The sequence below is a fragment of the Xenorhabdus koppenhoeferi genome (genome assembly GCF_900116635.1).
In the GTDB taxonomy this organism is placed as follows: Bacteria; Pseudomonadota; Gammaproteobacteria; order Enterobacterales; family Enterobacteriaceae; genus Xenorhabdus; species Xenorhabdus koppenhoeferi.
Genome location: NZ_FPBJ01000014.1, coordinates 1 through 57,671 on the forward strand (window position 1 = coordinate 1; position 57,671 = coordinate 57,671).

Consider the following 57,671-nt stretch of genomic DNA (forward strand, 5'->3'; position numbering starts at 1 on the left):
CAGAACAAGAGGGGCAAGTCACATCAATCTTTGCCATTTGAATGTTCTCCAAATAGACAGACTATACATGATTCAATAGATTGATGTCACGACCAGAAAAAATACTATTGACATAGTAATCAGACCCTATTTTATTTCATCCTGAACTTGCCCTGTGAGCCAGTTCAGGATGTCATTAATTTAGATTAACGTTTTTTGCCAAAGGCGGCAGCCAGTGCATCACTCATGATGCTGTTGGTTACAGAAGCAGAATCTGAAGAACGGGAGGTCTGCTGGCGGTTTCTGCCATTCCCGTTGCGACTGTTGCGTTGTTCCTGGTGGTTACCACCTTGAGAGCTACCACGGCGTGCCGATGTTTGGCCAGGCTGTTCATCAAGACGCATGGTTAATGCAATGCGTTTGCGATTCAGGTCAACATCTATCACTTTCACTTTCACGATATCGCCTGTTTTGACCACGGTATGTGGATCTTCAATGAAGCGATCAGACAAGGAAGAAATGTGCACCAGGCCGTCCTGATGGACACCGATATCGACGAATGCACCGAAGTTGGTCACGTTGGTGACGGTGCCTTCCAAAATCATGCCGGTACGCAGATCATTCATTGTCTCAACGCCATCGGTAAATGTGGCTGTCTTGAATTCAGGACGTGGATCGCGCCCTGGTTTTTCCAGCTCTTTCAGAATGTCGGTGACGGTTGGGATACCAAATTTTTCTGTTGTGAAATCCTGTGCGTTCAAATTACGCAGGGTCGCAGGGTTACCTACCAGTTCAGGCAGGGTCTGTTCCATTATTGCCAGAATTTTCTCAACCACCGGATAGGCTTCAGGATGAACGGTTGAAGCATCCAGTGGATTATCACCCTGATTGATACGCAGGAAGCCTGCACATTGCAGGAAGGCTTTCGGACCCAGACGATTAACTTTCAGTAATTGTTCACGGTTATCGAAGCGACCGTTTTCATCACGCCAGTTAACGATATTTTGGGCAACTGAATGGGTCAGGCCGGCAACACGAGTCAGCAGGGCGACGGATGCTGTATTCAGGTCAACGCCGACGCCGTTTACACAGTCCTCAACCACGGTATCCAATTTTTTGGCAAGCTGAGTCTGGCTGACATCATGCTGGTATTGACCAACACCAATTGACTTTGGTTCGATCTTCACCAGTTCTGCCAGTGGGTCTTGCAGGCGACGGGCAATAGAGACTGCGCCACGCAGGGAAACATCCAGATCAGGGAACTCTTGCGCAGCCAGTTCAGAAGCGGAATAGACTGATGCTCCTGCTTCGCTGACGACTACTTTCTGAGCTGTGACGTCAGGATATTGTTTCTGGACGTTGGCAAAGAATCGCTCTGTCTCACGGGATGCTGTGCCATTGCCGATAGCGACCAGTTCCACTTGGTGTTTGGTACACAGGGCTGCAACACTGGCAGCCGCTTTATTTTCTTGCCCGGTATGTGGGTAGATGGTATCGGTAGCGATAAGTTTACCTGTTGCATCAACAACAGCGACTTTTACCCCTGTACGCAAACCCGGGTCCAGTCCCATTGTTGCGCGCATACCCGCAGGTGCGGCCATCATCAGGTCGTGCAGGTTACGGGCAAATACGTTGATTGCCTCATCTTCGGCTTTCTCGCGCAGTGTGCCCATCAGCTCGGTTTCCAGATGCAGCAACACTTTGATGCGCCATGTCCAGCTCACCACTGTTTTCCGCCAACTGTCAGCAGGAGCGTTATTCAGGCGCAGGTTGAGGTGATCAGTAATAATTTGCTCGCAATAGCTCTCTTTTGGCGCTTCCTCAAATTGAGGGTCGGCATTCAGAGACAGATGCAAAACCCCTTCGTTGCGTCCACGGAACATAGCAAGAGCACGGTGGGATGGAACAGTGGAGATGGCTTCATGATGATCGAAGTAATCGCTGAACTTAGCGCCTTCTTCCTCTTTGCCTTCAACAAGTTTGGACACCAAGTGGGCATTTTTCCACAGGTATTCGCGTATTTTCGCCAGCAGGGCAGCATCTTCGGCGAAGCGCTCCATCAGGATATAACGTGCGCCATCCAGTGCTGCTTTGGTATTGGCAACGCCTTTGTCGGTGTCAACATGGGCAGCGGCTGCCAGCTCCGGATCTTGTTGCGGATCTTGCCAAAGCAGATCGGCCAGAGGCTCCAAGCCGGCTTCAATGGCAGTCTGCCCACGAGTACGGCGTTTAGGCTTATAAGGCAGATATAAGTCTTCCAGTTCAGTTTTGCTTAGGGTGGCATTAATGGCCTCCGCAAGCTCAACTGTTAATTGTCCCTGCTCCTCAATAGATTTCAGAATAGTCTGGCGGCGGTTGGATAGTTCGCGCAGATATCCGAGGCGGATTTCGAGCTGGCGAAGCTGTGTATCATCTAGACCATCGGTAGCTTCTTTACGGTAACGGGCAATAAAAGGAACGGTGTTTCCTTCATCAAGAAGAGTAATGGCGGCTTGGATTTGCTGTGGCTGAGCCTGTAGCTCACCGGCAATGATTCGACTTAAAGATTCATTCATGGTCTGTTTTCTTCAACTTTCTTAGCGCCTGTAGATATCCGAAGACATCATCAGACAGTGCCAGATAGGTTCAAATATCATCTGAAATAATATCGGCATGGTTCAAACTGGTTCCATTTATACGTGCTGAGAGCGACAATTTCCAGTTTAGCGCGATTTTTCGATTCTGTTGCGAAAGAATTCATCGAATATCTTACGGGTTGAGATATAGTACACCGCCATTAATCATCTTTTCTCAAGTGAGTTCTTTCATGGCCAAGAGTAACTACATTACCCGGGAAGGTTGGCATGCGCTTGATCAGGAATTGAAATACCTCTGGAAAATCGAACGTCCTAAAGTCACTCAGGCTGTTTCAGATGCGGCTGCCTTAGGAGATAGATCAGAGAATGCTGAGTACATTTATGGTAAAAAAAGATTAAGGGAAATTGACCGTCGTGTTCGATTTTTATCCAAACGATTGGATATATTGCACATTGTTGATCCTGACCCACGGCAAGAAGGAAAAGTCTTTTTTGGGGCCTGGGTTAAAGTTGAAAACGAAGATGGTGAACAGTATATATTTCGTCTGGTAGGCCCGGATGAATTCGATCCTGCCAAGAAGTGGATCTCCATTGATTCTCCAGTGGCAAGGGGATTACTCGGCAAACAGGTTGACGATGAAGTCACAGTGATGACTCCCGGGGGCATGGCAACATACTGGATACTACAAATTGACTACCAGCTTCTGGCTTAAATCTGGATGATTGAGTCATAAACAGGAGAGCAAGGATAGAAAACCAAAACCAAAACCAAAACATAAGCAATTATTGCCAATCCCGCTAATGGCCTTAAAATACCTTCGATTATTCTCTATTGAATACGGGTGAATATGGGTTTTCTGTAAAGAACCATGGATATTGCAGGCATGGAACATCTTGGGAGCTGAAACATGCAAGAGAGTTATAAGATCCTTGTTGTTGATGATGATATGCGCTTGAGGGCGTTGCTGGAGCGTTATTTATCTGAGCAGGGATTTCAAGTCCGTAGTGCAGCGAATGCAGAACAGATGAATCGTTTATTAATCAGAGAGTCTATTCAATTGATTATTCTGGATTTAATGCTGCCAGGTGAGGATGGCTTGTCTATCTGTCGAAGATTGAGAAGTCAAAATAACGCTGTCCCGATCATCATGATATCCGCGAAAGGGGAAGAGGTTGATCGGATTGTTGGCCTTGAGATTGGGGCTGATGATTATCTTCCCAAGCCGTTCAACCCGCGTGAATTGCTGGCACGTATGCGTGCTGTCCTGCGTCGTCAGACTAATGAGTTGCCGGGCGCGCCGACATCGGATAATGCGGTGGTCCAGTTTGGAAAATTTAAACTGGATCTCGGAACACGTGAAATGTTTCATCAAGATGAACAATTGTCTTTAACCAGCGGTGAGTTTTCCGTACTGAAGGTTTTGGTTTCCCATCCACGTGAGCCACTGTCACGGGATAAATTGATGAATCTGGCCCGTGGGCGGGAGTATGGTGCGATGGAACGTTCCATTGATGTACAGGTTTCCCGTCTGCGTCGTCTGATTGAAGAAGATCCCGCCCATCCCCGCTATATTCAGACAGTTTGGGGATTAGGGTACGTTTTTGTTCCTGATGGAAACAAAATATGAGAAGGCTATGGCTTTCATTGCGTACTTTGTTTCATCGCACTTGGTATCTGGTGCTGGTGATGTTATTGGGCAGTTTGCTGATGAGTTCTCTCATTGTCCAGTTGCTGGTGAGGGTAGAAAAACTTTCATTCTGCACCGTATTCCCTTATATCTTTATCAGTGTTTTTATGACGGTGTCTTTGTTGTCCGCAGCATTCTGGCGATATATCCATATCCAGAAACAGTCACTGAAAGCCATGCAAAAAGCGGCCATAGATATGGGCAAGGGAAGAAAGATCACATCATTGCCTGAAACGGGATCATCCGCAATACGCTCGTTGATTAGCACTTTTAACCAGATGTCGGACAGGTTGAAATTACAGGAAAGCGATCGGGCGTTTCTGATGGCCGGAGTGAGTCATGATTTACGCACTCCACTTACCCGTATTCGGTTGGCAGTGGAGATGATGGAAGGAAAGGAAGAGTTTCTCACAGAGTCCATCCATCGGGACATCGAAGAGTGTAATACCATCATTGATCAGTTTATCGATTATCAGCGGGCAGGGCAGAATATGCCGATGACATGCTGTGAATTGAATGAGCTGATTGAAGCCGTCATTGAACCAGAAACGGTCATTGGGGCAGATCCACACTGTAAAGTGAATATTGAAAATTGCCTGTCTGAGCGTCCGATTCTCATTTTAGCCAACCCACTTTCCATTAAGCGCGTCATCGCCAATATGTTCACTAATGCCCAGCGTTATGGCAACGGATGGATTCGAATCAGCAGTGGAACAACAGAACGCTTTGGCTGGTTTCAGGTGGAAGATGACGGAAGCGGCATGACAAAAGAAGAAGCGGATGTTTTATTCCAACCTTTTACGCAGGGAAAGCGGTTCCGTCATGTTCGCCATAATAGCGGCGCAGGATTGGGGCTATCGATCATACGTCGTATTATTGATAGCCACGAGGGATATATTGAAGTGAGAGAAAGTGAGAAGGGTGGATTATCCATTCGAGCCTGTCTCCCATTGAATGCAAAATAGATTTCCCCAGAAACGCGCTGTCATAAAAATGTCATAATTCATACATTTTACTGTCATTGAATTCACCTATTTTTCCTCTTGTTTCATTTTTAAACTGAAAAACCAGATTGTTGACGATCTCTAACATGCGTTTTTAATTAATGATGTGTATCCCAGCAGGAGGGAGTATGAAATCAATGCGTATCACAGTGGCAAGCATCATGGCAACTGTATTTGCTGTGACATCCCTGTCTTCATTTGCTGCTACCAGCTTGACGGGAGCAGGTGCGACATTTCCCGCACCGATATATACCAAGTGGGCGGATTCTTATCAAAAAGAAACAGGTAGCAAAATCAATTACCAGGGCATTGGTTCTTCTGGCGGCGTAAAGCAGATTATTGCGAATACTGTTGATTTTGGTGCATCCGATGCCCCGCTTTCTGATGAGAAATTGGCGGCTGATGGCCTGTTTCAGTTTCCAACAGTAATCGGTGGTATTGTGCTGGCGGTGAATATTTCAGGCATTAAATCTGGTCAATTGGTTCTGGATGGCACAACTCTCGGCGATATTTATCTGGGCAGTATCAAGAAATGGAATGATCCTGCTATTGCAAAACTGAATCCAGATCTCAAACTGCCGGATCAGAACATCGCGGTAGTGCGTCGTGCGGATGGTTCAGGGACTACCTACGTTTTTACCCACTATTTGTCCAAAGTTAACAGCGGCTGGAAAGAAAAAGTCGGGGCAGGGACTACCGTCAAATGGCCGACTGGCCTGGGCGGCAAAGGCAATGATGGCATCGCTGCCTTTGTGCAACGTCTGCCGGGTTCTATCGGTTACGTTGAATACGCTTATGCGAAACAAAATAACCTTGCTTACACCAAATTGGTCGCAGCAGATGGCGCAGTATTGGTACCTACAGTAGAGAGTTTCAGTGCCGCAGCCAAAGGCGCAGACTGGAGCCGTAGTTTTGCGCAGGATCTGACAAATCAGCAAGGCGCTGACGCGTGGCCAATTACTTCTACCACATTCGTTCTCATTCACAAGCAACAGGCAAATGCCTCAAAGGGTGCGGAAGCCCTCAAATTCTTCGATTGGGTGTATGACAAAGGCAAAGATCAGGCGAAAGATCTGGATTATGCCGCTCTGCCAAAAGAAGTGATCACTCAGGTGCGGGCAGCATGGAAGAGCAATATCAAAGATAGCAGTGGCAACCCGCTGTATTGATAGGTTTTTTTAATCTTACCACCGTTGAGAATAGGCAATTGCTAAATGTTCCCCCCTTAGAGGGGGAAAATAACCCAAAATGAGAATCAAGCGTATGGCCGAACGTAAAACGGCACTGAAAGCACCAAGTAAAAATGGCGATATTATTTTCAGCGCTCTGGTTAGACTGGCAGCGCTGCTGACTTTATTCCTTCTGGGGGGCATTATCATTTCATTGATTATTGCTTCTTGGCCAAGTATACAGACATTCGGCGTTGCCTTTTTGTGGAGCAAAGACTGGGATGCGCCAGCAGGCGTGTTTGGTGCACTGGTTCCGATTTATGGCACATTGATGACCTCATTGATTGCCTTGATTATTGCGGTTCCGGTGAGCTTTGGCATCGCATTGTTTTTGACGGAGCTGGCACCGAATTGGCTGAAGCGTCCGCTGGGCATAGCTATTGAACTGTTGGCGGCTATCCCGAGTATCGTTTATGGCATGTGGGGGTTGTTTGTCTTTGCCCCGCTGTTTGCCACTTATTTCCAGCAACCCGTGGGTGATGTGCTATCGAGTATCCCTATTGTGGGCGAACTGTTTTCCGGTCCCGCCTTTGGTATCGGCATTCTGGCAGCGGGTATCATTCTTGCCATCATGATTATTCCCTATATCGCTTCTGTCATGCGTGATGTGTTTGAGCAAACGCCGGTCATGATGAAAGAATCCGCTTATGGAATAGGTTGTACAACATGGGAAGTGATTTGGCATATCGTTCTGCCTTACACCAAAAATGGTGTGATTGGCGGTGTGATGCTGGGGCTTGGCCGTGCCTTGGGAGAAACAATGGCCGTGACCTTTATTATCGGTAATACCTACCAGCTTGACAGTTTATCTCTGTACATGCCCGGAAACAGCATTACTTCTGCGTTGGCGAACGAATTTGCCGAGGCTGAATCCGGCCTGCATACCGCGGCATTGATGGAGTTGGGGCTGATCCTGTTTGTGATCACTTTTATTGTGTTGGCATTGTCAAAATTGATGATTATACGTCTGGCAAAAAATGAGGGACGCTGAGATGACAACCATCAATAACCAACAGCCGCATATCGTTGGCACACTCAATGAAGTTGATATGAACAGCCGTCGTCGTATCCAGTCATGGCGCCGCCAGAAAAACCGCATTGCGTTGATGTTATCCGTGGCAACCATGGCATTTGGTCTGTTCTGGCTGAGCTGGATCTTAATTTCTACCGTCACCAAAGGCATTGATGGCATGTCGCTGGCGTTATTCACCGAAATGACACCGCCTCCCAATACTGCGGGTGGCGGGCTGGCAAATGCCATCGTCGGCAGTGGGCTGCTGATCTTCTGGGCGACCGTGTTCGGCACACCATTGGGCATTATGGCGGGGATCTATCTGGCGGAATATGGTCGTCGTTCGTGGCTGGCAGAAATTATCCGCTTTATTAATGATATCCTGCTTTCTGCGCCATCGATTGTGGTCGGGTTGTTTGTCTACACGGTTGTCGTGATGAAAGTTCAACATTTCTCCGGTTGGGCGGGTGTTATCGCACTGGCGCTGTTGCAGGTTCCGATAGTTATCCGCACGACAGAAAATATGCTGAAACTGGTACCCGATAACCTGCGTGAAGCGGCTTATGCTCTGGGGACACCGAAATGGAAAATGATCTCTGCCATTACATTGAAAGCGTCGATATCCGGCATTATTACCGGTGTATTGCTGGCAATTGCCCGTATTGCCGGTGAAACGGCACCATTGCTGTTCACGTCGCTTTCCAACCAATTCTGGGGCACGGATCTCAGTCAACCGATTGCGAACCTGCCTGTCACTATCTTCAAGTTTGCCATGAGTCCCTTCTCTGAGTGGCAGCAACTGGCATGGGCGGGCATATTGCTGATTACTCTGTGTGTACTGATGATTAATATTGTGGCGCGTGTGCTGTTTGCAAAGAAGAAGAAACACTAACGTTTCTATAGAGAAAATTATAGGTAAAGTTACTTATAGATAAAGTTACAGGTAAAGAGAACTCTGATGAATAAGGCTAATGACATTCCGGTAAGCGAAATCGCAGGGAGCAAAATTCAGGTACGTGATCTGAACTTCTATTACGGCAAATTTCACGCGCTGAAAAATATCACCCTAGATATCGCGCAGAACAAAGTAACGGCATTTATCGGGCCGTCAGGATGTGGCAAATCCACATTGTTGCGCACATTTAACAAAATGTATGAACTGTACGGTGAACAGAGAGCTGAAGGTGCAATCATTCTGGATGACACCGATATTCTGATGGATAAGCAGGATATTGCCTTGTTGCGCGCTAAGGTCGGGATGGTATTCCAGAAACCGACGCCATTTCCGATGTCCATTTATGACAATATTGCTTTCGGCGTGCGCTTATTTGAAAAGTTGCCAAGGGCTGAGATGGATGAGCGTGTCCAGTGGGCACTGACAAAGGCAGCATTGTGGAATGAGACCAAAGATAAACTGCACCAGAGTGGATATAGTCTTTCCGGTGGTCAGCAACAGCGCCTGTGCATAGCGCGCGGGATCGCGATCCGCCCTGAAGTCTTGTTGCTGGATGAGCCTTGTTCGGCACTTGACCCAATCTCTACCGGTCGCATAGAAGAGCTGATCAGTGAACTGAAATCGGAATATACCGTTGTGATTGTTACCCACAATATGCAACAAGCGGCTCGCTGTTCCGATTACACGGCATTTATGTACCTCGGTGAACTGATTGAATTCAGTAACACCGACAGGTTGTTCACCACACCGAAGATGAAACAGACCGAAGATTACATTACGGGTCGTTACGGTTGATACGGGGTATAGCACACTATGGATAATCTGAATCTCAGCAAACACATTTCCGGTCAGTTTAACGCTGAACTGGAGCATATACGCACGGAATTGATGACAATGGGCGGGCTGGTGGAAGAACAGCTCAGAAAAGCCATTCTGGCAATGCACAATCAGGACGAAACGCTGGCACAGCAAGTGATTGAAGATGACCAGAAAGTCAACATGATGGAAGTGTCTATTGACGAAGCCTGCGTCCGCATCATTGCAAAACGGCAACCGACCGCCAGCGACCTGCGTCTAATCATGGTGATCTCAAAGACCATTGCTGAACTGGAACGCATTGGCGATGTAGCCAATAAAATCTGCCAGACCGCCCTTGAAAAGTTTTCACATCAGCAGCAATCCCTGCTGGTCAGCCTTGAATCGTTGGGTAACCATACTATCCAAATGTTACATGATGTTTTGGATGCGTTTGCCCGCATGGATCTGGGAGAAGCAGTTCGTATTTATCATGAAGATAAAAAAGTTGATCAGGAATACGAAGGCATTGTCCGGCAGCTAATGACTTACATGATGGAAGATCCCAGAACTATTCCGAATGTAATGACCGCACTTTTCTGCGCCCGATCCATTGAGCGCATTGGTGATCGTTGCCAGAATATTTGTGAATTTATCTTCTATTACGTTAAAGGGCAGGACTTCCGTCACGTAGGTGGAGATAAACTGGAAAAACTATTAACCAAAAAAGAGTAACTTTAACCATTTGAAACGCTGAAATTTTTCTCTGGCGTTTCTTTCTTTATATTAATCTAAAAAAGTCTAATTTTATTCCTTTTGCTAGGCTGATATTTTTCTTATTGAAGAGAAATGTTTTTATTTATGTTGCTGGTCTGGTTTTTAAGATTTGGTTGATATTTTGTGGTTGAATTTTATGCTATAACGACGGAGTAACCACAAGATAACAATATTCAAGGATTAATATAATATGGCAAATTCGATTTATGTAACGGTTAAAGGAAAACTCCAGGGATTGATCTCTCAAGGATGCTCGACACTGGATTCTATCGGTAATAAATTTCAGTTAGGCCATGAAGATCAACTTTTTGTATTACAATTTAATCATGGCATTTCTCGTTCACAGAACGTGGCCCATCAACCGGTTAAATTTATAAAGCCTCTGGATAAATCATCTCCGTTATTAATGATGGCAATTTCAAATAATGAGGAGCTTGACCTGATGTTTGACTTTTATCGAACATCACAAGCAGGTGGTCAGGAACGTTATTATTCGGTTAATTTGCGTAATGCAAAGTTAATAAGTTTGAATGTTCAGTACCCGCACTCGATTAATCATAATGATCAGCAACCAGAAGAAGTTGTTTCAGTAAAATATAAAGATATTGTTTGTCAGCATCATGCAGCAGGCACATCTGGATATTGTGCTTGGGAAGAAACGGTTTATTAATTAACAATCACGAGTGGTGATTAAAATGCGATTTGAAAGTCTTACGTCACAATTAAGGAATGAATTTGATGAAAGTAAGCTGCCGAATTTACAGTATTCAAATCTTCTGGGGACTCGTGGTGCTGCTGATATAGATTTTAAGGCGATAGCTGATGCATTGGATTGCCACCGTGATTTTTATGGTGCCGGAATTATCTATTCAGATGGTTTGTATAAGCGCTATTTGATCAGACCATCGAAAAGACGCGGCAGTCAAGTTTCTTCTGAATTAACGCATATTATTATATTTAATCTCGATTCAGGTGTAGCTCCAGAAGTTGAGCTGAAAAAAACGGTTTCAGAACCCAGTTTGATGTTGGAAATTGGTTCTACGGCACTTTCGTGTGGTGGGGCTGTATTAAGTGTATTGGGTGGACTAGGATCAGGTGCGGCGATACCATTTACTGGAGGTGGTAGTACGGCTGGTGTGATTTTAGCTTATAGCGGATTTACTGCGACGGCTGTTCAATGCATAAATGGAGGATACAGAGTTTATCAGCTTACTGCTAATGGAAATGAAGGAGTAGAACATATTGCGTGGTTAGATTCACAGAATTGGTATGTTACAACGACTACAATTTTGGATATAACCTCTCTTGCATCTGGATCTGCGGCATTAAAGGAAGCTTATCAAACCTATAAGATAATGAAGGCCACTTCTCCGCGTAAGGCATCAGAGTGGTTGGAAAGTATGCCAAGACATGAAAGAAAACGCTTAACTGAAGAAATTATGCGACATAACAATCCAGGAATATCTAACCAAGTAATAAAAAGAGCTATAGAGCAAGGGAAATATATCAAACGTTACCCTACCGAAGAGATACAAAAAACGTTACGAAAGCATCTTAAAGACTCACTTATCGCAGGTAGTGGGTTTGTAGGAAGTGGCATGACAGGCTCAATTCGAAATCCAGATAATATATTAAAATCAGGAAATTATATCATTGGTACTATCTATTCTATTGCTTATGAATAATCAGTAAGTTATTGAACTTAACCTTATGGTTAATCGGGTTTGTTGTATAAATATTCTGGGTGTTTAGAAAATTATATGAAAATAAAAGAATTTATTTTTGATGCAGGTTTAAGAGAGCTCTTTTATAAAGGGAAAGAGTTAGAAAAGATGATAAAAAATAATGATCCGGCATTAGAAAATATTATACTGGATGTTAGAGATTATAAGAAATATTTTTGTTCTTCGGGTCAGTATAAGATAAGGCTTTTGATATCTATTATTGCTATGGTTTATCTGTTTTTCTTCTCTGGTGTGGCAGCAGCCCTGCCTGTATTACTTATACAAAATCCTAGCCATGAAATAATGGCCTCTTTCTTCATTTTAACTTTAGTTATTGCTGGTTGTGTTTCAGTTTTACATGTCGGATTTACTTTAAAAGGCTATTATTATGGTTCAGTTATACGTAATTATTTAAATTATATTGTGTTTTTTTCTAGTTTACTTATTATTTTCTCTAATAAAACATCTAACGTTTCCTCTATTTATTTTATCTTTATAGCAGTATGTTGTTTTGTGATAAAAATAACACTGAACAGTCGTTATTATACTGACTTTATATTAGCTAATATGCGCTATAGAATAGCAATTATTATTGATAGAAAAGAGATGAATAAAATACAAGGGCTTAATAAAAAACAATTAAGAGAATATTCAAGAGCGCTGAAATTGGCAAGGCGTAAAAAAATAAGGGATCAGAAAAGAGAAAGGCAGTCGGTGGGAAAATAGGTTCGAAAAATAATATGAACAATCAGGATCTAAGATGCTAGCTGATGCCCGCTGAGCACAATTGAAATGGTGATAAAAGCCTGACAGTATATTTCCATGTCAGGCTTTTTTTGGTTAATGTGACTGAATATTTTCAGGTGCCACAAAACTAATACAGACTGGTTCTACTTCAGAGTTTGGCTGGGGCTGAAAAGAAAACTCTTCCTTATGACTGATTATTAATGCCGGCCATTCCTTGAGTGTATGCCAGAAATTTTCCTCCGCGCAGGTTTTCCCCCGCTTTCCCACCAGTAATGCGCCATGTTCCACAATATTTTTTTCTTTGATATGGCGATTGTAGATATTCGGTGGCGAGTCACCATCTAATTTCCAGGTTTGTATTGTTTCCGGGCGATAGTGGCTGTAGAACGTCATCCATTCATGTAAATATTTCCCACCCACGTAATACAAAGGTGTTGAATACTGTTTGCTCCAGCGCTGGTCAAGCTGACGGGTAAAGTCTTTTATCCCGACAAGTTTCTGACCGGCTCCACGGATATTTGCCACCATTACGCTGGAATAGCCAATTAACACCAATATGCCGAACATGGCCAGTCCCCGTAATGTGCCTTGCAGAGATTTATGAGGATATACCGTTATTGACCCAACCAACAAAGCTGGCGTAACGATCATAAAAGGCTGCAACCACTCAGTCATGCGCCCGCCCTGATTGAAAGAGAACCAGCCGTAAATAATCAGGAGAGGCAGCAGAATAATGATATTGACCAGCTTGTTGGATTGTTTCTTAGGCCAGCCAATCCGGCCTCCCAGCATATAAGTAATCACACTGACAATAATCAGTGGGTAAAACACAGAAAGCATTGCACGGGTGGTATGCAGATTGAATCCTTCCTTAATTTGGGAATCGACCCACTTAAACGCGGCAAAGTCGTTATTCACCAGCCACCAGAGATTTGGTAAAACCAGTGCGAGCCACAGGATAATGGCGAGATAAAACAGGGGCTCCCGATAATTGCGCCGCACTTTTGGCACGAACAGGGAGAGCAAAAAGACAGAGCCGATAATGGCAAGGGAAGAGTACTTCGCCATTGTTGCCAGCCCGGTTGTGAGTGCGAAAGCCAGCCACCATTTAGGATGATCATCAATGGCACGCAGGAAAAACAGCAGCGACCACGGCCATAGCATAACCAGAAGGTAATTATCGTTATAAGGGATGATATCAAAGTTGATGATACCGGACAGATTCAGCGTTAACATGGCAAGCCATGCCAGAATGATTTTAGCTGTCAGTCGGAAAGCCAGCTGCCAGACACCAAGCATCCCGATGGCAATGGCAACAAAGTGGACAAAATACCAATAAAAGCTGAGCGATATATTGCTGATATGGATAGCAGGGAGCATTATAGCACCGACTAACCACGGGTTTTTTGGGGAACCCCACTCGCCATTGGTGCCCCAGTTCAAGGCTTCTACGGCATCATAAGGAACGGTGGGATCGAGAAAGTAGCTTGCTATTATCCATAACACGGCATAACCAGTGACCCAAAGATACAATGGCATGCGGTAAGAAGAAGTATCAAAAAAACGCATAGTGGTTAATGATCAATTATTTGAGTTAAAGTTAATTAGAATATTAGCCGAACTTTAAGTCATAAGTGAATGACATTGGATGTTATAGGTGGTTTCTGTTAGATTCCGCCAAAATATCTTGATAAAAGCGAGTTGAGTCACAAGCGATGAGTCCGTTAAAGAAAAAAACACCAGCGAAGCCTTCCGCTGGCAAGCAAAAAAGAAAAAGTCGCGCAGAGCTGGATGCAGAAGGGCGCGAACGTAAACGCCAGAAAAAACGCCGTGGTAACCAGACAGGCAGCCGTAGTAACGGTGATGGCAGAGATAAAAAACGTTCAGCAGGCAATCAGGAAAAAGATCCGCGTATTGGCAGTAAAGTTCCGGTTCCTCTGGTCATTGGCGAAAAAGAAACGCCGATGAAACCAGTCACTAAGCCTGTTGAGGAGAAACAAGAGCTTCGTTTGTCCCCGCAGGAAGAACTGGCAATGCTGGAAAATGACGAGCGTCTGGATGATTTGTTAGAGCGTCTTGAGCAGGGCGAGAAACTGTCTAAGGAAGACAATGCCTATGTTGATAATACACTCGACCGGATTGACGTTCTGATGGAAGAATTGGGTATCAATCCAGAAGATGATGACAGCGATGACAGCGAAGAAGAGGAGCGGCAGGAAGATATCATGTCGTTGTTGAAGGGTAAATAATTCCTGCTTCAATGAATTGTGATTGTAAAAGGCGGGTTCATCCTAATAACCATAGTATTAGTATGTTATCTATTATGGTTATTAGGGAATAGGTAAACTATGGCGGCTATCGCAACGTAAACGTTGATTGCGCAGTATCATCATGACACGACATTTCAATTCAATGAAAAAGTTGCGTTTTGATGGGTGTAAGCTGTGCAATTTCTGTGGCTGCAACAAGCTGGTTACTCGCTAAACATACAAGGCGGATTTTGCTAAATTCCGCCTGTATTCTAACCTATTCCAATTCTTTCAATTTCCGCGTTATCGTATTTCTACCCCAGCCCAATAAGCGGGCGGCTTCCTGTTTATGACCATTGGTATATTCCAGTGCACAATTAAGCAGTGTCCGCTCCAGTAATGGCAACGCATCGGAGAGAAGATCTGTTTTTCCCTCTTTTAAGGCATGTTTTGCCCATTCTGCCAACAGTTGAGACCAGCTTTCAGAGGAAACTGAGTGTGAAATAGGTAGGCTTCCTGCTTGCTCAGTTGATTGATTGCCTATCAGGTCCGAGGGAAGATCTTGTACCAGTATTTCCTTGCTGGCAGCCATCACCGTCAGCCAACGGCAGACGTTTTCCAATTGACGGACATTTCCTGACCACGGTAGACGCATCAAAGCGATTTCAGTCGCAGGATGCAGCACTTTGGCTTCAACGCCTAACTCTTTGGCTGTTTGTTGCAGAAAATGATGCGTCAGACGAGGAATATCTTCCACTCTGTCCCGCAATGGGGGTAACTGAACACGAATGACATTCAGGCGATGGTAGAGATCTTCCCGGAATCTGCCTTCTGCAACCCGTTGCTCAAGATTCTGGTGAGTGGCGGCAATGATACGAACATCCACCTTCACCGGAGCATAGCCCCCAACTCGATAGAATTGCCCTTCCGCCAGTACCCGCAGTAAGCGAGTCTGGATATCCAGCGGCATATCGCCAATTTCATCCAAAAACAGCGAGCCGCCATTGGCTTGTTCAAAACGCCCTTGACGAACCTGGTTTGCTCCCGTAAAAGCCCCTTTCTCATGACCAAACAGCTCAGATTCAATCAAATCTTTTGGAATTGCTGCCATATTCAAGGCAATAAACGGTGCACAAGCGCGTGGGCTATGACGGTGAAGAGCATGAGCGACCAGTTCTTTTCCCGTGCCAGACTCCCCATTAATCAATACGCTGATAGAAGAACGGGAGAGGCGACCGATAATCCGGTATACGTCCTGCATGGCTGGTGCTTCACCGATCATGTCTGAAACAGATCCAGCCACTTGCGGATGGGAGGAAGATTGATGCTGTTCGCGATAGTGGCTCAGTGCCCGCTCAACCAGTGCAACGGTTTCATCAATATCGAAGGGTTTTGGCAGATAATCGTATGCACCGTGTTGATAAGCACTAACGGCGGCATCTAAATCAGAATGAGCGGTCATAATGATGACCGGAAGTTGTGGATGACTCTGTCTGATCTGATTGAGTAGGCTCAGCCCATCCAGCCCGGGCATACGGATATCTGAAAGCAGAACTTCAGGGCTGCCCTGTGACAGTCCAGTCAGTACAGCATCAGCATCTTCAAAACTGGTGCATTCCATTCCTGCACCACCCAGTGCCCGTTCAAGTACCCAACGGATAGAACTGTCATCATCAACGATCCAGACTTTACCTCGTTGCATTGTCTCCCTCTACTTTTTGATCAGTTTGATCAGTCATTTCTTGATAGGCAGGTAAATGGAAAATTCCGTATGCCCCGGCCAACTGGTGAATTCGATTTTTCCGGCATGCTGAGTAATAAGATTACGGGCGATGGATAACCCAAGCCCAGTTCCACTTTCATGCCCACTGATCATGGGGTAAAAAAGTGTGTCCTGAATATTGGGTGGGATGCCAGGCCCATTGTCTTCAACATCAATTCTGGCAGCCAGACGGTAACGTTCACTTTGTAAGGTAACCTGAAATGCTGTTCTTGTCCTCAGAGTAATCGTACCGGCTTTTTCGCCCAGAGCTTGCAGGGCATTGCGAGTAATATTCAGTAATACCTGCTCAATTTGGTCAGGATAGTGGGCTAACTCAGGCAGGCTGGGATCATAATCTTTGATCAGCGTGACATTGGCAGGCATTTCCAATGAAACTAATTGATAAACACGCTCGACCACCTGATGGATGCTCTGTCGGGTTTGGGTTCCGGGATGCTGTGGTCCCAGCAACCTATCAACAAGAACACGTAGTCTGTCAGCCTGTTCAATGATCACTTGAGTATATTCCCGCAAATATGGTTCTGGCAGTGCCTTGGCGAGCAGTTGTGCGGCTCCTCGTAACCCGCCAAGGGGATTTTTGATTTCATGTGCCAGCCCCCGAACCAATTCCCGCGCAGCTGCCTGCTGTGCTTGTTGAATCTGCTCTTGGCTTAAACGTCGCTGGCTATCCATAGGTGCTAGTTCCAGCAGAATAAACTGTTCGGAAATTGGTTGGGCACTGAGCGACATCACGTGAGAGTGATTATTAATCACCAACATAACTTCGTTATCGGTAAAGCCATGGCCGCTTATCAAACTAGAACGCATCAATTCTGTATCCAATGAGATATAGCTAAACAGAATTGGAAGAGGCGTGCCGAATAACTTACGTGAACTTTGTGCCAGAAGTTGCATTGCGGAATGATTGGTGTAACGGATAATCAAATCATTATCCAGCACTAAGACACTGTTTATCTGTGAGTCGAGAATCTGTTCTGCATCGGGCAAATCAACCATTGTCATTCAATCTCTGCACTTTTTTGGTGCATTGTAGCCTATTTAGGCATAACTCGATGTGCCTTCTGTTAAGAATGTATTTTGGCTCCTTCGGAACAAGAGTCATTACGCACAATGTGAACCTGCTTATATGCACCGGAAAAGAACCCATCCGAAGATGGGCTAAAGTTTTACGGCAACAAAAAATGAATCACAATAATATTATCAAGCTCAATATTCAGCATTACACACTGTAATACAGTTCAAACTCCAGAGGATGTGGAGCCATACGGACGCGTTCAATTTCACCTTGTAATAAATTGAGATAAGCATCAATTCCATCATTGGTGAAAACACCACTGCGCGTCAGGAATTCGCGATCTGCATCCAATGCAGCTAAAGCCTCTTCTAAAGAAGAAGCCACAGTTGGGATTTCTTGTGCTTCTTCCGCAGGCAGGTCATACAAGTTTTTATCCATTGCATCACCCGGATGGATTTTATTGATGATGCCATCAAGGCCAGCCATCAGCAGGGCGGAAAAAGCCAGGTAAGGATTCGCTGCCGGATCAGGAAAACGCACTTCAATACGGCGGGCTTTAGTGCTGGCTACAACCGGAATACGGATAGAAGCAGAGCGGTTACGGGCAGAATAAGCCAGCATAACCGGAGCTTCAAAGCCGGGTACCAGGCGTTTGTAAGAGTTAGTGGTTGGATTCGTGAAGGCATTCAATGCGCGGGCATGTTTGATAATACCGCCGATATAGTACAGCGCCATCTCAGACAGACCACCGTATTTATCACCTGCAAACAGGTTAGTGCCATCTTTGGATAGTGACATATGGCAGTGCATCCCAGAACCGTTATCACCGACTAATGGTTTTGGCATAAATGTGGCAGTCTTACCATATTTATGGGCAACATTATGAACCACATACTTATAAGTTTGGGTTTCATCTGCTTTTTTGGTCATGGTATTAAAACGGGTAGCAACTTCGTTTTGTCCGGCTGTTGCAACTTCATGATGGTGTGCTTCAACCACCAAACCCATTTTTTCCATTGTCAGACACATGGATGAACGTAGGTCTTGAGAGGAATCTACTGGCGGAACAGGGAAATAGCCACCTTTTATGCCGGGACGATGGCCTTTGTTACCGCTTTCATAACGTGTGCCGCTGTTCCATGCTGCCTCAGTATCATCAATATGGTAGTAAGAACCAGAGATGGAATTCCCGAAACGGATATCATCGAACAGGAAAAATTCGGGTTCTGGTCCAAATAAAACGGTGTCTGCGATGCCGCTCGCACGCAGGAAATTTTCCGCGCGTTTGGCGATAGAACGGGGATCGCGATCATAACCTTGCATTGTTCCCGGTTCCAGAATATCGCAGCGTATAATGAGCGTGGCATCATTAAAGAAAGGATCCATCATTGCAGTGCTCGGGTCTGGCATTAACACCATATCGGACTCATTGATACCTTTCCAGCCACCTATAGATGAACCGTCAAACATTTTTCCATCTTCGAAGAAATCGTTATCAACTTGATGGGCAGGGATAGTGATATGTTGTTCTTTACCTCTGGTATCAGTAAAACGTAAGTCAATAAACTTCACCTGATGTTCTTCAATTATGGACAAAACATGTTCAACGGACATACTGAATTCTCCTGGTTTGCATCGGTCAGATAAAACTGTGCAAGAAAGCTGCTGTTTTATCCAGGGCGATTGTGTATCTCTGTACAGTCAATTTTTGCTAAATTACTCATGCAAAGATTAATGCGAAAAGCGTGCCAACTTTTAAAAAGTCTTTAATATCAGAGTATGATTTTTTGGCGGATAAGAGAATGAATAGAATAAAGGCACAGTTTCTAAATATTTTGCACTGTATTGGTGATTTTTAGCTACGAGCCGCGCACTTAAATGGTGCGGTAGAAGGTAATAAGTAATTTGTCTATACCCCATGAATTCACTAAATAACATATGATGAATACCATCTCTATAAGAGGCGGTATTCATTTAAGAACAAATTGAATAATCAGCTAATATTAGTGAGAATTAGTGCATTAATTTGCAATATATGTTGAATAGCTAATCTGATTATCGATATTTGCTTCGCTGTTATTTCCGCCACCTGAATCATATCCCCAGGTAACGACCCTTTTATCCGCTGTCAGGGCTGCAAATGCTCTTCCTGTCGCGTAGATAGCCCTTACATTTATCAATTGATCTTTGACATTTGTACAATCACCACCAAAATCGCTATCTCCCCAAGCGGTTACTGTACCATTTTTGTGTAATGCAGCACATGCATTTGCTGTACACGTTACCTGAACAATATTCTCATTATATTCGCTGGGTGGCGTATACTTAGGGGGTGTATTTATATTGTAATTATGGGATATCTGGGCTTTATAGGATTGTGTCCTAAACATGACACATTCGAAATTACCAGATATATCTGTGATATTATCGTATGTCTTGATGAAGTCGAAAGGTGGATGTGGTGGTACATTCAGAGTCATCGTCAACTTATTGTCAGTACCCAGAATTGATCTACCTCGCACGTTCTCAATAATATTCAGCTCACTTGTACCATCTAAGATATTCCACTCAGAAGGATTAACTGATTGAATGGCTGAATCTCCGGGTACTGGATAGATAGCACCAAATTTAGGAGGAATAGGCGCTGCGAATGTTAAAAGCTCTGCTGTACCATCCTTATGGATAAACGTGAAATAACACCCAGCAGGTACAATTGCACGAGGGGAACTGTAGTCTCGATCTAGTATGATTGAATATGAATATTCTAACCAACCGTTAGGAACCTCATTATTCATTCTGAGCCATGCTGAATGCTGAGTTTCAGTATTAAAGCCAAAGACAGCATCATCATTTCCGACAAGGATAGTCTTTTCAGCAGGTCCCAGATTCAATAGCGGCTGTTGCTCTAATCCCATGCCCCATATATCAATATTACCATCCTCTGTCATGGCCAGGACATTCAGACCGCCCATTGTAAGATCAATGTATTTTTTAGATTGAGATTGTTGTGGTGGTGACATGTGCATCGACGTTGTTGTAGACCAGAGTGTTATGCTTCCATCGTTATGTAAGGCTCCATAACCGTATCCAGATGCTACTACTTTTTTCACATTCGAGTCGGTCAGGCCACCAGTTGTCACTCGTGGCTCCCTCTCTATTGCTCCCCAGGCGTATAGTTTTCCAGAATCAGTTAATGCGGCGAAACTAGATGCAAAAGATTCTGGAACACCGACTGGTTTACCTGAAGGAGTCTCTTCAAAAGGGTTATCACGGGCTGCTGTACCACCATTACCAAAAATATTAATGGGGTTTATTATATGCATATATTTCCCACTGGGAAGAGAAGTAACGACTATTGGTATATCTGGTGCATTATCATAGAAATGATCACTTATAGTTGCGTTATAATTTTTATCATTATATTGCCAACTTACGTTGGCTTTTGGAGTATCCCTATATTGCCAAATAACTGACATGGGATTCCCCTCCTCATCCCACGCAGTCAAGCACTGTGGCCCAAAGAGACCGTTAGCCGAAGTGTAAAGAATGGAGCGTGCACCCATGACGATAAAAGGTTTTTCTGTTTTTTTAGGGGGTTGGATAGCATTACCACTTATTACTGTGAGAGATAGAGAGTCCGAGCGTCTGGTACCACCGTGGAAAATATGATCAGCTGTATAAAACACTTGATAGGGAGAGCCATCAGGGCTATCTGGAATTTGTGCTATAGGATATTCAGCAACTTGAAACGGGTCAGGTAAATTATCCGGATCATCATCAATATGAAATGGATGTTTATCGTTCATGAAATGTAAAGTAATGGTATCCCCTTTTGATATATCCTCATATTTTTTTACGTATATTTTAACGGAATCTTTTACTTTAGATTTATCTAATACTCTATTTGATGCTTGTAAAATGATGGGAGCTGACAAGGCACTCATAATTTATTCCTCTAATAATGGTTTATTACATGAAATATGGTTTAATTAATTTAAAAACTAATAAAAATAATCTATCAATATGAGTGATAAAGTTTATTGATAATGAAAAATATAATATGATCAAATAATTTTTTTACACAAATTAAAAAGCATATTCATATAGATAATAAATCAGTAAAACGTCAAGTAAAAAGATAATTTAAGCTATTATAGCTTAGTTGTCGTTATACACTTCTGAACAATCAATTAGAGAGCCTGTAAGAGCAGTGGTAATCCTTCCTTTCCAACTTGTTGCATGAGGGCTAGTAATATTGTCCAGAACGTAATAATCAAACTGAAGTAAGCCAGTATGACAGTTTTTATACATGGAACAACCCGTTAATAAGTCATATGGAATGCCTATAGTCGCAACTGCTGTTGTACCATCTGGTCCCGGTTTTGTAGGCATATGCGTGTCTATGTTCTTCGTAAAATTTCTATGCTTTGCATTTACCGTTATTACTAATCTTATATTTGCTCCCAATGGCGGTTTTGTTATGTCAGTTATATCATTAGTTCCTGTAATTTCAACTGTTAGTCCATTACCGTTGTTATTTTTATAATTGGATATAGTTTTACAGGTAACAACATTATTATCTTTGATATCAACACAATCTGTATTACCAAAGTCATCTATAATATTACTGGAATTATCGGTACCAAAACTAGAATAAACAACGCATTTATCATAATAAGTTGGTTCTGGCCATGGTTTACCGGTATATGTTAAGGTCAGAGGCCTTGAAAATAAAACCCAGCTACTTTGGGAAGTTACCCTATAAGTAAATTGACAAGATACACCAGTTTCGTTTTCAAACATCTCATAAGGTAATGATATAAAATAATTTCCAAGTTTACTTGTATCTTGAAGAGGATAATCGTAAATAGTAGGCTGATTATTTATAAAGAAACTTATATCATCACCAGGTTCTGAATTTTTATACTGTGGGATCTTTACCAAAAATGATTGTGCTCCATGTGTGGTTAATTGTCCTTCATCCTTAAATCCTTCAATTGATGGAGGGTCTAATAGGTCATGTGGATCATCAGGTCTAGTAGGAACAACATTTAATGATTTGTTTGCATCAATTCCTTCGGCGACACCAAAAATGCTAGAATAGAAATTAGTTGTTAGTAGGTTTTTTTCCTGAGCATATACATAAAAGATAATTCTACCACTTTCATCTGAGTTTAAGAAAATTCCTTTCATATTATCAGATTTATATAATTCTATCTTGGTACTATTATCATATTTATAGAAATCCAATTTTTCTATATCTGAGGAGTTGCCTGTATATATAAACACAGACACTTTTGGCAAAAATATTCCTTGGTTATCTTTGATTCTTGCCATCACTTTAGTTTGTGATTTACCATCATTTTCACCAGGAGGACTATTAGGACCAATTGGAACATCTAAATAATTTTTGTCAAAATAGATTGTCAATGAATTTGGATCTAATGTTTTGGCTGTACAATTTATTGTAGGATAATGAAAATCAGTATCATTTGATATAACTAAGTCAAAAGAAATATTATCACCACTATTAAGGCTGGATGAAATATATACTGTTAACGTAAATAAACCAGCTGTTATGTCTATAAGAGAAGAACTTATAAGTGATACACCTATACTATTTGCTATGGTAATAGTTGTATCTTCTGATATTTGTCTATCAGAATTTAGTGTAACAGTAAATATAAGCTGCTGCCCTATAATAACATTAGGGTTTTGTTCAAGTGAAATGGATACGCTATTAGACATTATATTTCCTTTATAAAATAGATGTTTCAATCTCTCGGGATTTATACCCAATGGATTTCAAGTTGCATCGCGACGGCAAGAGAGCAAATCCCCGGGAGCATAGATAACTATGTGACCGGGGTGAGCGAGCGCAGCCAACAAAGAGGCAGCTTGAAAGACGAAGTGTATAATATCCCATGGCTTGACATGGGATGTTTATTCGGATAACTATATAGACTTGGTATCTATTTTAGCGAACCAAATGTTTCCATATGAGACATTAACATCATTATCAGAACCAATTTGATAATCTAAGTAAATTAAACCATTTGGATTATTTGTTATATATTCACTAGGAATTGGAATTATTAATTCTGCTGTATTATTAGTCCCAATTGGCATTTGTTTATTTTTAAAATACTTGGTTGTTTTTTTCTCTTGTGAATTAATATATAAATTTAATGTTATCTTGGAGCCAAATGGTACCAGAGAGGTATTTGTAGAATCATCTAATCCTCCTATTATTTTCACAAATAATCCATATTCCCCATATTGTCCAAATTTTCCGCTGTTTCCAGAAATAGTAGCGTCAGTGATCCAATCATTTTGTCGAACAATATTTTCAGGTGAAGGACCTCCGGAATTATAAACTGTGCAGGCGTCATATATTCTATCTACATCAGTCCATGGTTGATTGTGTGGGTTTCCGTGATAAGTAAAAGTTAATGATCTGGATTTATAATCACTTATGTCTCCTGACCGATTAATAACAACGAAATAAAAATTTGATAATTTACCGACATCAAAAATCTCATAGGGTAAACTAAAATAACCATTTGTGTCTCTGCTGTTTATGATATGAATGGCATGTGTAGAATAGTGGTCATTCACAAAGAATAAAATAGAATCATCGGGTTGAGGGTTATCATAATTGACATTAACTTGAAATTTGCTTTTCCCATCTGATTTCAAATTTATTTCAGAAAGATTAGGTATAGTGGGTTCTGGATATTTTTCTATCAGCTCATCCAATGTTTTATTGACAATGTAAATATCATGATTTGCGGGAATTTCTTCTTGAGTGCCTAACACTTTTGCAAATAATTTGAAGACAAGTCCCCGTGATTTATTAGGATGTATGAAAAATACAATATTACCACCTGGGGCTGATGTAATAAAAAACCCCTTTTCACCATTTTCTGATGTGATATTAATTTCTGTATTATTATTACTTTCATATACTATAACTTGTTCCCAAGTATCATCTAAACGCGTAGAAACAAAAATTTTACTCCCCACTAAAGGTTTTCCATAGATATCTCTCACTATTGTTGAAACTTTGGTATATATATTTTTTGGATACGTGCTAGAGAATGATGGGACTGACAAAAAAGGAGTCTCAACATTCAAAATTAATGAACTTAGGTTTATAGGTTCTTTAGAAAACTGATTCATAGATTACCTCGATTATTTTGGAGTGATAAAGATAAATTATGACATATAAAATATAATGTTAATTATATCTATACCCTTCGTCTTTCAAGTTGCTGCTTTGTTGGCTACGCTCATTCACCCCAGTCACATAGTTAGCTATGCTCCCGGGGATTAATGAAAGGCTCCTGCCTTTCACCGGGGGTCAGCCTTTGGCTGGGCAAATTCGTTCCCGACGAATTTGTCATTCCCTTGCCGCCTCGCTGCATCTTGAAATCCATTGGGTATATGTTTATATATTTAAAATAAAAAATTTGTAAATATTGTAATGTTAATTTTATTTTCACAATTTAAATTAATAATTTATTTTTGTATAATGAAAAAAAGTTATCAGCGATGTTACATTTTATAGGGTGAATGAAAATTAAATTTTTCTAAAATGTCTGATAATGTAAATATTATTATGAATATAAAAATCAATAACATATAATATTATATTGACTAATTACCAAGATCATTATCTAGGGATGGTTTCAATTTTTGCTGACCAAATCTTACTATAAAAATTCTTTCCATTATGTTTAAACTCGTATGTAAGCGAGATATTTCCATCAGTCCAATCATCGATTGGTTTAATATTATAGAGATCTACTTTAGGAATATTAATTAGCGCATATATTTTATTATCGTTTTGTAGCTTAACTTCAACAGGATCGTATGATTTTATCCTATTAATATTTTTTGAGTTAATGTAAGCAGTTAATGTTACTTGAGTACCTACGGGTACCTTATCTTTATCTGTACTAGGGTTATCAGTTCCTAAAATTTGAATATATAACCCATCTCCTGGGCTACCAGGATAATATTCTATAGAAGTTAAGTTCACTAGACTATTATTGTCTATTATCTGATTTCCCGGAATACCGAGACTTGTATAAACAATACAGGTTTGATGATCCCTTGGAACATTATCGTCAGGGCTATAGGGTGTTCCCCCCATATAAGTGAGTGGCAGGGGGGCTGAAGTTAGTGAATCTCCTGATATTCTAACAATAACATAAGAAAATTGAGATTCAATCCCATAAGTAAATATTTGATAAGGTACATTGAAATTAGGAATTCCTAATTCTTGTTGGGGATTTTGAATCACTTTGTTCTGGCCTGAATATTGTGGTTGACCTTTTTCTGTCGCAACAAAAAAGAATACCATATCGCCTGGAAGTGCTTTGTAATAGGGATATATTGTAACGAGAAAATCTGTCTCTCCATCATTAGAAATAAAATACCCGGGAGGGGAATAGCCTGAAATATATGGTGCTGATGTATAATGAGTGGAGTCAGAAGGAGGGCCGCCATAAATAGCATAAATTGGGGGAGCATATCCTTGAACAAAAATGCCAGAAATATAATTAACTAACTGTATTCTTCCTGATAATGATTCTAACGCATGGACATAAAAAGAGATTTTCCCAGTAGTTGAATCTGAATTCATAGTAAACCCTTTTCGATGCTCAAATGAAATAATAGGAAATGGTATTTTTCCTTTACTATCATAAGAATAAAAAAATAGTTTTATTTGGCTTTGTTGCATTGAAAATATAAATATTGGCACATCAGACAACGGTAATTTATTTGTTTCATCCGTGATAGTTGCATGTACTTTAGTGGTGTCATCAGTTATCGAAGCAATATGATCTGGATTAGGATAGGGTGATTTTAAATACGTATTGTCAACTATGAGTTTTAAGGAATTTGGATTAATATCTTTAGCTGTTCGTTTGTAGTTTCGAACCTCGAAACTGTCAATATTTGAATTAATATTAAATGTAATATTTTCACCATATTGTGTGTTTTTGTTAATGAAAAATATAATAGTGACTTCAGCAAATAACCCATCCTGTTGTACTTTAAAAGGGATATGAATAGATGTATCTATTTGATTTTGTTCTTGGTTTGAAATGCTAATATTTTTTGATATATTTTCAATTGAAATATATGCGCCTTTAACTATCGGATCTTTTGTAGTTACAGTAATAATAAGAGGAAATGATTGGCCTATTATTAAATCACCAACTTTTTTTAAAGAATATTTTATATTTGGTATGTTTTCTTTAGACATGTTAGCCTCATTTTTATTAATATAATATGGGTATTCAGGGTTATCGCTTAAGTGATAATCTGAATATATTAATTACCATTGTTAGGATTATTTGCTGGAACAGTTCCAATTTCTGCTGACCAAATTTTACTATATGATTTTTTTCCGTTAGATGTGAATTCATAAGTTAATTGAATAGTTCCTAGTCTTCTATCATATGGTTCAACATCATAGAGATCTTTTTTACGAATATTAATCACACCATAAATACCATCAGAGTATTCTTTTATAGTACCACTATATGGTTTCTTTCCATTGACATTCGATGAGTTAATATATGAAGTTAAGGTTACTTGCGTACCTATTGGTACTTGATCTTTATCAACACTAGGATTTTTAGTGCCTAAGATCTGAATAAACAATCCATCATTTTTATTACCCGGATAATTAATTATAGCATCTAAGTTAACTATACCGTCGTTGTCTATAACTTTACCCTGAGAAATCCCTAGGCTTGTATAAACAATACAGCGTTGATAAGTCCTCGAAACACTATCGCCAGGGCTATAGGGTGTTCCCCCCATATAAGTGAGTGGCAGGGAAACAGAGGTTATTGAGTCTCCTGTTGTTCTAACGATGACATAAGAAAATTGAGATTCAACTCCATAGGTAAATATTTGATAAGGTACATAAAAATTAGGAATACCTAATTCAGTTTTGGGATTGTTAATAGTTCTATTTTGGCCTGAATATTGTGGTTGACCTTTGCCTGTCGCAACAAGAAAGAATACGGTATCACCTGGAAGAGGGTTGCTATATGGATATATTGTAACGAGAAAATCTGTTTCTCCATCATCAGAAGTCAAACTCCCGATAGGATCATAACCAGAAATGCCTGGTGCCCATGTAGAGTGAGTGTCATCAGAAGGAGGGCCGCCATAAATGGCATAAATGGGATGAGCATATCCTTGAGTAAAAATGCCAACAATTGAAGCAAGTAGCTGTACTTTCCCTGATAATGATACTTGTGCATGAACATAAAAATCTATTTCCCCATTTTGGAGTGTTTTTATTGTTAACCCCTCTCTACCATTAAATAAATTAATGGGAATTGTCGAAGAGCCTGCAGAGTCATTAGAATAAGAAAAAATTTTTAGCTGGCCTGGTTGCGTTGATGTTATAAATATTGGTATATCAGATAACGGAGATTTATTTGTATTGTCAGTTATGATTCCATGAACTTTAGTAGTAGCATCAGTTGTTGTAGCAACGTGAATAGAGTCAGGGTAAGGTGACTGCAAATACGTATTATCAACTATGAGTTTTAATGAAGTTGGATCAATATCTTTGGCTTTGCGTTTATATGTAACAGATTGATAATTAGTAATATTTGAACTAAGTGTAAATGTAATGTCTTCATCATATTTTGTGCTTTGGCTAACCCGAAATAAAATAGTAGTTTCAGCAGATGTTTTTTGGTCATTACCAGATGATAAAGGTATATGAATAGATTGTCCGAACTTAGTTTTTTCTGGGTTTAAGATAGTAAGGTTGCTTGATACAGCATCAATTGTAATATATGCAAAATCAACTATTGGATCTTGTTTAGTTACTTTAATAGTCAGTGGAAATTCTTGACCTATTATTAAATCCCCCTTTAGATTTAAAGAATATTCTACGGTTGGTTTATCTGTTGTCGGTGGTTTGTGATCTACCATGATTATTTATAACCTCATATGTAAAGTGCCTGATTTTTTTATAAGTAGATTGGCATAAATTATTTATAGGCTTTATTAAAGCAAGGTGATTGTAATTTCATTAAATTATATATTTCGTGTTCCTTTAAGTTTTTAATAAGAGTTGATTTGTATTTATACGATAATGTTTTTGAACGAAGAAAGGTAATGAAAAATAGTAATCACATAATAAAATATTATGTAAAAGTAATTATCAAGTATGCTTATTGAAAATAATAAATATTTATCTAATAAATCAATAATAATTAGATAATTTTACATTGGTTTTTTACTAAACCAAATAAATAAGTTAATATTTAATTCAAGTGTTCATAGGTGAGTAAACAGGTTGCTTCAATGGGTTTTTTTATTCTATCTAGATAAATTTTTATCAAAATAATAACCATTTAAAATAATAGAGTCAGATCAATAAATAACCCGAATTTCGTTTAAACCGTCACTGGAACATCTTCTTCTGAGTAGAAAATTTTCAGTGATGGTTTCTTCCATTTTAGGCAGTAGGCAATCACACCGCCTAAAACGGTCAACAGAAATCCTGTTATACTTCGGTGGCGAGAATGCTCTATTTGAGAAATTTCTTTTAATTGACCATTAATGGTTTCAATGATAAAACGCTTTAATAACATCACCCTATCCCACTCTTCCTGCGCCTTCGCTTTCATGTTACGGCGTTTTTTCGTGATGAAAGTGACACCCGTTCGCGCTAAATCGTCCGCCAGTTCCCGGCTAAGATAGCCTTTGTCACCATAAAGAGAACCCGTTAATTCTTTTACTAATTCGCGGACAGGTTCCCGATCATCCACATTACCGGCGGTGACTTTGAGTACCAAAATTTCACCCTGATGGTTAACAATCAAGTGTAATTTGAAACCGTAAAACCAGCCCATTGAGGTTTTTCCTCGCTGTGCTACCCTCTCAAATACCTTATGCTGGGGGATACGGATGTTATGACACACGCGTAAACTCGTGGAATCAATAAAAGCAATTCCCGTGGGTTTTCCTTTTAATTGAGTCAGATAACTGCACAAGGGAACCAAGACGGAAGGCGCGACACTAACAAAACGGGTATAACTGAGCAAGGTTGGAAAATCGTCATGATGATATTTCCAAATATGATCCAGATAAAAATGTTTAAAATTACGGTAATGCGACATGTGAAAGAGGATCAAAATAGTCATAATTTCACTGTGATACATGTGACCTTGCCTGAGCCGCAGGCGATACCCGCTGTCGAGACAAAATCGCGCCCATTGAGGAATGAAAAAACGACAAAAGTCATCGACATCGCAGAAAATTTCAACTAATTTATTCATTGCCTGTTCCTCCCCAGAGCGGTTTTTGGTGTGCACCAAAACTTTGCTCTTGGAACAGGCACTTCGTCAATTCCTTATCCAGAATTCAGGTTAATTAATGAGGAGACATATTACTGCATACTAATAGCCCTTTTGCAGAAGGTGAATTATCAACTGTATCTGTAAGTGAGTTATATATTACAAAACCAGCTTGACCGTCACCATCAGGATGAAGCTTAATTTTCAAGTTATCCTTTGATACTTCATCATCATCCCCAAATAAACCCCAATTATAGAGGTTTTTAAATTCATCATGCACTGCGGTTTTACTCTGGTTGGATTTAAAATCTCTTACGGAATAAGATAGGCGAGGGTCTAAATTAAGATTTTCACATGTCAAGTTATATTCATCAGCCGAATAGTAGGGTCCTATTCTTGGAAATCTATCGTAAATTATAGGTCTTCCAGTCGTTAATTTGTATTCGTATAATTCAATGACTCCATTTAAATTATTAACAAATGCTTGTATTATTCCTGTGCCGTTTGAATTAAAAGATATAGGGCCTTTATTATTTACACCTAAACTAACCATATTCATGGGAGTTTGATCGTTTATAGGTATAAATTTATAAGTGAGTCCTGGTGTATATAAATCCTCATTTGGTTTTTTTTCTGACCTTAATTTTGCGACTAAAGTTAGAAAGTAGTTATAAGGATGTGGTGAGTGAAATATTTTATTCCCTAGACTTTCATTATTTATATTATAGGCATACATTACTGCTTGTTGTAAGACAGGTGCAAAACTCACTAAGTTATTAGTATTTGTTTCAGCAGTGACATCTCCTTCTTCTGTTGTATGGATTGTCAAGGTAACTTTCACATCATTAACGCCTACAAGACTCTTAAGTGTTGCATATAGATATCCTTTGTCATCTGTTTCAAATAAACCATCTTTGAGCTTGGGTTCAGGTACCGGAAGTTCATTAGTGTCAATCTGGTTATGATCATGGCTCCACTTTACTTCACTGAATGAATGATGAATTAGGGCTGAGCCTGTATTTTTGTTAATAATTTTCGCTCTGTATAGATATTTACCTTCCCCATTACCAAGTAGTTTTTGTGAGGGATTAAAAGGGCCTTCGGTACCATTATTATCAACACCGTAGACTTCGACATTTTGAATCTCAAAGGGGACAAATGGAGCTTTAAAGTTTACTGGGGTTGCACAGTTCCCTGGCGATGAAGGGTCACCAGCCGCAGGTGCACCAACAACATTTAAACAAACTTCGATACCTTGAACCGCAGGTTTACCCGCGTCGCTTTTCAATGTCGATTTTAATTCCCCGCCAGAGACTGAATCTGCTTCAGCGGGGGTCAAAGAAAGCCCTGCCGCTGTTGGATCAGTCGGTTTAGTGATTTCCCACTTAAATTTAAATCCTGAGCCGCTATAGTCGCTTTTACCATCATCACCGACTATTTTCGCCGTGAAATCATACTCTCCACCAGGAAGAACTGTGCCATTCGGTGGATTTAATTTTATTTCCTTAACGGTCGGCCATTTGAATTCAACTTCTACAGGTTGGGATTTTATTCCATCTACAGAAGCTGTTACGGTAACCGTCTGAGCCTGAGAGCTTGTTAATGTTGTGGTCGCTCCTCCCTGACCATTTGTTGTACTTGTTGGATTAGTTTTTATCGCATTCTGATTAGGCGCTTTTATTGTCCAGTTGACGGTTTTACCTATCTCTGGTTGACCAGTCGCATCACTGACTTTGACTGAAAGAGTATATATTTCATTCACGAGTATCGGGCTGGGAGGATCAACAGTTATCGCAGATATTTTTTCTGGTTCAAAAGATACGGCATATTTTTGATCTATCTCAACGGGTTGTTTTTTCTCAATAGCGAGCGAAGCCAGTAAATCTTTTATAGGCTTGTGAGCTGCCAACTGTGCCGTTAATTGACCATCGTTACCTGTTTTGACCGAACCGTGTTGGGGATTAAAAATCAACCTATTATCATGACTCACATCTTGACCATGTTGTGTGATTTTCCACTCCACATTACTAAGTTCCGTATCCTTGACTAAATTGTCGTTGGCATCTTTAATCACTGCCTTATAGGTGAATTTTGGGTTACTGTCAGCGGTTGCTGTTAAAGGTAAGGGGTTATCTGGAGAGATATCTATTTTCTTAACCTGATAAGTTTTGGGATCCGGAATAAAGGCAAAGGCAGGTGATTTGGCCTTAATTTGATTTTCAAATGAAAGTTGTACCGTGAGTCCATCCAAGGCCTCTGTACTTTTTAATGTTGCTTGTAATGTTCCATCGTCTTTTGTTGTTGCTTTGTCATCCGGTGCACTAGGTTTACTAAAAGTAAATTTATGATTATCCGTGACATCTTTAGTTTCATTTTGCATGATGTGCCACTTCACATTTTTAATGTCCTGGTTCCCAAGAGGCTTGTTATCAATACTATCGATGACAGTCGCTGTAAAGGTATAGGAAGCCTCACCATTGGCGGGTAAAGGACTGCCAGGCTCCATATCCAGCTTTCCTCCTTTAATACGGATAGTTGAGGAATCTATAATGAAGGAAACCAGCTGGTTTGCATCAACATTCTTGTGGTTTTCAATGGAGAGCGAAACCAGTAAATTTTCTCTGGGTTCGTGACTCGCTAACTGTGCGGTTAGTTTTCCATCTTTATCTGTTTTGACGGTTCCGGTTTGGGGATGAAAAACCAGCTGCTTATCGCCACTCATATCCTTACCATTGGATGTGATTTTCCATTTTACTTGGTTAATTTCTTTATTCTTTAACACATTGCCATCACCATCCAAAACCACTGCGGTATAGGTAAATGTATCGAGTCCATTAGCAGTCATGGGCTTTTGTGGATCGACAATAAGCTCTTTTATCTTGTACTTTGAGGGATCTGCAGTAAAGGAAACCTGTTCTGTATTAAAGGGAGGTTGCTTTTCAATAGTGAGTGAAACCCGAACATCGCCGATAAACGTTTTGCTTGCCAACGTTGCTTTTAATTGCCCGCTACCATCTGTTTTGAAGATATCTCCTTCTTTGATAGGCACAAGAATCAGCCCGTTATCCTCTTTCTGATTAGTACTCCATGCCGCATTTTTGATTTCTGCATCGGTCACGGCCCGATGGTTATTATTGATATCCACAATCGTGGCCGTGTAATGGAATTGGCTGCGACCGTCAGCCGTTAATGTCCCGGTTGGGGTGACGGTGATATCCTTAACACGGTAACCGGCAATATCCGCAATAAAGGAAACGGGATAGGGGGCTTTAATGGTGGGTGCGTCATCTTTAATGGAAAGTGAAACCTGTAAATCTTTTATCTCTTTATGGCTGGCGAGCGTTGCCGTTAATTCTCCTGATTCATTTGTTGTATCACCCAGAGGCTTAAAAATAAGATTTTGGTTCTGGCTCTCATCTGTGCCGTTTTGTTTAATAAACCATTTCACCTGAGAAATTTTCGTTTTCTTCACAGGATTATTCTGCGCATCAAAGACAGTGCCGATGAAGGTATAGTCGTCATGACCATTGGCTATCAGAGGGCTTTTTTTATTCACCGTTAACTCACCCTTAATATGATACCCCGCAGGATCATCATCAAAACTCACGGTGCCGACTTGGGTTTTCGCCATACCATCCATTTGCAGGAATACGTTCACCTCTTTCTGCGGTTTACTACTCACTAATGCGGCTTGTAATTGCCCTTTTTCGTTGGTTGTCGAGGTTGGTTCCGGTTTACCCCAACTCAGCCCTGATTCTTCACCAATCGGCGGTTCAGTTGTCCATTTAATATGGTTTAACGGGACATCCTTCGGCAACGGGATATGATTAACTGTGTCGTAAGTCATGACGGGGGTGAAAATATAGGGAGTTTTACCGTCGGCAATGACGCCTCCGTCAGGTTGAACTTCTTTTTCTTTTATCAAAAATGGCCTGACAATCACTTGCATGGAGGCATGATGAGTCTGTTGCAAATTGCTACTTTCTGATACGGTAAAATTCAGCGGATAAGTATTAATTCCCCCTGTATTCAATTGGTATTCAGGAAAGGTAATGGTCATTTTATTGCCGGCATTCAGTGAGATTTTGCCGCCATTTTTGATAAAGTCGTTATTTTGCAGCCACTCCACTTTATCGCTGGGATTGTTAGTCACGGTAGCAACCTGTTCTTCATGGCTGTATCCCGTCATCACTTCCGGCAAAGAAAATTGTAAAATGGAGCGCTTTTGGTGATCAAGGATGATTTGGTTATTTCTTTCCACCAAATCATAACGGCTGCCCGCCAATGTCCGCATGGAAGCCACACTGTCTGGCGATAACTGCACATGAAGTGGAACACCCAGTTTATAATTTAAATTCGCCAGGAATTGGGTTTCAGTATGTCCGCTTTCCCCCTGTTTATAATCAACTCCCATTGTAAAGAGCGGGATAGGGGTATAATTCAGGCCTAACGTCGCCCGGCTGGGGTTTTTCTGTTTGGTATCACGGTTGAATAAAGTAACGTTATCACCGAAGTATTGCTCATAGGCTAGTTTGGCGCCCAGATTGGGATAAGCCGGCAGGAAAAATTCGCCATTAATGTCATAACCGTTGGCAGGACGTTCATGATAATCGTGCAAATGTTGGGATTTTTTCCAATCACTTAAGCCGTAATACGCATTGGCGGAGAGCTTAATATAGTCTCCCCAGATTTCTCCTCCCATCCCCAAACGTTGGTTTTTACCCGTCAGATCATGGTCATAAAAGGTATTCAGGCCATACATCCAGTTTTGGTAAAAATAACGGCCACCCAAACCCACGTTAACGGTATTCCTGCTGTCTTTGTTACGGTAGCCAAATTGAGAAAAGAATAACCAATCGGCCTTATTGTCGTAAATGGGGAGCAACAGATCGAGAGAGGTATTCTCTAAAGTCCCTTTTTTATCCAGCCCAAAATTAATTCTGGTCGTACCAAATTGCGATAACCATTTTTGTACTTCGGAGGTAACGGTGCTGTTAAGTTTGCTCAACGCGTAGGATTTGGCTTGTTCGGTTAACTCTTTAGGCGACGAAGCAAGAATATTGCTGACTGCGTGAATATTTCTCGCGATAATATTTGGTGTGTCAGAATTTGAGGTGTCACTGTTTTTTTCTATATTGGCTTCATTGGCTTCATTGGCTTCTTTATACGTGTTCGAAATTAATAATTTATTACTTAACTCACTTACTGGAATATTTATATTATTTTCTGTGTTTATTTTCTGTGAATAGATATCATTATCCGTTAAATTACTCTCCGCAAGAGCGGTTGTTATTGTAGACGGAATCAATAATGTATAAAAAGCAATGAAATAAACAATAATTTTACTTATATATGATGACATATAAAAGTACCTCAAGATATTTTATTCGTTGACTGTTTTTTCTTTGATGTTTATCAAGAAAAAGAGACTTTCCTAATTTCACATATTAGAATGTATTGTTGTTTTTATTATGAAAAATAGTTATCGGCTGATAACCAATAGTTATTCAGTCACGCATCAAATAGTTAGTTTCCCTATAAATGAAAACATTCACGCTCTATGATCGTTCCTGTCACTTTATCGTGTATTTCTTTCGGCAGTATTTAACTTATTGAATTAATTTTAATTAGTTATCAAGATAGATAAAAACTAAGATAGTAAAAAACTAAAAAAACAGCTTGTATATTGTCGGTAATCAGAGGGTTTATATTTTTCTTTTTATTAGGCAGGCTTAACTAACAAATTCATCTTTATTAAGATAATTCATCGATTTCAAGTCAAATTACAGTACAATAATAATAAAGGAAAAAATCCTATACACAATGGATTTCAAGTTGCATCGCGACGGCAAGAGAGCAAATCCCCGGGAGCATAGATAACTATGTGACCGGGGTGAGCGAGCGCAGCCAACAAAGAGGCAGCTTGAAAGACGAAGTGTATATATGGATGACCATGTGGTTGAGAAAGCGTGTGTCACTAACAAAGCTGTAGCGTGAGTAGCGTGAAAAGAAGGGCATAGCCAACTTATCTAAGGTGATATATCTCACATTTATTTCACTATGTTGTCATAACGTGTAAAATAGCAGCATATTTGTGTTAGACGAATGTGGCAGTGTTCTGCCATGTTGTATCCATCTAATAATCCATCAAATAGCTAAAACGGTAAAAATACTTGTCAATTAATAATTTAAGAAATATCGCCATCATCGCTCACGTCGACCATGGCAAAACCACGCTGGTTGATAAACTCCTGCAACAGTCCGGTACTTTCGGTGAGCGCGCTGCAACAACTGAGCGTGTGATGGATTCCAATGATCTAGAAAAAGAACGTGGTATCACTATTCTTGCGAAAAACACCGCCATAAAATGGAATGATTATCGTATCAATATCGTAGACACCCCGGGCCACGCCGACTTTGGTGGTGAGGTTGAGCGTGTTATGTCGATGGTAGACAGTGTTCTGCTGCTGGTTGATGCGATGGATGGCCCAATGCCACAGACCCGTTTCGTTACCCAGAAAGCGTTTGCCCACGGTCTGAAACCTATCGTGGTTATCAACAAGGTTGACCGTCCTGGTGCCCGTCCGGATTGGGTTGTTGATCAGGTATTCGACCTGTTCGTAAACCTCGGTGCAACTGATGAGCAACTGGATTTCCCAATCATCTATGCTTCAGCGCTGATGGGTATTGCAGGTAATGACCACACTGATATGGCTGAAGATATGACTCCGTTGTATCAGGCAATCATTGAACATGTTGAGCCACCTAAGGTTGACCTTGATGGCCCATTCCAGATGCAAATTTCTCAGCTGGATTACAACAACTATGTTGGCGTTATCGGTATTGGCCGCATCAAGCGCGGTAAAGTAAAACCAAACCAGAACATCACTCTTATCGATAGTGAAGGTAAAACACGTAACGGTAAAGTTGGTAAGGTTTTCAGCCATTTGGGTCTGGATCGTATTGAATCTGAACAAGCTGAAGCGGGCGATATCATTGCGATCACTGGTCTGGGCGATCTGAACATCTCCGATACCCTGTGTGAAGTCAATGCGGTTGAAGCGTTGCCGGCACTGGCGGTTGATGAGCCTACCGTGAGCATGTATTTCTGCGTAAATACTTCCCCGTTCTGTGGTCGTGAAGGTAAGCATGTCACTTCTCGCCAGATTCTGGATCGTCTGAAAAAAGAGCTGGTTCACAACGTTGCATTGCGTGTTGAAGAAACTGAAGACCCGGATGCATTCCGTGTATCAGGTCGTGGTGAATTGCACCTGTCTGTTCTGATTGAGAACATGCGTCGTGAAGGCTTTGAGCTGGGCGTTTCTCGTCCAAAAGTTATTTTCCGTGAAATTGATGGCCGTAAGCAGGAACCTTTCGAGCAGGTAACTCTGGATATCGAAGAGCAGCATCAGGGTGATGTGATGCAGGGGCTGGGTGAGCGTAAAGGTGAAATGCGTGACATGCTGCCAGATGGTAAAGGTCGTGTTCGTCTTGATTACGTTATCCCCAGCCGTGGTCTGATCGGTTTCCGTACTGAATTCATGACTATGACTTCCGGTACGGGTCTGCTGTACGCGACATTCAGCCACTATGATGATATCCGTCCGGGTGAGATTGGTCGTCGTCTGAATGGTGTACTGATTTCTAACGGACAGGGTAAAGCGGTTGCTTACGCGCTGTATGGTCTGCAAGAACGTGGTAAGTTGTTTCTTGGTCACGGTACTGAAGTGTATGAAGGCCAAATCATCGGTATTCACTCGCGTTCTAATGATCTGACGGTTAACTGTCTGACCGGTAAGAAGCTGACTAACGTACGGGCATCAGGAACGGATGAAGCGACAACCTTGTCTCCGCATATCAAGAAAACACTGGAACAAGCGCTGGAGTTTATCGATGACGACGAACTGGTTGAAGTGACTCCACAGTCAATTCGCCTGCGTAAGCGTCATTTGACTGAAAACGATCGTCGTCGCGCAAGTCGTAGCAAAGAAGTTTAATTACTTTTTGGTACATTGCATGTGACAGATTGATACGCATAGCTTAGGGTGCTTCGGCACCCTGAGTTTTAAGCTATTATCTCTTATCATTTTTACCCTGCTCATCTATTCCTGATTGTCTGTTAATACAGTTAGTTATAACTCTAATCACCATTCATCAAATTCAACACCTGTTCATTAAATGCGTGGCTTGTTTGTTTTTTTGTCTCTTATCCTTTTTTATGAACAAAAATATGATAAAAGTACCAAACGATTAACATCAGTCAGGAGGAATTATGCTGTATATTTTCGATATGGGTAATGTGATTATTGATATTGATTTTAAAAGGGTTCTGGCTGTTTGGAGTAATTTGAGTGGAACTCCACTGGCAACATTGACCGCGAAATTTTCATTGAATGATATCTTCGGAAAACATGAGTGCGGACAAGTCAGTGACAATGAATTTGCAGAAATGGTGTGTGACGAAATGGAGATTTCACTCAGTTTTGAACAATTTGCTGAAGGCTGGAATGCGGTTTTTATTGGTATCAGACAAGAAATTATTGAACTCATGAATAAATTACGCACACAAGGGCATCGCGTAGTTGTGTTATCAAATACTAACCACCTGCACTTTGATTACTTGTCTGTGCATTATCCTGAGATTGCAGCATCAGCCGATTTGCTTTATTTATCTCAAGAGCTGGGAATGCGTAAACCGGAACCTGACATTTTTAAACATGTACTTGAGGCGGAAGGTGTAACGGCGGATCGGGCCATATTTTTTGATGATGTTTTAGAGCATGTCGAAGCAGCAATACAATCAGGTATCAATGCAATTCATGTGGCTGGCAGGAATGACATTCCTGATTATTTCAAGACACATGATTTCTCACTTCCCGCAAAAAATTAATATCTTCCGCAATCAGCGGAAAATATTTTCCTCTACTCTCCTTGCCCGGATAGGGTGAGGACAACAGGTAAGAAAAATGATCGCTTTAATACAGCGTGTGACACAGGCAAAAGTTATTGTTGAAAATGAAACTATTGGGGAAATTGGACAGGGATTACTGGTGTTATTGGGAGTTGAGAAAGATGACAACCCACAAAAAGCACAACGTTTATGCGAAAAAGTGATGGGATATCGGGTATTCAGCGATGAGCAGGGAAAAATGAATTTGAGTGTTCAGCAGGCTAATGGCGGCTTGCTGGTTGTGTCCCAATTTACATTGGCGGCGGATACTCAGAAGGGGTTGAGGCCAGGTTTTTCTGGCGGTGCTGAACCTAAAAAAGCAGATGAACTTTATCGCTATTTTATTGAACAGTGCCGTATAACTGGTGTAAAAACAGAAACGGGGAAATTTGCTGCAAATATGGAAGTCAGTTTAACGAATGACGGACCCGTGACTTTCTGGTTGCAGGTGTAAAGTAATCCGCCGTGTGCTGTATACATTTCCCTGACTTACACATGACAACACACAAGAGAGGGGTTGTTTCTATGTACCACCTGAGAATACCTCAAACAGAACAAGAGTTGGAAACCTATTACCAATTTCGTTGGGAGATGCTGCGTAAACCGCTTCATCAGCCCATTGGTTCAGAGAAAGATGGTTACGACTCGATGGCTCATCATCAAATGGTGGTGGATGAACATGGTAACCCGCTTGCTGTCGGGCGCTTATATATTAATGCGGACAGTGAAGGGGCAATCCGTTTTCTGGCTGTTCACCCTAATGTGCAGCGGAAAGGGTTGGGCACACTGATTGCAATGGCGTTGGAATCTGTTGCCAGACAAGAAGGGGTAAAGCGGGTTGTTTGCAGCGCACGGGAAGATGCCGTCGATTTCTTTGATAAATTGGGTTTTGAGAACCGCGGTTTAATCAGTGGGGCCAGAACATCACCGATTAACCATTTTCTAATGATAAAACCTATCATGAGCCTTGATGATATTCTGCATCGTCCTGATTGGTGTGAGGAATTACAGCAAGCATGGCATAAACATATTCCTCTGAGTGAAAAGATGGGGCTGCGGATCACGCAATATACCGGGCAACGTTTTATCACGACGATGCCTGAAGCTGGGAACCAAAACCCACACAATACTATTTTTGCGGGCAGCTTGTTTTCCCAGGCTACGTTAACGGCATGGGGGCTGATTTGGTTATTGCTACAGGAGCGCCAGTTGGGTGGAGATATTATTTTGGTGGATGCCAGTATTCGCTATCGGCAGCCTATTACTGGGCGTCCCAGTGCAATCGCAGATTTCAATAATATGAGCGGCGATTTGGCCCGCCTTGCCCGTGGCAACAAAGCACGCGTAAAACTGGAAGTAGAGGTTAGCGGTGAACATGGTGTCGGTAGCGTGTTCACCGGTACTTATATTGTCATGCCTCCAGAACGCTTTGCTACAGTCTGATTTTGGTGCAGGTTTCACTCTCTGTTGTTGGATGTTCGGTTTCCGAGTTATCTACGGGAGAGTGGGCTGCTGTAGTGCAACGATTTGTCGAAATCAGGCCTTGCTCAACAGACTGTGACTCTTTGGATGATTTATCTTCAGCAACCAATGCACCATTGATTGTACCTTTAACATTATCAGCAGAGAGGTCACCAGTAATCGCGAGTGAGAAATTCCCTTCTCCTTGAATATTGAGTGGCACCCAACCCCATTGAGGCAAAATGCTCAAATCCGCATTCATTCCTTTGAAACTGAGGTTAAAAGGAGTTTGGGACGTTCGTTGTTCCGCTGTGCCGGTAAGTTGCAGTAACCCCTCACTTGTAAAAGCATTTAATTTATCGATGGTTATCTTGTCATCAATCGTGTGAAATTGCAGATAAGGACGGGTTATCTCTATTTTATTGAATGTTCCCGCTGCGGCCTGAAACGATGCCTGTCCATTCCATAATCCCCATTTGCCATCTTTCAAAAGATCCAGAGTATCAACATGGCCTGAAAGGGTGGTGAGCTGGAATGGAAAATGAGGATTAGTATCAACCAACAGGGTATTGTTGATGCTAATGTCATTGAGTTTCAGCCCGGAAATCCATTCTGGTGCCGGGTTTTGTAAATAGTTAATCCAGGTTGATGGCAAACGATAAAACAGCCCTGTTACTGAGCTATCTTTGAGGGTCAGCAGCCGATTTTTGCGATCCCATTTAGTCTGGATATTAAACAACCCCTTTTGATAGTGGGTTGTCAGATTGGCAATGGCAAAAGTATCGCCAGAAAACCGGAATTTCCCAAGAGTATCACTGAGCTGGGCATTATTGAGGGACATGTTCATAACATTAAAATCAATCAACCCATCTTCGCCATCCCAACTGCCATTGACCAGCCCCAGGTTTTTGATGGTACTGTTCAGATAATCGACAGACCAGTTTTGCCCTTGTAACTTGGCATTGGTGATATTGAGGTCTTTCACATGAATGGCAGGAAGGTGGCTGATTTTTTCCTTAATTGCATTCAATGTCATCGGTGATTGCCAGCGGATATCGCTGATCAGGAGATTATTCCACTGCCAGCTGCCATCAGATAACCGTTGGCCATCTCCAGAAACCGCACCTTGCAGAAATGTCGCCCCAAAAGAATCGATATTCAGAGCCTTATTCTGGTAACTCCCCTGCATCATGACATTTTCAACGGGAATGCCATTTAAGCGGATTACATGGGCACTGAATTGATATTGCCCATCACCAAATGGGCTTTCTACGGTAAGTGCCCAAGGGGTAATTCCACCAGTGATGTTTTCTCCCTGAATAGGTATGTTTGGGTTGTTCAACTGAACATTCATTTGATTCAATTGTAAAATATCTGCTTTCAAAGGAAGCGGTAATTGGCTATCGGCTAACGTTACTGTTCCTTGTTGCAATGTCAGGCGGTGGAGATTTTGTGGTGTCAGTAGATGTCGCCATTTGAAATCGAGATTGATGGTATTGGTTTGTAGTGAGAAAGGGCTTTGTTTATCGTGAATATCCACACGGCTAAACGTTAAGGTGGATGGTTGCAACCAACTATGGCTGATGCTTTCGATATTGACCTGATAATGCCCTTGTTGGTTAAACCACTGGCTTAATTGTTTTGCGCCCCAATGCGTCTGGATAACAACATAGATAGTGATCATTGCCAGAGCGAGCAACAATAAAAGAATGGCAACACTTTTCCCTAACCATTTCATGATTCTCACCTCAATATTTCCTCCCGATAGAAACTCTTTTATGCCGTAAAAAGTACACCCGCTCAAGAGCCGGTGCAGATAAAACAGTATTTAGTATATTTTTATGGAAGTAAATTCAGATATTGCGAATAGATACGCAAAATAAAAATGCAAAAAACTTCCGCCGGGAGGAAGTCAACCAAAACTAGCGGCTATTTTCCGGAGGAAAAATCAGATTCAGCAGAATGGTCGTTATTGAAGCGCGCATGGAGCCACAGGCTGGATTGGCCATGTTATGAAATTCCGGATGGACAAAACAACGCATTTTAATGAACCACAACGTTAAGGCAATCGTTTGCTTTTGGTTTTGCTTATCCAAAACGGCTTAATTCCGTCACATTTTTAAATGTTTTAACTTGTATTTATTAATAAATTTCTTTCTAATCCGATCCCTGTCTGCTCTTGGCGTTTTTATAGGATGATTATAACGTCACATTAAATTTACATAATATTAACAATGGATGGGGTACATAAATGTATCATCTGGATATTTATGGCACGCTCGTTGCTGCCACTCTTGTTTTGCTACTAGGAAGAAAACTCGTAAAAACAGTTCCATTTCTTGAGAAATACACAATCCCTGAGCCGGTCGCCGGTGGATTATTGGTTGCTTTAGTTTTATTAGCGGTTAATCAAACCGTAGGTTGGGAAATCAGTTTTGATTCATCTCTCACCGAACCTCTTATGTTGATGTTCTTTGCCACAATCGGCCTGAACGCTAACCTTGCCAGCCTGAAAGCGGGCGGAAAACTTCTGATAATTTTTGTCTTTGTGGTTGTTGGCCTGTTATTAGTGCAAAACACCGTAGGCATCGCATTGGCGAAAATGCTTGGCCTTGACCCATTAATGGGTCTGCTGGCGGGTTCCATTACACTCTCCGGGGGGCACGGAACGGGAGCCGCTTGGGGCAAATTATTCACTGAGCGTTACGGTTTTGAGAATGCGACGGAAGTCGCAATGGCATGTGCAACATTCGGTTTGGTCTTGGGCGGTTTGATCGGGGGCCCGGTTGCTCGTTTTTTGGTGAAAAACATCAAAACACCGGGCCTGGGTACAGATGATACAGAAATCCCAACTGCATTTGAGAAACCTTATACTGGTCGCCTTATCACGCCATTGGTGATGCTGGAAACCATTGCCATGATTTCCATCTGTTTGTTGGCGGGCAAATTTATTGAGAAACTGTTGCAAGGCACTTTATATGAATTACCGACATTCGTGTGTGTGCTGTTTGTTGGTGTTATCCTCAGTAATGGTCTGTCTATGCTTGGTTTTTATCGGGTATTTGACCGAGCAGTTTCTATATTGGGTAACGTCAGTTTGTCACTGTTCCTTGCAATGGCACTGATGAGCCTGAAACTATGGCAGTTGGCTTCCCTTGCACTACCAATGCTGCTGATCCTCACTGTGCAGTCAGTGGTGATGGCGTTATACGCGATTTTCGTGACTTACCGTATAATGGGCAAGAATTATGACGCAGCAATATTGTCAGCCGGCCACTGCGGTTTTGGTTTGGGTGCAACACCAACAGCCATTGCAAATATGCAGGCGATTACTGATCGTTTTGGACCATCACATGTGGCATTCCTTTTAGTGCCGATGGTTGGTGCATTCTTTATTGATATCGTTAATGCTGCTGTTATCAAGTTATATCTGTTGTTACCGGTATTCCCATCTGTTGCAGGTTAATTTGACACGCTTGTGATATGGCCTGATATCTTGGCTAAAATGCCGCTGAAATACTCAGCGGCATTTTTTTGCTTATTTATTACGTTATTACGGTTGGAATTTAGGCATGACTGTACTGCGAGCTATCCGGCAGCCATCGTTCAATCAGTGCCTTGGCATGTTCAGGATAGTGCTGGTGGATATAGCGGGCGATGCGTTGAGCTTCGGGCAGCATACTTTGATCCCGCAATAAATCCGCGATCCTGAATTCTGCATTACCGGTTTGGCGTGTGCCAAGCAATTCACCCGGCCCACGAATTTCCAGATCTTTCTGGGCAATTACAAAACCATCGTTGCTGTCCCGTAAAACTTGCAGGCGAATTTTGGCCGTTTGGGTCAGCGGGGTTTTATAGAGCAGGACGCAGTGGGAAGCAATGGCTCCACGCCCGACACGCCCGCGAAGCTGATGCAGCTGAGCCAATCCGAGCCGTTCGGGATTATCGATGATCATCAGGCTGGCGTTGGGCACATCAACACCGACTTCAATCACGGTGGTAGCGACCAACAATTGCAATTCACCCTGTTTGAACGCCTCCATGATACTTTGCTTTTCAGTGGGCTTCATTCGTCCATGCACTAAACCGATTTTCAGTTCCGGCAACGCAAGGGCCAGTTCTTCGCTGGTGGCTTGTGCTGCTTGCGCTTCCAACACCTCAGAATCTTCGATCAACGTACATACCCAATAAGCCTGACGGCCTTCATCCAGACAGGCATTTTTGATACGCTGGATAATATCGTTCCGGCGGGTATCAGGAATGGCGACGGTTGTCACTGGTGTTCGCCCCGGCGGTAACTCGTCGATGATGGATGTATCCAGATCGGCATAAGCGATCATTGCCAACGTGCGTGGAATGGGGGTCGCTGTCATGATCAACTGATGGGGATGGAAGCCCTGTTCGCGGCCTTTTTCCCATAAAGCAAGGCGTTGATGAACACCAAACCGATGTTGTTCATCAATGATGATCAGTGCCAGTCCCGCAAATTTTACCTGCTCCTGAAACATCGCATGGGTTCCGATGACCATGCTTACCTGACCATTCGCAATCGCTTCTTGTTGTGCCTGACGAGCCTTGCCTTTTTGCTTGCCAGCCAGCCAGCCGATTTGAATACCGAGTGGTTCAAGCCATTGGCGGAAGGTATTGGCATGCTGTTCCGCCAGCAGTTCAGTTGGCGCCATCAACGCAACCTGCTTACCGTGAACAATGGCGCGAACTGCCGCCAAAGCCGCGACCAGCGTTTTACCTGATCCGACATCCCCTTGTATTAAACGCATCATGGGAACGTTCTTTTCCAAATCGTGCTCGATTTCTGCAACAACACGCGCTTGCGCCCCTGTCGGTGAGAAGGGTAATTGATTGAGAAGCTGCTGCTTTAAGGTGTCATCCGCCATGAGTGGTTGGGCGTGAAAGCGCTGTGCTCCGGCCCTGACTGCCAGCATACTCAAATAGTGTGCCAGAAGTTCTTCCAGAATCAATCTGCGCTGGGCCGGATGTCTGCCGTTATCTAAATCAGTCAGAGAGATGTCCGGTGGAGGGCGATGCAATGTATGAAGGGCATCGGGCAGGCTAATAATCTTCCGGCTGAATTCTTCAGGTAGCAGTTCGTTAACAGCACAGGTATCCAATATCTCCAAGGCTTGTTCGATCAACTTACGCAGAGTTGTTTGGCGCACTCCCTCGGTTGTGGGATAGATGGGAGTCAATGTCTCTTGCAGTTGAACACGGTTGGCGTGTTGCTGGACTTTATATTCAGGATGAATAATCTCTGGCCCCTGATTTCCGGGACGAATTTCGCCATAGGCAACGACATGTTTCCCTTCGGCCAGATTGTTTTTCATGGCAGCGGTAAAGTTGAAAAAAAGCAGGGTCAATACGCCTGTTCCATCGCTGATTTGGCAGGTCATGATGCGTCGGCGTCCAAAAATGACATTGGTACGCAATACTTCACCCGTTATCGTCGCGTAAATGCCAGGCAGCAACTCATTGATGGTATACAGGCGGGTTTGATCTTCATAGCGGAGAGGCAGGTGCAGCAGCAAATCCTGTAGATTGATCAACCCTAATTTAGCGAGCTTAGCGACCTGACTGGCTCCAACACCATGCAGAGTAGTTAAGGGAATGGCATCAAGTAGTTGGCCTTTCATGCGATGTCTCCGTCGGTGTGATTTATTTCCTTGTATACCTGTTGTCTTTCAAGTCGCTGCTTTGTTGGATGCGCTCAACTGCATCTAATTTCGATTACGGCTGACCCGCATCACGTCCGGCATAACACGTATCTTACGCATGATATTCGCCAGCTGGATACGATCTTTGGTCGTCAGCCTGATGAAAGCACAATAGACGCGGCCATCTTTTTCCTCAGTATTCATGCTTTGAATACTGGAATTTGCATCATTGATAGCGGCGGTGAGATTTGCCAGTGCGCCCTGATGGTTAAACATATCAACTTTAATTTCAGCAATAAAATCGCTATTGATATCTTTATCCCACTCAACAGGCATGAATTTTTCTGGTTCTTTCTGATATCCACGAATATTGCGGCACGATTCGTGGTGGATCACTAAGCCTTTCCCCGGACTGATATGGGAAATAATCGGGTCGCCTGGGATTGGACGACAACATTTTGCAAAGGTGATCAGAATACCATCAGCGCCCTTGATAGGCAGCTTACGCGTTGAATTGCCACTGCCATTTGGTGTTTTTTCCGCAGCGCCCAATAATAAATTACGCGCGACAACCACGCTCATGGCATTGCCTAGCCCGATTTCAGCCAGTAAATCATCCAACGTAGCAAGTTTCATCCTTGCCAGTTCTTTATCGATATTCTCTTGTGGAATATCGATAACTTTCGTACCGTTGCCCAGTGCATGATTAAGTAGGCGTCGCCCTAATCCGATGGAATCATCCCGTTTTAGGTTTTTCAGTAACTGGCGGATTTTGGCTCGGGCCTTAGAGCTGACGACAAAGTTTAGCCATGCTGCATTAGGGCGAGCGCCGGGCGCTGTGATGATTTCGACGGTTTGCCCGCTGCTGAGTGTTTGTGAGAGAGGATAAGGCAGGCGATCAACGCGTGCGCCGACACAAGCATGACCGATATCCGTATGGACAGCGTAGGCAAAATCGACAGGGGTCGCGCCAGCTGGTAACTCAACAATTCGTCCTTCAGGGGTAAAAACGTAAATCTCATCGGGGAACAAATCAGATTTGACGCTCTCAATAAACTCAAAAGAGCTTCCGGCGCTTTGCTGAAGCTCCAGTAAACTCTGCATCCAACGTTGGGCGCGGACTTGTGCGGTTGTGCCGGACTCTCCCTGTTCTTTATAAGCCCAGTGTGCCGCCACCCCCATTTCTGCCATCTGATCCATATCTTCGGTACGGATCTGAACCTCAACGGGTACACCATGTGGGCCAATAAGGGAAGTATGCAGGGATTGATAGCCGTTAGCCTTGGGGATAGCAATATAATCTTTTACTCTGCCGGGACGCGGTTTATATAAACTGTGCATTTGCCCCAATACGCGATAGCAGGTATCAAGATTATTGACGATGACACGAAAAGCGTAAATATCCATGATGGAATGGAAACGCTGTTCTTTCAAATGCATCTTGCGATAGATAGAGTAGAGATGTTTTTCGCGACCACTGACGGTACATTGGATGCCAGCGTCTGCTAACCTGCCTTCAATTTCAGACAGAATTTTCTGAATCATCTCTTTACGGTTACCACGTGCGGCCTTAACAACCTCTTTAATCACGCGGTAACGGTTAGGATACAGGGCTTCAAACCCAAGCTCTTCCAGCTCTGTTTTCAGGTGATGAATACCCAGACGGTGAGCCAGAGGGCTATAAATTTCCAGCGTTTCCCTGGCAATGCGCCGCCGCTTATCGGGACGCAGAGAGCCAAGTGTACGCATGTTGTGTGTTCGGTCTGCCAGTTTGATCAGAATGACGCGGATATCCTGCACCATTGCCATGATCATTTTACGGAAGTTTTCAGCCTGTGCTTCTTTCTTGTCACGGAAATTCAGCTTATCCAGTTTGGATACGCCTTCCACCAAACCGGCAACGACCGTGCCAAATAACTGTTCTATGTCCTGAAATGTTGCTGGAGTATCTTCAATTACGTCATGCAGAAGTGCCGCCATAAGTGTTTCATGGTCAAGTCGCATTTCGGCCAAAATACAGGAAACGGCCACAGGGTGGGTAATATATGGTTCACCACTGGAACGGGTCTGCCCTTCGTGGGCATCCCGCGCAACCACATAGGCCTGCTTAAGTAGATCGATTTGATCTTCAGGCAAATATTTTAGAACAAGCTGATTCAAGCTTTCAAACAGGTACAAGGCAGACCTACCGTAAAATTAACGACGACCTTCAGCGATGGCAGAAACAGCTTTGATTTCCGCGGCTTCTTGTTCTTGCTGTTCCTGACGCTCACGAACATCAAGAATTTTATTGTTGATAAGGCCTTGCTCGATTTCACGCAGAGCGATAACAGTCATCTTATCGTTTTCTTCTGGAACGAGGGGATCTTTGCCACCTGATTGCAATTGACGTGCTCGGCGAGCAGCGACCAACACCAGGTCAAAACGGTTACCAATTTTTTCTACTGCGTCTTGAACAGTTACGCGTGCCATATGTGTGCTACTCCACAGATAAATAAATGACTGGGCATAATACTGAAACTTGGTTCAGTCTGCCAATAATTTGCTGATTAAGGCATCATGCCGCTGAGTCTGACGATCTAATCGTAGACGCTCTGAACGAATAATAGATTGTAAATCGGCCAGTGCCGTATTGAAATCATCATTGATGATGACGTAATCGTATTCGTTGTAATGTTCCATCTCTGCAACAGCCTGAGCCATTCGTTTAGCAATAACTTCTTTGCTGTCCTGGCCACGTCCGCGCAGGCGGCGGAGCAACTCTTCCCTGGAGGGCGGAAGAATGAAAATGCTGCGGGCTGCCGGCATTTTCTGACGGATTTGCTGCGCTCCCTGCCAGTCAATATCAAGAAAAACATCAACACCGCTGACGAGCGTGTCTTCAATGACTTTCCGGGATGTACCGTAATAGTTACCAAAGACACAGGCATATTCCAAAAACTCATCATGGCTGATCATATTTTGGAATTCATCTACTGTGATGAAAAAATAATGTTCACCATGATTTTCGCCTGAGCGAGTCTGACGTGTTGTATGTGAAACAGATACCTGAGTGTCATACAAAGGCTGAGTTTTCAGTAAAGCCTGAATAAGGCTTGATTTGCCTGCTCCACTCGGCGCAGAAACAATATATAACGTTCCTTGGTTCATGATGATTTCTTGACTGGTTGGATATAAACAAATGCAAGCGCAGGAATATAAAATCCCACATAGTATACACGGATAGGTCAATCCATGCAGCGTTACAATACATGCCAACGGACATTTCAACCAAATTTTTTCTTAACAAACTGACGTTACTGCTTAACTTTGCGAAACATTTTCAGGAAAAATAAACGGTTGCAGAAATTGAGTATTTATTTTTCGAAACACTTCGCAAACCCACATTTTTCCCCTTGGTAAAAATTACCGGGTTTTTTATTCTCTGCTCGTGTTTCAGGGAGCTAACGGAGCAGGGATGCTTAACTTTCTTATTGGTTTTCTTATAGCAGTCAGCGTGTCGTTATTTGGAATGCCTGCGGCATTTGCTGACAAGGGACATTGTTCTGCATGGATACAGGAAAAGTGGTCACAGGAAAAACTTCAGCATGAAATAGAGCATCTGAAACGACAGATGGTGCAATGGGATTATCTTTATCGCCAGCAGGGTGACAGTGAAATAGATGATGAAATCTATGATCAATTACTGGAAACTTTGGTGCTGTGGCAAAGCTGCTCAAACCAGATACCAGACAGCACTTTCGAAATTAAGGTATCGCAGGAGGGAAAACAGCCTCACCCTGTCCAGCATACCGGTTTAAATAAGCTAAAAGAGGTGTGGAAAGTTCGGCAGTGGTTGCAGGGAAGAGAGAAAGTCTGGTTGCAACCTAAGATTGATGGTGTTGCGGTTACTTTGGTCTATGAAAAAGGTCAATTAGTGAGGTTTATTAGCCGTGGTGATGGAATAGAGGGAACAGACTGGATGGATAAGAGCCTGTTTATTCCCAGTATTCCGAAACAGATAAAAAATGCACCGGAACATACGGTATTACAAGGTGAGCTTTTTTGGCAGCAGAAGGAGCATCGGCAATCCATCTCAGGTAGCCACGGCTCACGTAGCAAGGTTGCAGGGTTAATGATGCGCAAGACGCCTGCTGCAGAGCTTAAGCAAATTGGTGTCTTTATTTGGGGTTGGCCGGATGGGCCATATGACATGGAAGTTAAATTGGAACGATTGGCATCTATGGGGTTTCCTCTCGCACAGCAACACAGTCATCCCGTTGCTACCCCGGAAGATGCAGAAAAAAGATGGAAAGATTATTTTGAATTGCCACTACCTTTTGCCTCAGATGGTGTTGTTTTACGGCAGGAAATTGAACCGGCTGGCCGACAATGGCGTTCCGGGTCAAATAGTTGGGCGATTGCATGGAAATATCCATTACGCCAACAAGTGACAACGGTAAAAGATGTCAACTTCACAATAGGCCGGACGGGGAAAATATCCGTTGTCTTGGGATTAGAAAAAGTGAGGTTGGATGATAGACAAATTAGCCGTGTCAATATCGGTTCTGTCAACCGATGGAAGCAATGGAATGTTTATCCCGGAGATAAAATAACAGTCGCGTTGGCGGGGCATGGTATACCTAAACTCGATAAGGTGGTATGGCGTATGGCTGAACGTCCTGATATCCAGCCACCTGATGAACAGGATTATCATTATCTTAGTTGTTTGTCTTTCAATTACTTGAGTAATGTGAATGAACATTATTGTCAGCAACAGTTCATTGCCCGCCTGACCTGGCTTGGAGAAAAATTGAAAATGAAAGGCATTGGACAAGGAACATGGGCTGTTCTGGTAAGGCATGGGCTTGTGACGAATTTAACGGACTGGCTGGCGTTGGATAAAGCACAACTTGAAAAAGTACCCAATATCGGAACTAAGCGTGCCGAGTTGATTTTCGCCCAATTACAGCAAGCGAAGTCACAATTGTTTTCATCATGGCGTGAAGCGATTGGCCTGCCTTATGCTAATCGGTTTACAGAAAATATGGGTTGGCAATGGAATGTGCAGCCAGAGGGTGCTGATACTAAACATTCACTATCATTAACGGCAAAGCAAGCCGAAAAAATTTCAGCTTTTTTACAGCATCCAGAGATAAAGAGGGTAATTCAGAGTCTGGCTGTACATGGTATCAAGGAGGAGAAATGGATTGGGGAGATAAACACGGCAGAGAAGCAAGATGTCGAGCCAATAGATAAAAGTAGGAAAGATGGGGCGGCAAGCCACCCCGAAGCGCATAATTAAGGTTAATGGTCTGCATTGTCATAGTTAAAGATAGGTAATCCAAGGCGATAACGGATAGCAATTAACCGTGCGGTGAGTCCTGCGATAAGCGTAATCAGGATCACGCCATTTGAATGCAATGGCGTATGTAATAAAGCGATATAGAGCCAGGCGGCGGCAAAAGAGACCCCGGCATAAATTTCTTTTTGGAATACCAGCGGGATGGTATTGCAAAACATATCGCGCAGTACCCCGCCAAAAACACCGGTAATTACAGCGGCAATGGCTGCAATGATCGGGTTGTAGTGCATATCCAACGCAATTTGTGCGCCAATGATGGAAAAGACAATTAAGCCGATTGCATCAAGAATGAGAAATAAACGGCGTAGGTGCTTCATCATGGGTGCAACCCAGATGGTGACCACGGCAGCACAAGCAACGGTCACGATATACTCTGGATTTTTTACCCAGCCGAGAGGGTAGTGACCAAGGATCATATCTCGGACGGTGCCACCACCAATGGCCGTCACGGAAGCAATGATGATAACGCCGAACACATCCATTTTTCGACGCCCTGCGGCTAAAGCGCCTGTCATGGCTTCAGCCGTAATACCAATGATATAAAGGACACTGAGTAACATAATTTTAGTCAAATAAATAACGTAGAAGTGAAGAGTACTGTTGAAATAATAACTCCTCGCCTGAATTTTTTTAGTTAAATTTCAATAGAATTAGTTTTTTTCATCCGAAACCTCTCAATATTAAGGTAGTAAAAATGGTCTTTAAAGAACGCCAGATGACATTTGATAGCCATAGCCATCAGATAACCAATATAAATGTTTGGACACCTGACAGCCAGTGGCTGGTATACGATGTTCGTCCTGACGGAGCGTCTTTTACGGGCCTAACGATAGAAAAAATTCATATTGATAATGGGCAGACTGAAGTTGTTTATTTGGCAGGAAAGGGATCTCATGTTGGAGTGGTGACAGTGAGCCAACAGGAACCCGTTCGTTATGCATTCATTCATGGCCCAGAAAACCCAGATGCGCAATGGCAGTATAATTTCCATCACCGTCGTGGGGTGATTGTTTACGATACTCAGCCGCACATAGCGGTGAATATTGATGCACTGGATATTACTCCTCCCTATACCGCTGGAGCCTTGCGTGGTGGTACACATGTTCACGTTTTCAGTCCTGACAGCAGTCGCTTGAGTTTTACCTATAACGACCATGTAATGCATGAGTTAGATCCTGCATTTGATTTACGTAATGTTGCTGTGGCTGTTCCGTTGAAATCCGTGGAGTCAGCAAAAAAACATCGGAGGGAATATGATGGCAGTTATTTTTCGGTTGTGGTCAGCCAAACTACTCCATCTCCCTGTCCCGGAAGTGATGACATTAATCGGGCTTATGAAGAAGGTTGGATAGGGAAAAGGGGATATTTAAAAGATAATGGTCAATGGCAGCGTTGGGCGCTGGCCTTTATAGGAGATACCTGCGCTGAAAATGGTAAAAAGATACCGGAAATTTTTCTCGTTGACCTGCCTGAAAATGATAGCGATTACTCTATTGCCAGTAGTCAGCCTTTGGCGGGTACTGAAACAACATTACCGGCTCCACCTGCGGGAGTAAAACAGAGGCGTTTAACGTTTACACATGATAAACGTTGGCCGGGTGTAGTGAATATACCCCGACATTGGTTGAGAACATCACCTGATGGCAGCAAAATCTGTTTTTTAATGAAAGATGACAATGGGATTGTCCAGATATGGTATATCTCGCCAAATGGTGGTGAGCCAATACAGATAACTCACCGTAGTGACAATATTCAGTCTGCATTTAGCTGGGATAGCTGTGGTCGGTTTATTGCCTGTGTTTGTGATAACAGTGTTGTACTCTGTGATAGTCAAAATGGCGAAATTCGGCGTTTGACGCAGCGTACCGAAGATGCTCCTTCCGCGGATGCAATTGTCATATCACCGGATGATCGCTATGTTGCTTTTATGCGTGATATTGAGGGTTATCGGCAGATATTTGTGGTTGAAACAGGAATGGATAGTGCCTATTGCAGAGATGAATAACAGCTATATCCTTGGTCTTTCAAGTTGCAGCTTTGCCGGCGGCACTCACTTAACCTTAGTCACCGTTTTTATAAACATACGGTTAGCTATGTTCTCGGGATTCGTTCCTTTGCCGTCGGGCTGAATCCAGAGATCCATTAAGTACATGCTTCATTGTTAGTCGTTTATGACTCAGGTTCAGACAGTACAATACTGGTTTTTTCCAGCTGTTCAATACGATGTTTAGGGGATTGTTCCGCTTTATTTTGATTGGAGCGAACATAATCATAAGGGATCAGGAGTGTATCCAGAAAGGCAGAGAGTGGAAGGTCAACAGCAAGCAGGGGTTTAATGAACCATCCTGTCCGGCCATCTTTCAGCATATCTATATTAGTTTTGGCACCAGAATAATAACCTTGGTGGGGGCCGCTATGCGTCATGATGCCAGAGCAACCCGTGACAAGTAACCATCCAAATGTGGTACATAGTATACATAGTAATAGAAGTACTTTACGGTTTTTCATCGTTTCCATGATCTCACTGAGTTAATTTTCCAATGTTCAAATACTTTATTTACTTTTTAACGCTACTTTTTCCAAAGTGTAAAGATAAACCTTCAATACCATTTACTCTTTAATACTATTTACTATAGTCAGGTAGTATTCAGTTTGCTATATATACCCGTCGTCTTTCAAGATGCAGCTTTGTTGGCTGCGCTCACTCACCCCAGTCACATAGTTAGCTATGCTCCTGGGGATTCATTCCCTTGCCGCCGCGCTGCATCTTGAAATCCATTGGGTATACACTTTGTCTTTCGAACTGCCTCTTTGTTGGCTGCGCTCGCTCACCCCGGTCACATAGTTATCTATGCTCCCGGGGATTTGCTCTCTTGCCGTCGCGATGCAACTTGAAATCCATTGTGTATAGCACTTATCGTTAAATTTAATAATTTTTTTGATGGAAATTTTCATTCACTTTTGATTTCAATCTTCAAGTAGTCGCTGATCTTTTTCGAATCATTCTGCCGTGTCAATATGGGTATTATTAAGCAAAACTGGAAAGTTTTGTAATGAAATGTCAGATGAATTTTACATGTTTTGTCCCGGAATTTTTATCAATACCCATACAATGATTGCTTTTACACAAAGCAGAATCCCGCCTTGCCACAATGTAAGGTTAAATAAATGTAGAGTTAAATAAATTAAAACTAATAAATATTTTTATAATAAGAAAACGGTTTCATAAAGTTGAGTGAATAATATATTATGTAGTACACATAAAAACCATAGATGCAGAAATATTTAATACTATGCAATACTTATATAAATAAAATTTCATAATAAATAATTGGAATTGATGTTATGGTTGACTATTAGGTTGTGATATATGAAAAATGAAAATGATATACAGAAAATGGAAAGTAGCTTTGTTGAAAAAAATAGAAAGATTAAATATCTCTCTTTGCCCTGCAGAGCATTTTGGCTTGGAATGTATAACATGTTGCCACTGTGTTTATCTGTTATTCCTTGGGGAATATTAGCTGGATCAATGGCTGTCGAATCGGGTTTAACACTGTGGCAGAGTATCGGTATGTCTGTAATCCTGTTTGCTGGTGCAGCCCAGCTAGTCACATTAGGATTATTGACATCAGGTGCCAGTATTCTCACTATTATTATTTCTATTTTTTTTCTTACCTCTCAGCATTTTCTCTATGGACTAACATTGCGTGAATATGTAGCAAGTTTAAAAATTCGCTATAGACTATCAATAGGTTTTTTACTGACTGATGAACTATTTGCTTTAAGTTGTGCTCAGCGTGATAAAGAAAAATTAACGCCTGGCTATTTAATTGGTGCAGGACTTTGTTTTTATTTATGTTGGAATTTATTCAGCCTGATAGGGATATTTATGGCATCATCCATCCCAAATCTATCTGATTATCATCTTGATTTTTCCATCATCGCAACATTTATAACTATAATTGTTCCGATGATAAAAAGAATTAGTGTGCTGGGTGGAGTACTATTTTCACTGATTTTATCGATGGTGTTATCATACCTTCATATTGAGGGTGCTATAATTATTGCCGGTGTTAGTGGAATGTTTTTTTCAGTATTTATCGCTAAATTAATGAAGGAGTCAGTATGAGTTGGACTTTAATTTTTGTATTGGGAGGTATTATATTTTTAAACCGATATATATTTCTGGAACCTAAGATGCCAGTTAAATTACCTCAATTTATCAACGAAGCTTTAAAGTATTCAGCACCTTGCTTACTTATCGCCATTTGTGGCCCCATTATTCTAATGGAGAATGGGGAGTTAAGAGGGTTTACAAATAACCCTTATCTTTGGGGAGCGTTATTAACTGCGTTATTTTCTTTTTTTATTCGTAATCTTGTAGTCTGCGTTATTCTTAGTTTGATGGTTTTTTATATATTATTGGCTTTTCTATAGTGGAAGAGAATTAATACTACAGTTTTAAAGATTAAATAAGCAGGATGCTGGCTCAACACTATGTTTTATGGCTGTTATGATTTTTAAGTACATAATATGAATCTGCACCTTAATCAGTTAATCTATAACTTTTTAGGTGCAGTGGACTATTAAGGGATCTTTACTTTTATATTAAAATCAATAAAAACGACTTTTTCCATAATATATTTTAGAGAAACTATCACTCTATATTTTCATTATTTAAATAATGAGAATTTTTTTGTCAGTGGTGATAGAATTTCTCGATCCCCATAAAGTGCTACTGCTACAAAATCTAACTCTTCTACAGGGGCATTTAAAGTATCTTCTTCTTGTTGTTCGGCGGAATGAGAAATCATGCTCGTTGTGAAAAAATTATACTGAATTTTTTCTTGATGGCATTTCTCTGTTAATGTTTTCAATTGGTTACTGTTTTTAGCTTTTAATATCACTATAGGATAGTGACTGATATTAGCTACAAATTCACTGCTTTCATTATAATAACGATGAAAAGATATCCCTTGAACAGAATCAACAATACCAGCCGTCAAATGGCAAGCGGCATTGAATAGTATGCTATTTTCATGATTATTATTTAAAATTACGTAAATTTTTTTATCATTATCTTCGTACATATCAAACCTCTGCTTTTGAAAGTGATATAAAACTGTTCATGACCATATTACGTATCCCCCAAATTTCTTGTAGAACAATTTTTTCATTTTGTGTCATTACGGCTTGTTGTCTTAGGTAGATGCTATTTTGCCAATAGATTGAAGACTGGCCTAATTCACCTGCCAAATGATGCCAATCATGTACAGGTAAGTCGCCACACAGGATCATTATTCGGCATGGGGCATGAAAAAACAGCATCTTAAGCCACCAACTTATTTTAGACAGTATATTGCTATTAGTTGGATATATTTCTCCAGTAAATCGCCCCCAACAACGTCTGGCGTAATCGTCAAGATCTTTAGGCGAGTGTTTGGTGATCAACCAAGCATGTTCGGTTAAAAACTGCAGTAATGAGCTGATATGGTAGATCACAAAATAAGGAATATAGATACACAATATTGACAGAACAGGTTCGAAGAATACAGGTACAATTAATATCGCTAACCAGATAACGGCAAATAAGCTTTCTATCAGTGATCCACGAAAGATAAAACTATTAATACGTGACCAGAAGAAACGTAAGTGAAACATAGGGCTGATAATCGTTAAAAATAAAAGCTTCTTGTAATAACTTACTGGCATACCAGGAATGAACCCTAGACTCTTTAAAAAAGCAGCATCGCTATCTTCTTCAGTTGTAAAGTTTTTTTCGTTATGGTGTCCTAAATGATCGACTGTATAATCACGCCCATTCTGAGATACCGGAATAATCGTACAAAGTGCTAACATTACGCGGTTAAGTAACTTATTACTATTAAACAGGCAACGATGTACAGCATGATGTGCATATGTTACCTGTATTTTTCTTAAACATCCTACTGTAATAACCCAGCAAATAGGAATAATGATAAACCATAATATACCAGGAATATAAGGTAATACTAAAATAGCGCCGAGTGTAGAGGTAATAAATATTAATACTGTTAAAATGAATTCTGTTATTGCTGATAATTTTATACGAGACTGTCCTGCTATTGGTTTCCCCGTTATTATAGTTAATGGTTTCTGGAAAATATTTGGAAGTATTTGCATACTTTCCCGTATATGACTTGAAAAATAATTTTTATCATTTGACATTAGAAACTCTCCTGAACAATAGACGAACGGCTTTTTTCAATTAGCACTCTATTATCAAAAAATAATTGATTTAACTCAGGTGTACCACAAACAATATACGTAGCATTACTTTCTTGGCTACTCTTTAAATAGTTATTTACTTCATCTATATTCATGCAAT

Annotated in this window: 44 protein-coding genes (1 of these 44 running past the window's edge); 21 read left to right on the plus strand and 23 right to left on the minus strand. The window is 41.7% G+C overall.

Going from position 1 to position 57,671, the window contains the following annotated elements:
• Window positions 1-185: 185 nt before the first annotated feature.
• Complete coding sequence (locus tag BM329_RS06185; RefSeq protein ID WP_092550381.1) at window positions 186-2,534, minus strand: Tex family protein; 2,349 nt, start codon at window positions 2,532-2,534, stop codon at window positions 186-188.
• Window positions 2,535-2,785: 251 nt separating this feature from the next.
• Between BM329_RS06185 and greB the strand changes: the two genes are divergently transcribed.
• The 11 genes from greB (at window position 2,786) to BM329_RS06240 (ending at window position 12,465) form a co-directional block, all read left to right on the plus strand.
• Window positions 2,786-3,268 carry a transcription elongation factor GreB gene (gene greB, locus BM329_RS06190; protein ID WP_092550384.1) on the plus strand — a complete coding sequence of 161 codons (483 nt, stop codon included), beginning with the start codon at window positions 2,786-2,788 and terminating at the stop codon, window positions 3,266-3,268.
• A 195-nt stretch (window positions 3,269-3,463) separates the two neighbouring features.
• Window positions 3,464-4,183 (plus strand): osmolarity response regulator transcription factor OmpR, encoded by a 720-nt coding sequence (ompR, locus tag BM329_RS06195; protein ID WP_092550387.1) that lies wholly within the window; start codon window positions 3,464-3,466, stop codon window positions 4,181-4,183.
• Complete coding sequence (locus tag BM329_RS06200; protein WP_092550390.1) at window positions 4,180-5,208, plus strand: ATP-binding protein; 1,029 nt, start codon at window positions 4,180-4,182, stop codon at window positions 5,206-5,208. The genes ompR and BM329_RS06200 overlap by 4 nt, the downstream gene beginning before the upstream one ends.
• Before the next feature lie 167 nt (window positions 5,209-5,375).
• A complete protein-coding gene (gene pstS / locus BM329_RS06205) occupies window positions 5,376-6,416 on the plus strand; it encodes a phosphate ABC transporter substrate-binding protein PstS (RefSeq protein ID WP_092550393.1) in 1,041 nt (346 codons plus the stop codon).
• A gap of 94 nt (window positions 6,417-6,510) precedes the next feature.
• Window positions 6,511-7,467, plus strand: a complete 957-nt coding sequence (gene pstC, locus BM329_RS06210) for a phosphate ABC transporter permease PstC (protein WP_092550535.1) — start codon at window positions 6,511-6,513, stop codon at window positions 7,465-7,467.
• Window position 7,468: 1 nt separating this feature from the next.
• Complete coding sequence (gene pstA / locus BM329_RS06215; protein WP_092550396.1) at window positions 7,469-8,380, plus strand: phosphate ABC transporter permease PstA; 912 nt, start codon at window positions 7,469-7,471, stop codon at window positions 8,378-8,380.
• A gap of 66 nt (window positions 8,381-8,446) precedes the next feature.
• The gene (gene pstB / locus BM329_RS06220; RefSeq protein ID WP_092550399.1) at window positions 8,447-9,238 is read left to right on the plus strand and encodes a phosphate ABC transporter ATP-binding protein PstB; all 792 of its coding nucleotides are present in this window, start codon (window positions 8,447-8,449) and stop codon (window positions 9,236-9,238) included.
• A gap of 18 nt (window positions 9,239-9,256) precedes the next feature.
• Entirely contained in the window at window positions 9,257-9,973 is a 717-nt protein-coding gene (gene phoU, locus BM329_RS06225) for a phosphate signaling complex protein PhoU (protein ID WP_092550402.1), read from the plus strand.
• A 232-nt stretch (window positions 9,974-10,205) separates the two neighbouring features.
• Window positions 10,206-10,685 (plus strand): Hcp family type VI secretion system effector, encoded by a 480-nt coding sequence (locus BM329_RS06230; protein WP_092550405.1) that lies wholly within the window; start codon window positions 10,206-10,208, stop codon window positions 10,683-10,685.
• Window positions 10,686-10,710: 25 nt separating this feature from the next.
• Complete coding sequence (ssp4, locus tag BM329_RS06235; protein ID WP_092550408.1) at window positions 10,711-11,700, plus strand: Ssp4 family T6SS effector; 990 nt, start codon at window positions 10,711-10,713, stop codon at window positions 11,698-11,700.
• A gap of 75 nt (window positions 11,701-11,775) precedes the next feature.
• Complete coding sequence (locus tag BM329_RS06240; RefSeq protein WP_092550411.1) at window positions 11,776-12,465, plus strand: hypothetical protein; 690 nt, start codon at window positions 11,776-11,778, stop codon at window positions 12,463-12,465.
• A gap of 114 nt (window positions 12,466-12,579) precedes the next feature.
• On the opposite strand, the gene BM329_RS06245 is transcribed toward BM329_RS06240, so the two are convergent.
• On the minus strand, window positions 12,580-14,055 hold the full coding sequence (locus BM329_RS06245; protein WP_092550414.1) for an ArnT family glycosyltransferase: 1,476 nt from the start codon (window positions 14,053-14,055) through the stop codon (window positions 12,580-12,582).
• Window positions 14,056-14,201: 146 nt separating this feature from the next.
• Between BM329_RS06245 and yihI the strand changes: the two genes are divergently transcribed.
• Window positions 14,202-14,735, plus strand: a complete 534-nt coding sequence (gene yihI / locus BM329_RS06250; protein ID WP_092550417.1) for a Der GTPase-activating protein YihI — start codon at window positions 14,202-14,204, stop codon at window positions 14,733-14,735.
• Window positions 14,736-15,012: 277 nt separating this feature from the next.
• Here yihI and glnG read toward each other — a convergent pair whose 3' ends face one another.
• The 10 genes from glnG to BM329_RS06300 all read right to left on the minus strand — a co-directional run bounded on the left by glnG (window position 15,013) and on the right by BM329_RS06300 (window position 35,239).
• On the minus strand, window positions 15,013-16,437 hold the full coding sequence (gene glnG, locus BM329_RS06255) for a nitrogen regulation protein NR(I) (protein WP_092550420.1): 1,425 nt from the start codon (window positions 16,435-16,437) through the stop codon (window positions 15,013-15,015).
• 33 nt (window positions 16,438-16,470) lie between these two features.
• Window positions 16,471-17,520 carry a nitrogen regulation protein NR(II) gene (glnL, locus tag BM329_RS06260; RefSeq protein ID WP_092550423.1) on the minus strand — a complete coding sequence of 350 codons (1,050 nt, stop codon included), beginning with the start codon at window positions 17,518-17,520 and terminating at the stop codon, window positions 16,471-16,473.
• 217 nt (window positions 17,521-17,737) lie between these two features.
• On the minus strand, window positions 17,738-19,147 hold the full coding sequence (gene glnA, locus BM329_RS06265; protein WP_092550426.1) for a glutamate--ammonia ligase: 1,410 nt from the start codon (window positions 19,145-19,147) through the stop codon (window positions 17,738-17,740).
• 407 nt (window positions 19,148-19,554) lie between these two features.
• Entirely contained in the window at window positions 19,555-21,477 is a 1,923-nt protein-coding gene (locus BM329_RS06270; protein WP_092550429.1) for an RCC1 domain-containing protein, read from the minus strand.
• 214 nt (window positions 21,478-21,691) lie between these two features.
• Window positions 21,692-23,281, minus strand: coding sequence for a hypothetical protein (locus BM329_RS06275; RefSeq protein WP_092550432.1), 1,590 nt, complete (start codon window positions 23,279-23,281; stop codon window positions 21,692-21,694).
• Between the two features lie 207 nt (window positions 23,282-23,488).
• The gene (locus BM329_RS06280; protein WP_143101214.1) at window positions 23,489-24,715 is read right to left on the minus strand and encodes a hypothetical protein; all 1,227 of its coding nucleotides are present in this window, start codon (window positions 24,713-24,715) and stop codon (window positions 23,489-23,491) included.
• A 493-nt stretch (window positions 24,716-25,208) separates the two neighbouring features.
• Window positions 25,209-26,810, minus strand: a complete 1,602-nt coding sequence (locus BM329_RS06285; protein ID WP_092550438.1) for a hypothetical protein — start codon at window positions 26,808-26,810, stop codon at window positions 25,209-25,211.
• A 68-nt stretch (window positions 26,811-26,878) separates the two neighbouring features.
• Window positions 26,879-28,507 carry a hypothetical protein gene (locus BM329_RS06290; RefSeq protein WP_092550441.1) on the minus strand — a complete coding sequence of 543 codons (1,629 nt, stop codon included), beginning with the start codon at window positions 28,505-28,507 and terminating at the stop codon, window positions 26,879-26,881.
• 467 nt (window positions 28,508-28,974) lie between these two features.
• A complete protein-coding gene (locus BM329_RS06295; RefSeq protein ID WP_092550444.1) occupies window positions 28,975-29,859 on the minus strand; it encodes an IS982 family transposase in 885 nt (294 codons plus the stop codon).
• Between the two features lie 94 nt (window positions 29,860-29,953).
• A complete protein-coding gene (locus BM329_RS06300) occupies window positions 29,954-35,239 on the minus strand; it encodes an inverse autotransporter beta domain-containing protein (protein WP_092550447.1) in 5,286 nt (1,761 codons plus the stop codon).
• Between the two features lie 811 nt (window positions 35,240-36,050).
• Between BM329_RS06300 and typA the strand changes: the two genes are divergently transcribed.
• From typA to fabY, 4 genes are all read left to right on the plus strand, one after another.
• Window positions 36,051-37,874 carry a ribosome-dependent GTPase TypA gene (typA, locus tag BM329_RS06305; protein ID WP_092550450.1) on the plus strand — a complete coding sequence of 608 codons (1,824 nt, stop codon included), beginning with the start codon at window positions 36,051-36,053 and terminating at the stop codon, window positions 37,872-37,874.
• Between the two features lie 275 nt (window positions 37,875-38,149).
• Window positions 38,150-38,767: a glucose-1-phosphatase gene (yihX, locus tag BM329_RS06310; protein ID WP_092550453.1), complete on the plus strand. Its 618-nt coding sequence runs from the start codon at window positions 38,150-38,152 to the stop codon at window positions 38,765-38,767.
• A 76-nt stretch (window positions 38,768-38,843) separates the two neighbouring features.
• Window positions 38,844-39,281, plus strand: a complete 438-nt coding sequence (dtd, locus tag BM329_RS06315) for a D-aminoacyl-tRNA deacylase (protein ID WP_092550456.1) — start codon at window positions 38,844-38,846, stop codon at window positions 39,279-39,281.
• A gap of 71 nt (window positions 39,282-39,352) precedes the next feature.
• Window positions 39,353-40,270 (plus strand): fatty acid biosynthesis protein FabY, encoded by a 918-nt coding sequence (gene fabY / locus BM329_RS06320; RefSeq protein ID WP_092550459.1) that lies wholly within the window; start codon window positions 39,353-39,355, stop codon window positions 40,268-40,270.
• On the opposite strand, the gene BM329_RS06325 is transcribed toward fabY, so the two are convergent.
• Complete coding sequence (locus BM329_RS06325; RefSeq protein WP_092550462.1) at window positions 40,260-42,026, minus strand: translocation/assembly module TamB domain-containing protein; 1,767 nt, start codon at window positions 42,024-42,026, stop codon at window positions 40,260-40,262. The genes fabY and BM329_RS06325 overlap by 11 nt on opposite strands.
• A gap of 184 nt (window positions 42,027-42,210) precedes the next feature.
• Window positions 42,211-42,384 (minus strand): hypothetical protein, encoded by a 174-nt coding sequence (locus BM329_RS14685; RefSeq protein WP_177216202.1) that lies wholly within the window; start codon window positions 42,382-42,384, stop codon window positions 42,211-42,213.
• 155 nt (window positions 42,385-42,539) lie between these two features.
• Here BM329_RS14685 and gltS point away from each other — a divergent pair, with 155 nt between their 5' ends.
• A complete protein-coding gene (gene gltS / locus BM329_RS06330; protein WP_092550467.1) occupies window positions 42,540-43,754 on the plus strand; it encodes a sodium/glutamate symporter in 1,215 nt (404 codons plus the stop codon).
• A 100-nt stretch (window positions 43,755-43,854) separates the two neighbouring features.
• On the opposite strand, the gene recG is transcribed toward gltS, so the two are convergent.
• The 4 genes from recG to gmk all read right to left on the minus strand — a co-directional run bounded on the left by recG (window position 43,855) and on the right by gmk (window position 49,107).
• Window positions 43,855-45,936 (minus strand): ATP-dependent DNA helicase RecG, encoded by a 2,082-nt coding sequence (gene recG, locus BM329_RS06335; RefSeq protein ID WP_092550470.1) that lies wholly within the window; start codon window positions 45,934-45,936, stop codon window positions 43,855-43,857.
• 84 nt (window positions 45,937-46,020) lie between these two features.
• Window positions 46,021-48,135, minus strand: coding sequence for a bifunctional GTP diphosphokinase/guanosine-3',5'-bis pyrophosphate 3'-pyrophosphohydrolase (spoT, locus tag BM329_RS06340; RefSeq protein ID WP_092550473.1), 2,115 nt, complete (start codon window positions 48,133-48,135; stop codon window positions 46,021-46,023).
• An 18-nt stretch (window positions 48,136-48,153) separates the two neighbouring features.
• On the minus strand, window positions 48,154-48,429 hold the full coding sequence (rpoZ, locus tag BM329_RS06345; protein WP_013185697.1) for a DNA-directed RNA polymerase subunit omega: 276 nt from the start codon (window positions 48,427-48,429) through the stop codon (window positions 48,154-48,156).
• 54 nt (window positions 48,430-48,483) lie between these two features.
• Entirely contained in the window at window positions 48,484-49,107 is a 624-nt protein-coding gene (gene gmk / locus BM329_RS06350; protein WP_092550476.1) for a guanylate kinase, read from the minus strand.
• Window positions 49,108-49,414: 307 nt separating this feature from the next.
• Between gmk and ligB the strand changes: the two genes are divergently transcribed.
• Entirely contained in the window at window positions 49,415-51,241 is a 1,827-nt protein-coding gene (ligB, locus tag BM329_RS06355) for an NAD-dependent DNA ligase LigB (protein ID WP_092550479.1), read from the plus strand.
• A 2-nt stretch (window positions 51,242-51,243) separates the two neighbouring features.
• Here the strand turns inward: ligB and BM329_RS06360 are convergent, their stop codons facing one another.
• Window positions 51,244-51,861 carry a trimeric intracellular cation channel family protein gene (locus BM329_RS06360; RefSeq protein ID WP_092550482.1) on the minus strand — a complete coding sequence of 206 codons (618 nt, stop codon included), beginning with the start codon at window positions 51,859-51,861 and terminating at the stop codon, window positions 51,244-51,246.
• Between the two features lie 134 nt (window positions 51,862-51,995).
• Between BM329_RS06360 and BM329_RS06365 the strand changes: the two genes are divergently transcribed.
• Window positions 51,996-53,306 carry a YidR family protein gene (locus BM329_RS06365; protein ID WP_092550485.1) on the plus strand — a complete coding sequence of 437 codons (1,311 nt, stop codon included), beginning with the start codon at window positions 51,996-51,998 and terminating at the stop codon, window positions 53,304-53,306.
• Window positions 53,307-53,470: 164 nt separating this feature from the next.
• On the opposite strand, the gene BM329_RS06370 is transcribed toward BM329_RS06365, so the two are convergent.
• Window positions 53,471-53,809, minus strand: coding sequence for a YceK/YidQ family lipoprotein (locus tag BM329_RS06370; RefSeq protein WP_245759025.1), 339 nt, complete (start codon window positions 53,807-53,809; stop codon window positions 53,471-53,473).
• Window positions 53,810-54,773: 964 nt separating this feature from the next.
• On the opposite strand from BM329_RS06370, the gene BM329_RS06375 reads away from it, so the two are divergent.
• Together BM329_RS06375 and BM329_RS06380 are read left to right on the plus strand one after the other, a co-directional pair.
• On the plus strand, window positions 54,774-55,433 hold the full coding sequence (locus BM329_RS06375; RefSeq protein ID WP_092550538.1) for an AzlC family ABC transporter permease: 660 nt from the start codon (window positions 54,774-54,776) through the stop codon (window positions 55,431-55,433).
• A complete protein-coding gene (locus BM329_RS06380) occupies window positions 55,430-55,741 on the plus strand; it encodes an AzlD domain-containing protein (protein ID WP_092550491.1) in 312 nt (103 codons plus the stop codon). The genes BM329_RS06375 and BM329_RS06380 overlap by 4 nt, the downstream gene beginning before the upstream one ends.
• A gap of 236 nt (window positions 55,742-55,977) precedes the next feature.
• Here the strand turns inward: BM329_RS06380 and BM329_RS06385 are convergent, their stop codons facing one another.
• The 3 genes in view from BM329_RS06385 to BM329_RS06395 are tightly spaced (at most 1 nt apart) and all read right to left on the minus strand, a layout consistent with a single transcriptional unit that may run on beyond the window.
• Window positions 55,978-56,394, minus strand: a complete 417-nt coding sequence (locus BM329_RS06385; protein ID WP_092550494.1) for a DUF2000 domain-containing protein — start codon at window positions 56,392-56,394, stop codon at window positions 55,978-55,980.
• 1 nt (window position 56,395) lies between these two features.
• Window positions 56,396-57,511 (minus strand): fatty acid desaturase, encoded by a 1,116-nt coding sequence (locus tag BM329_RS06390; protein WP_092550496.1) that lies wholly within the window; start codon window positions 57,509-57,511, stop codon window positions 56,396-56,398.
• Window positions 57,511-57,671 carry the 3' portion of a 2Fe-2S iron-sulfur cluster-binding protein gene (locus tag BM329_RS06395; protein WP_092550499.1) on the minus strand. Its footprint extends 739 nt past the window's final position, so the window shows 161 of its 900 coding nt (coding positions 740-900); the start codon falls outside the window, past its right edge — the gene reads right to left on this strand; it ends in the stop codon at window positions 57,511-57,513. The genes BM329_RS06390 and BM329_RS06395 overlap by 1 nt, the downstream gene beginning before the upstream one ends.

Bases quoted from the DNA above. Each gene is read 5' to 3' on its own strand.
- BM329_RS06185 (WP_092550381.1), bottom strand. From the start codon at position 2,534: ATGAATGAATCTTTAAGTCGAATCATTGCCGGTGAGCTACAGGCTCAG.
- greB (WP_092550384.1), top strand. From the start codon at position 2,786: ATGGCCAAGAGTAACTACATTACCCGGGAAGGTTGGCATGCGCTTGAT.
- ompR (WP_092550387.1), top strand. From the start codon at position 3,464: ATGCAAGAGAGTTATAAGATCCTTGTTGTTGATGATGATATGCGCTTG.
- BM329_RS06200 (WP_092550390.1), top strand. From the start codon at position 4,180: ATGAGAAGGCTATGGCTTTCATTGCGTACTTTGTTTCATCGCACTTGG.
- pstS (WP_092550393.1), top strand. From the start codon at position 5,376: ATGAAATCAATGCGTATCACAGTGGCAAGCATCATGGCAACTGTATTT.
- pstC (WP_092550535.1), top strand. From the start codon at position 6,511: ATGGCCGAACGTAAAACGGCACTGAAAGCACCAAGTAAAAATGGCGAT.
- pstA (WP_092550396.1), top strand. From the start codon at position 7,469: ATGACAACCATCAATAACCAACAGCCGCATATCGTTGGCACACTCAAT.
- pstB (WP_092550399.1), top strand. From the start codon at position 8,447: ATGAATAAGGCTAATGACATTCCGGTAAGCGAAATCGCAGGGAGCAAA.
- phoU (WP_092550402.1), top strand. From the start codon at position 9,257: ATGGATAATCTGAATCTCAGCAAACACATTTCCGGTCAGTTTAACGCT.
- BM329_RS06230 (WP_092550405.1), top strand. From the start codon at position 10,206: ATGGCAAATTCGATTTATGTAACGGTTAAAGGAAAACTCCAGGGATTG.
- ssp4 (WP_092550408.1), top strand. From the start codon at position 10,711: ATGCGATTTGAAAGTCTTACGTCACAATTAAGGAATGAATTTGATGAA.
- BM329_RS06240 (WP_092550411.1), top strand. From the start codon at position 11,776: ATGAAAATAAAAGAATTTATTTTTGATGCAGGTTTAAGAGAGCTCTTT.
- BM329_RS06245 (WP_092550414.1), bottom strand. From the start codon at position 14,055: ATGCGTTTTTTTGATACTTCTTCTTACCGCATGCCATTGTATCTTTGG.
- yihI (WP_092550417.1), top strand. From the start codon at position 14,202: ATGAGTCCGTTAAAGAAAAAAACACCAGCGAAGCCTTCCGCTGGCAAG.
- glnG (WP_092550420.1), bottom strand. From the start codon at position 16,437: ATGCAACGAGGTAAAGTCTGGATCGTTGATGATGACAGTTCTATCCGT.
- glnL (WP_092550423.1), bottom strand. From the start codon at position 17,520: ATGACAATGGTTGATTTGCCCGATGCAGAACAGATTCTCGACTCACAG.
- glnA (WP_092550426.1), bottom strand. From the start codon at position 19,147: ATGTCCGTTGAACATGTTTTGTCCATAATTGAAGAACATCAGGTGAAG.
- BM329_RS06270 (WP_092550429.1), bottom strand. From the start codon at position 21,477: ATGAGTGCCTTGTCAGCTCCCATCATTTTACAAGCATCAAATAGAGTA.
- BM329_RS06275 (WP_092550432.1), bottom strand. From the start codon at position 23,281: ATGTCTAATAGCGTATCCATTTCACTTGAACAAAACCCTAATGTTATT.
- BM329_RS06280 (WP_143101214.1), bottom strand. From the start codon at position 24,715: ATGAATCAGTTTTCTAAAGAACCTATAAACCTAAGTTCATTAATTTTG.
- BM329_RS06285 (WP_092550438.1), bottom strand. From the start codon at position 26,810: ATGTCTAAAGAAAACATACCAAATATAAAATATTCTTTAAAAAAAGTT.
- BM329_RS06290 (WP_092550441.1), bottom strand. From the start codon at position 28,507: ATGGTAGATCACAAACCACCGACAACAGATAAACCAACCGTAGAATAT.
- BM329_RS06295 (WP_092550444.1), bottom strand. From the start codon at position 29,859: ATGAATAAATTAGTTGAAATTTTCTGCGATGTCGATGACTTTTGTCGT.
- BM329_RS06300 (WP_092550447.1), bottom strand. From the start codon at position 35,239: ATGTCATCATATATAAGTAAAATTATTGTTTATTTCATTGCTTTTTAT.
- yihX (WP_092550453.1), top strand. From the start codon at position 38,150: ATGCTGTATATTTTCGATATGGGTAATGTGATTATTGATATTGATTTT.
- dtd (WP_092550456.1), top strand. From the start codon at position 38,844: ATGATCGCTTTAATACAGCGTGTGACACAGGCAAAAGTTATTGTTGAA.
- fabY (WP_092550459.1), top strand. From the start codon at position 39,353: ATGTACCACCTGAGAATACCTCAAACAGAACAAGAGTTGGAAACCTAT.
- BM329_RS06325 (WP_092550462.1), bottom strand. From the start codon at position 42,026: ATGAAATGGTTAGGGAAAAGTGTTGCCATTCTTTTATTGTTGCTCGCT.
- gltS (WP_092550467.1), top strand. From the start codon at position 42,540: ATGTATCATCTGGATATTTATGGCACGCTCGTTGCTGCCACTCTTGTT.
- recG (WP_092550470.1), bottom strand. From the start codon at position 45,936: ATGAAAGGCCAACTACTTGATGCCATTCCCTTAACTACTCTGCATGGT.
- rpoZ (WP_013185697.1), bottom strand. From the start codon at position 48,429: ATGGCACGCGTAACTGTTCAAGACGCAGTAGAAAAAATTGGTAACCGT.
- gmk (WP_092550476.1), bottom strand. From the start codon at position 49,107: ATGAACCAAGGAACGTTATATATTGTTTCTGCGCCGAGTGGAGCAGGC.
- ligB (WP_092550479.1), top strand. From the start codon at position 49,415: ATGCTTAACTTTCTTATTGGTTTTCTTATAGCAGTCAGCGTGTCGTTA.
- BM329_RS06360 (WP_092550482.1), bottom strand. From the start codon at position 51,861: ATGTTACTCAGTGTCCTTTATATCATTGGTATTACGGCTGAAGCCATG.
- BM329_RS06365 (WP_092550485.1), top strand. From the start codon at position 51,996: ATGGTCTTTAAAGAACGCCAGATGACATTTGATAGCCATAGCCATCAG.
- BM329_RS06370 (WP_245759025.1), bottom strand. From the start codon at position 53,809: ATGAAAAACCGTAAAGTACTTCTATTACTATGTATACTATGTACCACA.
- BM329_RS06375 (WP_092550538.1), top strand. From the start codon at position 54,774: ATGTATAACATGTTGCCACTGTGTTTATCTGTTATTCCTTGGGGAATA.
- BM329_RS06380 (WP_092550491.1), top strand. From the start codon at position 55,430: ATGAGTTGGACTTTAATTTTTGTATTGGGAGGTATTATATTTTTAAAC.
- BM329_RS06385 (WP_092550494.1), bottom strand. From the start codon at position 56,394: ATGTACGAAGATAATGATAAAAAAATTTACGTAATTTTAAATAATAAT.
- BM329_RS06390 (WP_092550496.1), bottom strand. From the start codon at position 57,511: ATGTCAAATGATAAAAATTATTTTTCAAGTCATATACGGGAAAGTATG.